The sequence below is a fragment of the Pantoea phytostimulans genome (genome assembly GCF_046118715.1).
GTDB classification, from domain to species: Bacteria; Pseudomonadota; Gammaproteobacteria; order Enterobacterales; family Enterobacteriaceae; genus Pantoea; species Pantoea phytostimulans.
In genome coordinates this window covers 1,095,436-1,152,907 of record NZ_CP173698.1, presented here as the reverse complement: position 1 = coordinate 1,152,907, position 57,472 = coordinate 1,095,436, and the positions used below count along the sequence as shown (strand labels likewise).

The 57,472-nt window shown below is 51.4% G+C and carries 54 protein-coding genes (2 of these 54 running past the window's edge); 30 read left to right on the top strand and 24 right to left on the bottom strand.

Translation table 11 applies throughout. From position 1 onward, the window contains the following. On the top strand, window positions 1–742 hold the 3' portion of the coding sequence (locus tag ACF2G4_RS05480) for a transporter substrate-binding domain-containing protein (RefSeq protein WP_243077892.1). 38 nt of this gene lie to the left of the window's left edge; 742 of the gene's 780 nt are visible here — the last part of the coding sequence; its start codon lies off the left edge, out of view; the stop codon is at window positions 740–742. Window positions 743–779: 37 nt separating this feature from the next. Here the strand turns inward: ACF2G4_RS05480 and pepT are convergent, their stop codons facing one another. Further along, a complete protein-coding gene (gene pepT, locus ACF2G4_RS05475) occupies window positions 780–2,006 on the bottom strand; it encodes a peptidase T (protein ID WP_409075662.1) in 1,227 nt (408 codons plus the stop codon). A 119-nt stretch (window positions 2,007–2,125) separates the two neighbouring features. Here pepT and ACF2G4_RS05470 point away from each other — a divergent pair, with 119 nt between their 5' ends. Continuing rightward, window positions 2,126–3,718: an ABC transporter substrate-binding protein gene (locus ACF2G4_RS05470; RefSeq protein ID WP_409075949.1), complete on the top strand. Its 1,593-nt coding sequence runs from the start codon at window positions 2,126–2,128 to the stop codon at window positions 3,716–3,718. A 20-nt stretch (window positions 3,719–3,738) separates the two neighbouring features. Here the strand turns inward: ACF2G4_RS05470 and ACF2G4_RS05465 are convergent, their stop codons facing one another. Beyond that, window positions 3,739–4,656, bottom strand: a complete 918-nt coding sequence (locus ACF2G4_RS05465) for a LysR family transcriptional regulator (protein WP_409075661.1) — start codon at window positions 4,654–4,656, stop codon at window positions 3,739–3,741. A gap of 165 nt (window positions 4,657–4,821) precedes the next feature. Between ACF2G4_RS05465 and ACF2G4_RS05460 the strand changes: the two genes are divergently transcribed. Together ACF2G4_RS05460 and ACF2G4_RS05455 are read left to right on the top strand one after the other, a co-directional pair. After that, complete coding sequence (locus ACF2G4_RS05460) at window positions 4,822–6,255, top strand: M20 family metallopeptidase (RefSeq protein ID WP_409075660.1); 1,434 nt, start codon at window positions 4,822–4,824, stop codon at window positions 6,253–6,255. Next, complete coding sequence (locus ACF2G4_RS05455) at window positions 6,252–7,520, top strand: MFS transporter (RefSeq protein ID WP_243077896.1); 1,269 nt, start codon at window positions 6,252–6,254, stop codon at window positions 7,518–7,520. Before ACF2G4_RS05460 ends, ACF2G4_RS05455 begins: the two co-directional genes overlap by 4 nt. Window positions 7,521–7,662: 142 nt before the next feature. Here the strand turns inward: ACF2G4_RS05455 and aldA are convergent, their stop codons facing one another. Continuing rightward, window positions 7,663–9,099, bottom strand: coding sequence for an aldehyde dehydrogenase (gene aldA, locus ACF2G4_RS05450; RefSeq protein WP_409075659.1), 1,437 nt, complete (start codon window positions 9,097–9,099; stop codon window positions 7,663–7,665). Between the two features lie 337 nt (window positions 9,100–9,436). On the opposite strand from aldA, the gene ACF2G4_RS05445 reads away from it, so the two are divergent. Continuing rightward, window positions 9,437–9,703: a DksA/TraR family C4-type zinc finger protein gene (locus ACF2G4_RS05445; protein WP_215846777.1), complete on the top strand. Its 267-nt coding sequence runs from the start codon at window positions 9,437–9,439 to the stop codon at window positions 9,701–9,703. Window positions 9,704–9,707: 4 nt separating this feature from the next. Here ACF2G4_RS05445 and ACF2G4_RS05440 read toward each other — a convergent pair whose 3' ends face one another. Further along, window positions 9,708–9,806 carry a YoaK family small membrane protein gene (locus ACF2G4_RS05440; RefSeq protein WP_008925225.1) on the bottom strand — a complete coding sequence of 33 codons (99 nt, stop codon included), beginning with the start codon at window positions 9,804–9,806 and terminating at the stop codon, window positions 9,708–9,710. 35 nt (window positions 9,807–9,841) lie between these two features. Beyond that, a complete protein-coding gene (locus ACF2G4_RS05435; RefSeq protein ID WP_215846778.1) occupies window positions 9,842–10,165 on the bottom strand; it encodes a hypothetical protein in 324 nt (107 codons plus the stop codon). 358 nt (window positions 10,166–10,523) lie between these two features. On the opposite strand from ACF2G4_RS05435, the gene rhaT reads away from it, so the two are divergent. Then, a complete protein-coding gene (gene rhaT / locus ACF2G4_RS05430; RefSeq protein WP_243077898.1) occupies window positions 10,524–11,558 on the top strand; it encodes an L-rhamnose/proton symporter RhaT in 1,035 nt (344 codons plus the stop codon). 44 nt (window positions 11,559–11,602) lie between these two features. Here the strand turns inward: rhaT and rhaR are convergent, their stop codons facing one another. Next, window positions 11,603–12,475, bottom strand: coding sequence for an HTH-type transcriptional activator RhaR (gene rhaR, locus ACF2G4_RS05425; RefSeq protein WP_243077899.1), 873 nt, complete (start codon window positions 12,473–12,475; stop codon window positions 11,603–11,605). Window positions 12,476–12,486: 11 nt separating this feature from the next. Continuing rightward, window positions 12,487–13,308, bottom strand: coding sequence for an HTH-type transcriptional activator RhaS (gene rhaS / locus ACF2G4_RS05420; protein WP_215846779.1), 822 nt, complete (start codon window positions 13,306–13,308; stop codon window positions 12,487–12,489). Window positions 13,309–13,601: 293 nt separating this feature from the next. On the opposite strand from rhaS, the gene rhaB reads away from it, so the two are divergent. The 4 genes from rhaB to rhaM are packed head-to-tail and all read left to right on the top strand — an operon-like array spanning window position 13,602 to window position 17,480. Further along, window positions 13,602–15,074, top strand: coding sequence for a rhamnulokinase (gene rhaB / locus ACF2G4_RS05415; protein WP_409075658.1), 1,473 nt, complete (start codon window positions 13,602–13,604; stop codon window positions 15,072–15,074). Then, window positions 15,067–16,323, top strand: coding sequence for an L-rhamnose isomerase (locus tag ACF2G4_RS05410; protein WP_409075657.1), 1,257 nt, complete (start codon window positions 15,067–15,069; stop codon window positions 16,321–16,323). Before rhaB ends, ACF2G4_RS05410 begins: the two co-directional genes overlap by 8 nt. Window positions 16,324–16,333: 10 nt before the next feature. Then, window positions 16,334–17,176, top strand: a complete 843-nt coding sequence (gene rhaD, locus ACF2G4_RS05405) for a rhamnulose-1-phosphate aldolase (protein ID WP_215846781.1) — start codon at window positions 16,334–16,336, stop codon at window positions 17,174–17,176. Then, on the top strand, window positions 17,166–17,480 hold the full coding sequence (gene rhaM / locus ACF2G4_RS05400; RefSeq protein ID WP_215846782.1) for an L-rhamnose mutarotase: 315 nt from the start codon (window positions 17,166–17,168) through the stop codon (window positions 17,478–17,480). The genes rhaD and rhaM overlap by 11 nt, the downstream gene beginning before the upstream one ends. Window positions 17,481–17,533: 53 nt before the next feature. Here rhaM and ACF2G4_RS05395 read toward each other — a convergent pair whose 3' ends face one another. Continuing rightward, window positions 17,534–18,184, bottom strand: coding sequence for a TetR/AcrR family transcriptional regulator (locus ACF2G4_RS05395; RefSeq protein ID WP_215846783.1), 651 nt, complete (start codon window positions 18,182–18,184; stop codon window positions 17,534–17,536). 298 nt (window positions 18,185–18,482) lie between these two features. Between ACF2G4_RS05395 and bhsA (ACF2G4_RS05390) the strand changes: the two genes are divergently transcribed. Both bhsA (ACF2G4_RS05390) and bhsA (ACF2G4_RS05385) read left to right on the top strand, forming a co-directional pair. Continuing rightward, window positions 18,483–18,740 (top strand): multiple stress resistance protein BhsA, encoded by a 258-nt coding sequence (bhsA, locus tag ACF2G4_RS05390; protein ID WP_215846784.1) that lies wholly within the window; start codon window positions 18,483–18,485, stop codon window positions 18,738–18,740. Between the two features lie 25 nt (window positions 18,741–18,765). Beyond that, a complete protein-coding gene (gene bhsA / locus ACF2G4_RS05385; RefSeq protein ID WP_409075656.1) occupies window positions 18,766–19,023 on the top strand; it encodes a multiple stress resistance protein BhsA in 258 nt (85 codons plus the stop codon). Between the two features lie 60 nt (window positions 19,024–19,083). On the opposite strand, the gene ACF2G4_RS05380 is transcribed toward bhsA (ACF2G4_RS05385), so the two are convergent. The 4 genes from ACF2G4_RS05380 to ACF2G4_RS05365 form a co-directional block, all read right to left on the bottom strand. After that, window positions 19,084–20,268, bottom strand: coding sequence for a sugar transporter (locus tag ACF2G4_RS05380; RefSeq protein ID WP_215846786.1), 1,185 nt, complete (start codon window positions 20,266–20,268; stop codon window positions 19,084–19,086). A gap of 174 nt (window positions 20,269–20,442) precedes the next feature. Further along, window positions 20,443–20,985, bottom strand: a complete 543-nt coding sequence (gene cybB / locus ACF2G4_RS05375; RefSeq protein ID WP_215846787.1) for a cytochrome b561 — start codon at window positions 20,983–20,985, stop codon at window positions 20,443–20,445. Window positions 20,986–21,099: 114 nt separating this feature from the next. Continuing rightward, the gene (locus tag ACF2G4_RS05370) at window positions 21,100–21,357 is read right to left on the bottom strand and encodes a hypothetical protein (RefSeq protein ID WP_332628051.1); all 258 of its coding nucleotides are present in this window, start codon (window positions 21,355–21,357) and stop codon (window positions 21,100–21,102) included. Between the two features lie 170 nt (window positions 21,358–21,527). Next, window positions 21,528–22,778: an MFS transporter gene (locus ACF2G4_RS05365; RefSeq protein ID WP_409075655.1), complete on the bottom strand. Its 1,251-nt coding sequence runs from the start codon at window positions 22,776–22,778 to the stop codon at window positions 21,528–21,530. Window positions 22,779–22,871: 93 nt separating this feature from the next. Here ACF2G4_RS05365 and ACF2G4_RS05360 point away from each other — a divergent pair, with 93 nt between their 5' ends. The 4 genes from ACF2G4_RS05360 (at window position 22,872) to ACF2G4_RS05345 (ending at window position 27,500) form a co-directional block, all read left to right on the top strand. Continuing rightward, window positions 22,872–23,768 carry a LysR family transcriptional regulator gene (locus ACF2G4_RS05360; protein WP_332628047.1) on the top strand — a complete coding sequence of 299 codons (897 nt, stop codon included), beginning with the start codon at window positions 22,872–22,874 and terminating at the stop codon, window positions 23,766–23,768. Window positions 23,769–23,895: 127 nt separating this feature from the next. Further along, window positions 23,896–25,113: an ROK family protein gene (locus tag ACF2G4_RS05355; protein WP_409075654.1), complete on the top strand. Its 1,218-nt coding sequence runs from the start codon at window positions 23,896–23,898 to the stop codon at window positions 25,111–25,113. 113 nt (window positions 25,114–25,226) lie between these two features. Then, complete coding sequence (gene bioD / locus ACF2G4_RS05350; RefSeq protein ID WP_409075653.1) at window positions 25,227–25,925, top strand: dethiobiotin synthase; 699 nt, start codon at window positions 25,227–25,229, stop codon at window positions 25,923–25,925. Between the two features lie 198 nt (window positions 25,926–26,123). Then, the gene (locus tag ACF2G4_RS05345) at window positions 26,124–27,500 is read left to right on the top strand and encodes a nucleobase:cation symporter-2 family protein (protein ID WP_243077908.1); all 1,377 of its coding nucleotides are present in this window, start codon (window positions 26,124–26,126) and stop codon (window positions 27,498–27,500) included. Between the two features lie 42 nt (window positions 27,501–27,542). On the opposite strand, the gene osmV is transcribed toward ACF2G4_RS05345, so the two are convergent. The 4 genes from osmV to ACF2G4_RS05325 are packed head-to-tail and all read right to left on the bottom strand — an operon-like array spanning window position 27,543 to window position 30,982. Then, window positions 27,543–28,679, bottom strand: a complete 1,137-nt coding sequence (osmV, locus tag ACF2G4_RS05340) for an osmoprotectant ABC transporter ATP-binding protein OsmV (protein WP_243077909.1) — start codon at window positions 28,677–28,679, stop codon at window positions 27,543–27,545. Beyond that, on the bottom strand, window positions 28,679–29,326 hold the full coding sequence (gene osmW / locus ACF2G4_RS05335) for an osmoprotectant ABC transporter permease OsmW (RefSeq protein ID WP_215846791.1): 648 nt from the start codon (window positions 29,324–29,326) through the stop codon (window positions 28,679–28,681). The genes osmV and osmW overlap by 1 nt, the downstream gene beginning before the upstream one ends. Window positions 29,327–29,335: 9 nt before the next feature. Next, a complete protein-coding gene (locus ACF2G4_RS05330) occupies window positions 29,336–30,247 on the bottom strand; it encodes a glycine betaine ABC transporter substrate-binding protein (protein WP_409075652.1) in 912 nt (303 codons plus the stop codon). 18 nt (window positions 30,248–30,265) lie between these two features. Continuing rightward, window positions 30,266–30,982 carry an ABC transporter permease gene (locus ACF2G4_RS05325; protein ID WP_215846793.1) on the bottom strand — a complete coding sequence of 239 codons (717 nt, stop codon included), beginning with the start codon at window positions 30,980–30,982 and terminating at the stop codon, window positions 30,266–30,268. 388 nt (window positions 30,983–31,370) lie between these two features. On the opposite strand from ACF2G4_RS05325, the gene ACF2G4_RS05320 reads away from it, so the two are divergent. Next, window positions 31,371–32,837, top strand: coding sequence for an MDR family MFS transporter (locus ACF2G4_RS05320; protein WP_409075651.1), 1,467 nt, complete (start codon window positions 31,371–31,373; stop codon window positions 32,835–32,837). Between the two features lie 29 nt (window positions 32,838–32,866). On the opposite strand, the gene ACF2G4_RS05315 is transcribed toward ACF2G4_RS05320, so the two are convergent. Together ACF2G4_RS05315 and ACF2G4_RS05310 are read right to left on the bottom strand one after the other, a co-directional pair. Beyond that, a complete protein-coding gene (locus ACF2G4_RS05315) occupies window positions 32,867–33,163 on the bottom strand; it encodes a DUF1161 domain-containing protein (protein ID WP_243077911.1) in 297 nt (98 codons plus the stop codon). A gap of 51 nt (window positions 33,164–33,214) precedes the next feature. Then, complete coding sequence (locus ACF2G4_RS05310) at window positions 33,215–33,538, bottom strand: DUF1283 family protein (protein ID WP_409075650.1); 324 nt, start codon at window positions 33,536–33,538, stop codon at window positions 33,215–33,217. Between the two features lie 131 nt (window positions 33,539–33,669). Between ACF2G4_RS05310 and ACF2G4_RS05305 the strand changes: the two genes are divergently transcribed. Next, a complete protein-coding gene (locus ACF2G4_RS05305; protein WP_215848277.1) occupies window positions 33,670–33,996 on the top strand; it encodes a YnfA family protein in 327 nt (108 codons plus the stop codon). A gap of 31 nt (window positions 33,997–34,027) precedes the next feature. Here the strand turns inward: ACF2G4_RS05305 and ydfG are convergent, their stop codons facing one another. Further along, window positions 34,028–34,774 (bottom strand): bifunctional NADP-dependent 3-hydroxy acid dehydrogenase/3-hydroxypropionate dehydrogenase YdfG, encoded by a 747-nt coding sequence (gene ydfG / locus ACF2G4_RS05300; RefSeq protein WP_215846797.1) that lies wholly within the window; start codon window positions 34,772–34,774, stop codon window positions 34,028–34,030. A 424-nt stretch (window positions 34,775–35,198) separates the two neighbouring features. On the opposite strand from ydfG, the gene guaD reads away from it, so the two are divergent. The 5 genes from guaD to dcp all read left to right on the top strand — a co-directional run bounded on the left by guaD (window position 35,199) and on the right by dcp (window position 43,237). Beyond that, window positions 35,199–36,527 (top strand): guanine deaminase, encoded by a 1,329-nt coding sequence (gene guaD, locus ACF2G4_RS05295; RefSeq protein ID WP_409075649.1) that lies wholly within the window; start codon window positions 35,199–35,201, stop codon window positions 36,525–36,527. Beyond that, window positions 36,524–37,966, top strand: a complete 1,443-nt coding sequence (xdhA, locus tag ACF2G4_RS05290) for a xanthine dehydrogenase small subunit (protein ID WP_409075648.1) — start codon at window positions 36,524–36,526, stop codon at window positions 37,964–37,966. The genes guaD and xdhA overlap by 4 nt, the downstream gene beginning before the upstream one ends. Next, window positions 37,956–40,322: a xanthine dehydrogenase molybdopterin binding subunit gene (gene xdhB, locus ACF2G4_RS05285; protein WP_409075647.1), complete on the top strand. Its 2,367-nt coding sequence runs from the start codon at window positions 37,956–37,958 to the stop codon at window positions 40,320–40,322. The genes xdhA and xdhB overlap by 11 nt, the downstream gene beginning before the upstream one ends. Then, complete coding sequence (gene xdhC / locus ACF2G4_RS05280; RefSeq protein ID WP_409075646.1) at window positions 40,309–41,088, top strand: xanthine dehydrogenase accessory protein XdhC; 780 nt, start codon at window positions 40,309–40,311, stop codon at window positions 41,086–41,088. Before xdhB ends, xdhC begins: the two co-directional genes overlap by 14 nt. Window positions 41,089–41,194: 106 nt before the next feature. Then, window positions 41,195–43,237, top strand: a complete 2,043-nt coding sequence (gene dcp, locus ACF2G4_RS05275) for a peptidyl-dipeptidase Dcp (protein WP_409075645.1) — start codon at window positions 41,195–41,197, stop codon at window positions 43,235–43,237. A 52-nt stretch (window positions 43,238–43,289) separates the two neighbouring features. Here the strand turns inward: dcp and hpxO are convergent, their stop codons facing one another. Next, window positions 43,290–44,447 (bottom strand): FAD-dependent urate hydroxylase HpxO, encoded by a 1,158-nt coding sequence (gene hpxO / locus ACF2G4_RS05270; protein WP_409075644.1) that lies wholly within the window; start codon window positions 44,445–44,447, stop codon window positions 43,290–43,292. Between the two features lie 635 nt (window positions 44,448–45,082). On the opposite strand from hpxO, the gene ACF2G4_RS05265 reads away from it, so the two are divergent. The 3 genes from ACF2G4_RS05265 to ampC all read left to right on the top strand — a co-directional run bounded on the left by ACF2G4_RS05265 (window position 45,083) and on the right by ampC (window position 47,766). Next, on the top strand, window positions 45,083–46,270 hold the full coding sequence (locus tag ACF2G4_RS05265) for a glycosyltransferase family 4 protein (RefSeq protein WP_409075948.1): 1,188 nt from the start codon (window positions 45,083–45,085) through the stop codon (window positions 46,268–46,270). Between the two features lie 67 nt (window positions 46,271–46,337). Further along, on the top strand, window positions 46,338–46,589 hold the full coding sequence (locus tag ACF2G4_RS05260; RefSeq protein WP_309140149.1) for a hypothetical protein: 252 nt from the start codon (window positions 46,338–46,340) through the stop codon (window positions 46,587–46,589). A gap of 31 nt (window positions 46,590–46,620) precedes the next feature. Then, window positions 46,621–47,766 (top strand): class C beta-lactamase, encoded by a 1,146-nt coding sequence (gene ampC, locus ACF2G4_RS05255; protein ID WP_409075643.1) that lies wholly within the window; start codon window positions 46,621–46,623, stop codon window positions 47,764–47,766. A gap of 152 nt (window positions 47,767–47,918) precedes the next feature. Here the strand turns inward: ampC and ACF2G4_RS05250 are convergent, their stop codons facing one another. From ACF2G4_RS05250 to ACF2G4_RS05235, 4 genes are all read right to left on the bottom strand, one after another. After that, entirely contained in the window at window positions 47,919–49,754 is a 1,836-nt protein-coding gene (locus ACF2G4_RS05250) for a glycoside hydrolase family 15 protein (RefSeq protein WP_409075642.1), read from the bottom strand. Between the two features lie 63 nt (window positions 49,755–49,817). Next, on the bottom strand, window positions 49,818–50,711 hold the full coding sequence (locus ACF2G4_RS05245; RefSeq protein WP_215846803.1) for an SDR family oxidoreductase: 894 nt from the start codon (window positions 50,709–50,711) through the stop codon (window positions 49,818–49,820). 265 nt (window positions 50,712–50,976) lie between these two features. Further along, complete coding sequence (locus ACF2G4_RS05240; RefSeq protein WP_409075641.1) at window positions 50,977–51,519, bottom strand: cysteine hydrolase family protein; 543 nt, start codon at window positions 51,517–51,519, stop codon at window positions 50,977–50,979. A gap of 84 nt (window positions 51,520–51,603) precedes the next feature. Next, window positions 51,604–52,638, bottom strand: a complete 1,035-nt coding sequence (locus tag ACF2G4_RS05235; protein WP_332628016.1) for a LacI family DNA-binding transcriptional regulator — start codon at window positions 52,636–52,638, stop codon at window positions 51,604–51,606. A gap of 230 nt (window positions 52,639–52,868) precedes the next feature. Here ACF2G4_RS05235 and ACF2G4_RS05230 point away from each other — a divergent pair, with 230 nt between their 5' ends. The 4 genes from ACF2G4_RS05230 to ACF2G4_RS05215 form a co-directional block, all read left to right on the top strand. Further along, the gene (locus tag ACF2G4_RS05230) at window positions 52,869–53,897 is read left to right on the top strand and encodes an ABC transporter substrate-binding protein (RefSeq protein WP_215846805.1); all 1,029 of its coding nucleotides are present in this window, start codon (window positions 52,869–52,871) and stop codon (window positions 53,895–53,897) included. Between the two features lie 80 nt (window positions 53,898–53,977). Further along, window positions 53,978–56,206: an iron ABC transporter permease gene (locus ACF2G4_RS05225; protein ID WP_332628014.1), complete on the top strand. Its 2,229-nt coding sequence runs from the start codon at window positions 53,978–53,980 to the stop codon at window positions 56,204–56,206. Beyond that, a complete protein-coding gene (locus tag ACF2G4_RS05220; protein ID WP_243077925.1) occupies window positions 56,203–57,258 on the top strand; it encodes an ABC transporter ATP-binding protein in 1,056 nt (351 codons plus the stop codon). The genes ACF2G4_RS05225 and ACF2G4_RS05220 overlap by 4 nt, the downstream gene beginning before the upstream one ends. 23 nt (window positions 57,259–57,281) lie before the next feature. Then, window positions 57,282–57,472, top strand: the 5' end (the start) of a protein-coding gene (locus ACF2G4_RS05215) for an inositol monophosphatase family protein (protein WP_409075640.1). It continues 607 nt past the right edge of the window; the window shows 191 of its 798 coding nt (coding positions 1–191); its start codon is at window positions 57,282–57,284; its stop codon lies beyond the right edge, outside the window.

Below are 57,472 nucleotides of genomic sequence, written 5' to 3'. Positions count from 1 at the left end.
GATGACGTCGGTATCCGTTTTTGCGCAAGACAGCCTGCGTTACGGTCTTGAATCACAATATCCTCCCTTTGAAAGCCGCAATGCACAAGGCGAACTGGAAGGGTTTGATATCGAATTAGGTAACGCGATCTGTAAAGCGGGCAACTTTAACTGTCACTGGGTTGAAAGCAGCTTCGATGCCTTAATTCCGGCGCTGCAGGCGAAAAAATTTGATGCGATCAACTCAGCAATGAACATCACCGAAGCGCGGGCGAAAAATATCGACTTTACCCGCCCCATTTACCGCATCCCAACGATGTTAGTCGGTAAAGAAGGGCAGAAAATGGAGCCAACTGCGGCAGCGCTGAAAGGCAAGAACATTGGTGTGTTGCAGGGTTCGATTCAGGAAACCTATGCCAAGAAGCATTGGGAATCGCAGGGCGTTACTGTGACCGCGTATCAAGATCAGAACCAGGTTTATAACGACATGGTCGCGGGCCGTTTGGATGGCACACTGGTGATGTCAGCTGCTGGACAATCGGGCTTCCTCGACAAGCCGCAGGGCAAAGGTTTCGCTTTTATCGGCAAGCCGGTAGAAGATGACGCTATCCTGGGCTCCGGCATTGGTTTTGGCCTGCGTAAAGGCGATGCCAACCTGAAGCAGAACCTGGATGCAGCCATTGCTAAAGTCCAGAGTGATGGCACGGTGAAGAAGCTTGCCGAAAAATTCTTTCCCGGCATTGATGTTAGCGTGAAGCAGTAAATCCAACATCGGGCGCGTCTGCGCCCGATTGCTTTTCCTACCGTGCCGCCAGATAACACAATTTTTCTGCCACCTGATACGATTTCACAAATGACGTGATCGGTAAAAACTCGAAGCGGGAATGGAAATTGTGCGCGCCGGTAAAGAAGTTTGGCGTCAGTAAACCCTTGGCGGACAGTGCCGCGCCGTCGGTGCCACCGCGCATAGGTATGACCTTCGGTTCAATATCCAACGCTTCCAGCGCGTTAAAAATCAAATCAATCGCTCGACGATCGTCGCCCAGCGCATTAGAGATGTTGCTGTAGGTATCACTGATCGTGATGTCAACCTTGCCGGTTGGGTAACGCGCCGCAATGTCTTGTACAACCTGCTGTAAACGCTGTTTGCGCAGCGCAAAGTTAGCCAGATCAAAATCACGAATTGAGGCTTTCATGGTCGCCAAACTGGCGTTAGCGTGAATTTCATTGAACCAGATATAGCCTTCACGGCCTTCGGTATGCTCCGGCGTTTCTAGTCGATCAAACTGGCTGATAAAGTCGTGCGCCATTAACAGCGGATTCACCAGCACGCCTTTGCCGGACATCGGATGTGCGGGGACACCGGTGAACGTAATTTCCGCGGCGGCGGCATTGAAGTTTTCATATACCACTTCGCCAAGTTCGCAGCAGTCGATGGTCCAGGCAAAATCTACGTTGAACCGCTGCTCCAGATCCAGCGCTTTAGCGCCGCGCAGACCAATTTCCTCATCCGGCACAAATGCCACCACGATGTCACCGTGATCGCCTTGCAGATTTTCCATCAACGTCATCACTACGGTAACGGCCGCTTTGTTGTCGGCGCCCAGCACGCTGGTGCCGTCGCTAAAGATAATCTCCTGACCGATATAAGGCGCAATTTCAGGGTGTTCATCTCGGCGTAGCCAGATATCTTGCTGCGCATTCAGACACAAATCTTCACCTTGCCAGGTCAGTATCTGTGGATGAATATCGGGCGACAGCCCAACATCAACCGTATCGATGTGGGTGATAAAACCGATGCGCGGTGCGTCAGGACGATTACCCGGCTTCACGGCGGTCACCGTGGCGTGTTCATCTATCACCACGTCCTGTAATCCCAACGTCAGCAGCTCATCCGCGAGCAGTTTTGCCATCGCGTGTTGGCTTGGCGTGCTCGGTAATGTGGTGGATTTGGCATCGCTTTGGCTGCTTACTGCCAGGTAGCGAAAAAAGCGTTGGGTTAACTGCGTCTCAAGTTTGCCGGTCATCACTAATCCTTATTGGTTCTGAGGTTCGCTAAGCTGCCGAATCGTGCTATCAATGAAGCATATGAATGATTCATTTAGTTATTCTGATCAACGGAAGTCAATAAAAAGCGAGAGTAATGATGAAAATGAAGATGGCCATGTTAGTGCTGCTTACCGCTGGGATAAGCATCACCAGCAGCGTTAACGCGAAAACCCTGGTTTACTGTTCAGAAGGTTCACCAGAGAATTTCAATCCACAGATTTACACCTCTGGCACCAGCGTCGACGCCAGCGCGGTACCGATTTTTAATCGCTTGGTCGATTTTAAAACCGGCACCACTGAACTGGTGCCAAGCCTGGCAGAGCGCTGGGAAATCAGTCCAGACGGCACGGTTTATACCTTCCATCTACGGCAGAACGTTAAGTTTCACAGTAATAAATCCTTTAAGCCAACGCGCGATTTCAATGCTGATGACGTGATTTTTTCGTTTATGCGCCAGATGGATCCCAAAAATCCTTATCATAATGTCTCTGGCGGCACTTACGCCAACTTTGAAAGCCTTGAGCTTTCGACACTGATCAAAAGCATCGACCGCGTCGACGATCACACCATTCGCTTTACCTTGAACCACGCAGAAGCGCCATTTCTTGCCGATCTTGCCTGGTATTTTGCTTCCATTCACTCGGCGGAATATGCCGATAAAATGCTGAAAGCGGGAACGCCAGAAAAGGTGGATATGGATCCGATCGGAACGGGACCGTTTGAACTGGCGCAGTATCAGAAAGATTCGCGCATTCTCTATAAAGCCTTCCCGGATTACTGGCAGGGCAAAGCCAAGCTGGATCGCTTAATCTTCAGCATCACGCCGGATGCCTCGGTGCGTTATGCCAAGCTGGAAAAAAATGAGTGTCAGGTTATGCCATTTCCTAATCCGGCAGACTTAGAAAAAATGCGTGAGAACGCGGCTATCACGCTGGCTCAGAAAGCAGGATTAAATACCGGTTTCCTCGCGTTCAATACCACCAAAGCGCCTATGGATAACGTTAAAGTGCGCCAGGCACTGGCAATGGCAATCAATAAGCCCGCTATTATTGAGGCCATTTTTAAAGGCACCGGCACGGTAGCGAAAAACATTCTGCCGCCGGGCGTCTGGAGCGCGGATAAAGACCTCAAGGATTACGACTACGATCCCGAAAAAGCCAAGGCGCTGTTAAAAGAAGCAGGCATCAAACCCGGCACTGAAATTGCACTATGGGCGATGCCAGTACAGCGACCTTATAATCCCAACGCGCGTCGTATGGCTGAGATGATTCAGGCAGATTGGGAAAAAGTCGGTATCAAGGCCAATATCGTTAGTTACGAATGGGGTGAGTACCTTAAACGTGTGCGCAGCGGCGAGCATCAGGCGGCCTTGATGGGCTGGACCACCGCAACCGGCGATCCAGACAACTTTTTTGGCCCGCTTTATAGTTGTACCTCTGCTCAGGGCGGCTCTAACTCCTCCAAATGGTGTTATCAGCCATTCGAGAAGTTAATTACTGAAGCGCGTAAAGAGCCAGATCAGGGCAAGCGCACTGCACTTTATCTTCAGGCGCAGCAGATTATGCATGACCAGATGCCTGCCGTGATGATTGCGCATTCGACAATATTCGAGCCGGTACGCAAATCTGTCAGCAACTATGAAGTCGATCCTTTTGGGAAGCACATTTTCTATCAGGTAGACATCAAATAATGCCGCTTGCGGCAGGCCAGTTAACTCGCCTGCCGCAGTTGTGCATCCATCTCCGTTAAACGTTGCTGTAGGAACGTCAGGAACAGATTCAATGCCGCGCTGCGCTGTCGACCCGATACGGTTTGCAGCTGCAGCGTGCGCTGGCTAAGTTGATCAACACCCATTGAACGCAACACCAGCTGCGGCTTTTCTTGCCTAAACAACAGTGTAAAGGCGCTGCAAATCGTCACCGCCTGCGGCGTATGGAGCAAGAAGTTGTAGAGGGTAGAAAAATAATCGCAGGTCAGCACCGGTTCAACCACGCTGCCGTTCATCTGACAAGAGAGATCAAACAGTTGGCGCACAGTGGTGTTTTGCCCCGGTAGCGCCAGCGGATAGTGACTTAAATCAGCCAGCGTGACCTGCCGTTTTGCCAGCGGATGTGTGGTTTGCATCGCCAGCAAAACCGGGGCAGGCCACGAACCCAACACCTCAACGCCCCGCTCAGGATGCAGACTAAATTGCAGCGCGACATCACATTCTCCGGCTCGCACCGCTTCCGCCACGCCCTGTGAATGCGTGACTTTCATAGCAAACAGCACGCTGGGATTAGCCAGCCTGAATTCCGCTAGCAGTCCCGGCAACAGGCTGAATGCCATTCCATCGGTACAAGCGATCCTTATTTGCGTGCGGCGCACCGCTTTCAGTCCTTTAATTTCAGCCAGTGCATATTCCATATCCAGCTGACTTTTCCGTACGTGATGCGCAAAGATTTCACCCGCTTCATTCAGCACCATGCCGCGAGCGTGGCGTTCAAACAGCGGTACGCCAACCTGCGCCTCCAGCCGTTGAATCTGTCGGCTGATTGCCGACACCGCGACGAACAGCTGTTCACTGGCGGCGCTCAAGGAACCCTGGTTAACCACGGCGAGAAAATAGCGTATTTCACTACTGAGCATTGCGTAACCTTCGTGTTCAGGTGCCTTAAAAAGGGGCATGCCTCTTAATCGGGCAAATAAGCTTTGTCTTAAAAGCAAAGCTTACTCGATAAATTGATGATTGTGGCAATGCTAATTTTTTGACAATTATAGGTTCATTATTAAGACAAAAAATGCAGGGCAAACATGACACAGCAACAGAGCGTACAGCAGGTCGTAGAACAGGCGATGCGTTATTTCGATAGTGGCGAATTTCAACAGCTTTTAGCACGCCGCATCGCCTGCGTAACAGAGAGTCAGCGTCAGGATCGTGACCAGGAATTAGATCATTACCTGCGCGATGAAATTGCGCCTCAACTGACGGCGTTGGGATTTACTCTGCACTTCTTTGACAATCCACAAGCGGCTAATCGACCTTTCCTGATTGCTACACGCATTGAAGATGCTGCTCTGCCAACGCTGCTCTGTTATGGGCATGGCGATGTGGTGTTTGGTGATGATGAAAACTGGCGGGAAGGTTTGTCGCCTTGGCAGCTCAAAGAAGAGGGCGATCGCTGGTATGGACGCGGCAGCGCAGATAATAAAGGCCAGCACTGCGTCAACCTGGCCGCGCTGGAGCAGGTGTTTTCTGCGCGCGGCGGCAAACTGGGCTTCAACTGTAAAATCCTGTTTGAGATGGGTGAAGAGATCAGCTCGCCTGGGCTGGCAGAAATTTGTCAGCAGCAGCAAGAATTACTGCGCGCCGACCTGTTTATCGCCTCTGACGGCCCGCGCCTCAATGCAGTCCGCCCCACGTTGTTTCTTGGTTCACGCGGCGCGGTAAACTTCCGCCTGACGATTAACGCTCGCGACAACGCTTACCATTCCGGCAACTGGGGCGGTCTGCTTAGCAATCCCGGCACGCAACTCGCCAATGCTATCGCCTCTCTGGTCAATGCTCAGGGCGTGTTACAGGTTGAGGCGCTGAAACCCGATTCTCTCACCGAGGCGGTACGTGAAATTCTCAGCGACGTTGAAGTGGGCGGTATGCCGGGCGATCCTGAACTGGCAGCCCACTGGGGCGAGCCAGGGTTATCTCCGACGGAACGATTGTATGGCTGGAATACGCTGGAAGTGCTGGCGTATGAAACCGGCAATTTAGCGCGTCCGATGAATGCAATTCCTGGTAAGGCCACGGCGGTTTGTCAGCTGCGTTTTGTTGTGGGAACAGACTGGCAGAATCTGGTGCAGCACGTTGAAGCGCATTTGCGTCAGCACGGTTTTGATAATGTCGATGTTGAGTTTATGCGAGGTTCACCGGCTACCCGTCTTGATCCTCTCAATCCGCTGGTGGCTTGGGCGCTGGAAAGTCTGGCTATTAGCAGCGGCAAAAAACCCGCGTTACTGCCCAATCTGGGGGGCTCGCTGCCGAATGAAGTTTTTTCCGATATTCTCGGTTTACCCACATTATGGGTTCCGCATTCCTATCCCGCCTGCGGTCAGCATGGCGTGAATGAACATATGCTGAAGTCAATAGCGCGTGAAGGTTTGCAGATCATGACACGCCTGTTTTGGCAGTTAGGTGAAGAGGGCGAACAGCTGATAGCTCGCCATCGTGCTTATCAGGGCGGTGTAAAATGAGCAGTCTGGCCCAAGAAATGCCATTAGCAAAACCGAGCCTGCATAAAACGCTGTTTGCGACCTGTATCGGTAATGCGCTGGAGTGGTTTGATATTGCGGTTTATGGTTTCTTCGCCAGCTATATTGCACACAACTTTTTCCCTACCAGCGATCCTTCAGTGTCCATGCTCCTGACTTTTGGCAGCTTTGGTGTCTCGTTTTTGATTCGTCCGTTGGGTGCCATTGTGCTAGGCAACTACGCCGATCGTCATGGGCGCAAGAAAGCCCTTTTGCTCTCCATCAATTTGATGATGCTGGGCGGCGCGATGATTACCTTTATGCCGAGCTATGCCACCCTCGGCCTGGCTGCGCCGCTGCTGATTTTAATGGCGCGTCTGATTCAGGGATTCTCTGCTGGTGGCGAATTTGGCAGCTCAACGGCATTTTTGGTTGAACACTTCCCGGAACGCAAAGCTTTCATCGCCAGTTGGCAGTTCGCCACGCAGGGCGCGAGTACCTTAATGGCGTCGGCGTTTGGCCTGGGATTAACGCAGCTACTGACAGAGGCGCAGATCCAGGATTGGGGCTGGCGAATTCCCTTTGCTTTTGGCCTGCTGATTGGTCCACTGGGCTGGTATATTCGCCGCAACATTCATGAACCTGCCAGCTTCGTTCAACAGGAGAAGCATGCAGCGCCGCTGAAAGCGCTGTTTGGCAAGCAGAAGTCGCTGATTACGCTGGCGATTGGCTTAATGGTGATTTCAACCGCCGTCAATTACATGCTGAACTACATTCCAACCTACGCCACGAAAACGCTGCATTTACCGGGATCGGTAGCGTTTAGTGCCACGCTGGTGGCAGGCATTATCCTGACGGTGGTCACGCCGGTGATGGGGTTGTGGGCGGAGAAAATTGGACGTTTACCCTTGATGTGGGGATCGCTGCTGCTGCTGATCATCACCATCTATCCGGCATTCAAAGGGATGGTGAATCACACCACGCCAACTACGCTCATTCTGTTGGTCGGTTGGATGGCGCTGCTGAAATCGATCTATTTTTCGACCGTGCCGTCGGTGATGGCGGATATTTTCCCGCTCACCACCCGAGCCAGCGGCATGGCGATCAGCTACAACGTGGCGGTAACGGTTTTTGGAGGTTTTGCACCGCTGATTTGCAGCATGTTAATCAGCAGTACCGGCAGCAGCCTGGCACCAAGCTATTACTTGATGGCCGTCGCGTTATTGAGTGGTTTGGCCTTATTGCGTAGCGGCAAGCGCATGGCATAAAGAGATCGGGCCGCTGAAAAGAGCGGCCCGGCTTGATATATGAAACAATGTGAGCCGCAGTGCGCCCAAGTGCTTATTCAAGCAGGCGACCAGGGTGAACAAGCGCCGCCAACGTCTCTGCGCCAATAACTATGATGGAGAATTAGGTGAATTGCAGATAGGCGACATGGGTCTGCAGATACTCTTCCAGTCCATGTTTCCCATCGGCTCCGCCGACGCCTGATTTCCGCCAGCCCGCATGGAAACCCTGCATCGCTTCAAAATTCTCACGGTTAACGTAGGTTTCACCAAACTTCAGCTTACGCAGCGCGTTCATCGTCGTATTGATGTTTTGCGTGAAAATCGAGGAAGTTAAGCCATATTCGCAATCATTCGCCAGTGCAATGGCTTCATCCAGCGTTTTGAACGTCATGACAGGTAATACCGGGCCAAAGATCTCGTCACGCATGATCTCCATATCCTGGCGCACGTTAGTGATAATGGTTGGCTCAAAGAAAAACCCTTTATCGCCAGCACGTTTGCCACCCAGCACCAGGTTGCCGCCATCTGCCAGCGCATTAGCCACTTTCTGCTCAACGCGAGCCAATGCAGCGGAAGTGATCAGTGGCCCCATATCGATATCCGCTTTTTCGGCTGGATTGCCGAATTTAACCTCTTTAAAGGCGGCTGTAATGGCTGTCAAAAAGCGATCGTAGATGCCTTCCTGCACATAAACACGTTCCACACAGTTACAGACTTGTCCGGTATTGATGACGCGTGAGCTAACAATCGCTTTTACGGCGATATCCAGGTCAGCATCATCCATCACGATGGCGGGCGCTTTACCGCCCAACTCCAGCGACACTTTAGTGACGTTTTTGGCTGCTGCTTCCATGGTGGCGATGCCAGCACCGACGCTGCCAGTCAGGCTGACCAGGCCCACTTTCGGGTTTGCAGCCAGTTCCTGTCCCACTTCTGGGCCATAACCGTACACAAAGTTGATCACGCCGTTGGGTAATCCGATCTCTTGCAGAATTTCAGCAAAAATACCGGCATTGTTTGGGGTCACTTCGCTGGGTTTAATGACGATGGTGTTGCCGGTAATCAACGCCGGTGCGGCTTTGCGCGCAATCAAAAAGAAGGGAAAGTTCCACGGTAAATTACCGGTGGTGACGCCAATCGCCTTTTTGAACAGGAAAATATTCTCATTGGGACGATCGCTGTTAATGATTTCGCCTTCATAGCGGCGCGCCCATTCCGCCATATATTCAAGATAATCGGCGGTAAACAACACTTCAGTCTGTGCGAGTCCTTGCGTTTTACCGCCTTCGGCCACAATGGTTGCCGTCAGTTCAGGCTCTCGCTTGCGAATAGCGGCCGCAATTTTGCGTAACCAAATACCACGCTCAACAGCGGGCAACGCTTCCCAGCCTGGCTGCGCGGCTTCTGCTGCGCTGATAGCACGGCTGGCGTCGGCAGCACTGCCTTCAGGAATACGTGACAGCAATGCTTCGGTTGAAGGGTTGATAACTTCAATCCATTTATCGTTCTGGTGGGTGACAAATTCGCCATTAATATAATGTTGAAGATGAGTTGTCATTCGAAGTGCTCTCCGCTATCGGTACGTTACATTTATGTAAGCTAAAGGATGTAATAAGTGCAGCCTGAAACAGATCAAGGTGTAGCACCTTTTTCTGGTTGCCAGCGGAGAATCAGACATGGCAGTCAATCGCAGGTTGACGTGACCTTCACAGCAAATCTGCGAGTTTGTTGTAAAATAAAGGTGTTATACCTTAAATGATTCGCGCGCCAGGAAGGCAACAAGCTTGTGCTTTCTCATGTGATTACGCCGTCAGGTGACGGGGACGAACGAGGTGAGTCAACGCATCTGCAGCGTAAAGCAGGTTGGATAGGGTGGTTTAAACGAGGGCGAGATCATGGCAAATGGTTGGGCGTCTGACGGCGCAGTGCAAGAACAGATCGACAGCACAGTGAATGACGAGATTAGCCGTGTCCGTCAGTCGCTAGGTCAGGGTGAAAGTGCCACAGAGTGCGAAGCTTGCGGCGAGCCCATTCCTGAAGCGCGACGTAAGGCGCTGAAAGGTGTGCGCTATTGCGTAGCCTGCCAGGAAAAAATGGATAAACAGCAGAAGGGCGCAGGACTGTTTAATCGTCGCGGCAGCAAAGACAGCCAGCTGCGCTAAAAGATCAGGAACCGGGCATTGCCAGACCGCTGCCGATGAACCAGGCGAGAAAGCCGACGCCTGCCACGATAATGGCGATGGGAAACAAAATACCAATTCTCATTATTTTCCTGCTATTCAGTGAAAAAAACGATTTTATCACGCTAACTGCAACACTGCGCGATGGGTTTTCAGCAGGGTGAAGAGCTGGAACTGCGTCTCGTCATCCACCTGACGTAAAACGTCACCCTTCTGATAAGTAATGTGATGCACATGCCCTAACTGACGCCAGACCACAATGGCTGAAGCCACCAGCGCGCAGTTTTCCTCAATTTGAATACATTCCACCGTCGCGTAATGCGATTCATCAAGTCCATTGATAAATATTTTTACCGCTTCGGCAGGCAAAATCGCGCGAATATCATCCAGCATCACGCGGCTGACGGCGCGTGAGAGAAACAGCGTTAACCACTTCGTTGTCATCACAATCCCTGATATCGATGGATTTTCCCTGTTTATACGGCCTTGGCTGGGCAATGAAAAGCGTTCTTTGTCTCTTTGCCAATTTTGCTGATAGGGCGGCAATCAACACGAAAATGTGCTGCGCCACACAGCAATTCAGTAAAAAAATCATAATAATAAGCGACTTAACAGGTTGAGTGTCCGACTTTCCGACAAATGTGATTTTGTGATCTCTGACGGGAATAACGGTTAAATATTGCCACTACGCCTTCGCCTTCGGCAGCCATTCAAAGGCTGATGAATTCCTGCAAAACGTAGACTGCGTGCTAAGCGGGAATCTTCGGATTTCTGTAGGCCTCAACCTTACGAAGGAATAACAATGAACAGTGCCATTATTGCAGGTATCTTCTGGCATTTTGTCGGAGCTGCCAGTGCCGCGTGTTTCTACGCGCCATTTAAACAGGTGAAAAGATGGTCATGGGAAACCATGTGGTCAGTTGGCGGCATCATGTCCTGGCTGATTTTGCCTTGGGCAGTCAGCGCCGTATTACTGCCAAATTTCTGGGCGTATTACAGTAGTTTTACTCTTTCACAGTTGATGCCGGTGTTTCTGTTTGGTGCGATGTGGGGCATAGGAAACATCAACTACGGGTTAACGATGCGTTACCTTGGCATGTCGATGGGGATTGGTATCGCCATTGGCATCACGCTGGTCGTCGGTACGCTTATGACGCCCCTGATTCAGGGCCGTTTTGGCGAGCTCTTTGCTTCAACTGGCGGGCTGTTAACGCTGTTAGGTGTGTTTGTAGCCCTGATCGGCGTAGCGATTGTTTCGCGTGCGGGTTTACTTAAAGAACGCGCACTGGGAATCAATGCCGAAGAGTTCAACCTGAAGAAGGGCTTAGTACTGGCTGTGATGTGCGGGATTTTTTCTGCTGGCATGTCCTTCGCCATGGACGCAGCCAAACCTATGCATGAGGCGGCAGGGCAATTAGGCATTGATCCCCTGTATGTCGCTTTACCAAGCTATGTGGTCATCATGGGAGGGGGCGCCTTGGTTAACCTTGGTTTCTGTTTCTTCCGCTTGATGACCAAACCCGAGTTGTCGATACGCAAAGATTTTTCTGTGGCTAAGCCACTGCTGCTCGCCAACGCAGCCTTTGCCGTATTGGGTGGCACCATGTGGTATCTGCAATTTTTCTTCTATGCATGGGGCCACGCCAAAATCCCACCGCAGTATGACTATGTAAGCTGGATGCTACACATGAGCTTGTATGTGCTGTGTGGTGGCTTGGTTGGCCTTCTGCTGAAAGAATGGAAGTCAGCGGGGCGCCGTCCGGTTAGCGTACTGTCGATTGGCTGCGTGGTCATTATCATCGCTGCCAATATCGTTGGCTTAGGCATGGCGGTGTAGATCTTATATCCAGATGCATTACAGCGAGCCTTAACCGGCTCGCTTTATTGTTTTTCAGTATCAGGAATTTTAAGCGTGTGACGAGGCGAAAGAAAACGCTGGCGCCAGGCGCTGGGGGTTAATCCAGTATCTCGCGTGAATACCACAGAAAAATAGTTACTGTCATCAAAGCCGCAGCGCGCGGCCACTTCTCCGATTAAACAGTCTTGTGTACGCAATAAATACTTTGCCTGACACAGTTGCAGTTGGCGCAGGTAATGGCCAACGGTCATCCCGGTTTGCTGACGAAACAGCTGTTTTAGCGATCGCTCATTGAGTTGGTTTTGCTGACAAAACACGGCAAGGTCAAAGGGCCTGGCAACGGCACCTTGCAGTGCTGACATCAACAAATCGAGTTGTTCACCTTCAGGCAAAGCCCAAGGCCGATCAGCGGCATAGCCGTGACGACGCAAGATGATGGCTAACTGAAGGAAAAGTGCTTCTGAAAGTTGAATGGAGAGAGGATCGGTTTTGCGGCTTTCCCGTTCAAGCTGACTGATCACGCCGCGCGCCAGCGCCATGCCGCGCGTGGTTAAGCGCCAGCATCCTGGCGCATCGTGACCTTGTGAAGGGATGAGTTGCTGCCAGTCCAGTCCCAAACCAAAGCGATCGCGACAATAGAGAATGTTATCCAGCACTAAATCGTTGACGCTGTCATAGCTGTGGCAATCATTATCTCGGATATAGAAAACGTCGCCGCAGGTGACTAACCAAGGTCGATCATTCAAGACATGCAAGCCATTGCCTCGCCAAACAATGACAATTTCGCTGAACTCATGCCGATGAGGGGGAAATGAGGGTTGAGGCATACGTTCTGCCACCGCAACTGGGAGGTTAGGGGCAGGAAAATAATCCTCTCGGCTGAGTAACAACGTCATGGCTGGCTCCTCTATAACATCTGCTGGCGCTCCGCCCGTGGAGCACAGCCAAATTCACGCCTGAACAAAGTAGAGAAGTGATTGCTGTCACCAAAACCACATTGAAAGGCGATATCCGTAATGCGCATATCACTGTGACGCAGCAAGTGACGCGCTTGCAACAAGCGCAGCCGGTTGAGATAACGCTGCGGCGTACTGCCTGTTTGCTGCTTCATTTGCCGATGTAGCGTACGCAGCGAGAGCGAAAAACGATCCGCTATCTCATCCCATATAATTTCATCACTGTAATGATCGTTCAACCAGTCCAGTAAACGGTGTAAACGCGCCTCCTGATCCTGTGCATTTTCGTCACGGCAGGCTTCACGCAATAACACCAGCAGCTGCAAGAACAGTTGCTCCTGACGCGCTTGTTTTTCCAGTGACCAGGCCTGATCCTGGCGCATTTGTGCCACCACGTTCAACGCCTGCGCCATCACTTTATGATTGATGCGCCAATGTGATGAATATTGACCATCCTGGTCGCAGGGCAGCAGCGCTTGCAGGCCAGAGAGAAAACGAAACGCGCTGGGGCTGCGGTAAAGCACATTCGTCAGGCAAAGGTTTTCCGTTTGCTCATATAAGTGGCGATCGTGATCGCGGATAAAGCAGACGCATCCTGCACATAACGTTTGTGGCTGACCATTAAAGACATGAATTCCCGATCCCTGTTCAACCAGCACAATTTCGTGGAAATCATGATGATGCTCTGGAAAAGCCTGTTGCGGCACGCGAGGTTCAATCGCTATCGCGTAATCACCTTCAGGGAAAAAATCGGCACTGTGTAAAATGGTCATGGTCGCCTCTTATTATCGTTAACAAAAACGTAACCGAGTCTAAAGAGGACACCCAAACTCTACCTTGAATTTTTACCTTAACTCAGCAGGAATTATGCTGTTTATTTAAGAAAGCCGCAGTAGATAACAGAATTGCGGCGAATGTCACATCCCCTCGCATGCCACCTCTGTGATCTCCCTCACGAACATCTTTGCAAGTCTGCCAGCGCTAATGCGCCACTGGCAGTATGCGGAAGGTGCAGAAAGGGCAAGGTTTCTACTCTGTGAACATCAAATCACAGGAAGAACACGCCATGAGTAAGCGAAATATCGTTGCCATAGATTTAGGCGCATCCAGCGGACGAGTGATGCTTGCCCACTGGGATGCAGCGACCCGCCATCTCAATCTGCGTGAAGTCAAACGCTTCGCCAATCAACGTCAACGCCGCGCCGGCTATGACTGTTGGGATGTCGATCAGCTCGAACAGGAGATTCGTGCTGGTCTGGCCCAGTTAGATCAGGAAGGTATCGTACCCGATAGCATCGGTATTGATACGTGGGGTGTAGACATGGTGCTGCTGAATGCCCAGGGTGAGCGCGTTGGCGAAGCGGTTAGCTATCGTGATGCACGTACTCACGGCGTGATGGAGCGTGCCCTGCGAGAAGTGGGCAAAAGTGCCATCTACGCACGCACCGGTATTCAGTTCCTGCCTTTTAATACGCTGTATCAAATGCGTGCGCTGCATGAGTCGCAACCCGACTGGCAAGCTGACGTAGCACATGCCCTGATGATTCCTGATTACCTGCATTATCGCCTGACTGGCAACATGAACTGGGAATATACCAACGCCACGACGACCCAAATGCTGAATATCGAAAGCGGCGAATGGGATGCCGATTTGCTGGCATGGGCAGGCGTTGAGGCTAAATGGTTTGGCAAGCCCCAGGCGCCAGGCAACACCATCGGCTTTTGGAAAAGCGCAACCGGCCAACCCATTCCGGTGATCGCCGTTGCCACCCATGATACCGCCAGCGCAGTTTTAGCCACGCCGTTGATGCAGGATGATTCCGCTTACCTCAGTTCAGGCACATGGTCATTGATGGGGTTTGAAAGCTTACAACCTTACGCTTCAGAAGCTGCGATGCGCGCCAATATTACGAATGAAGGTGGCGCAGAAGGGTATCGGGTGCTGAAAAATATCATGGGCTTATGGCTACTACAGCGAATTTGCAGCGAACTGAATATTGAAGATTTGTGCCAACTGATCGCCGAAACAACACACGAACCCGCCTGCCGCTCGCTGATTAACCCTAACCATGCGCGCTTCATCAATCCCGACAGCATGGTTGGTGAAATTCAAAATGCCTGCGCTGAACAAGGTATGCCTGTTCCGCAATCTGCTGCTGCTTTAGCCCGCTGCATCTTTGACAGCCTGGCGCTGCTTTATCGTGAAGTGATGGGTGAGCTGGCGACGCTGCGTGGACAAAATTTCAGCCAGTTACACGTGGTCGGCGGTGGCTGCCAAAACCATTTTCTTAATCAACTTTGTGCCGATGCCTGTGAAATCTCGGTGCTGGCGGGGCCAATTGAAGCCTCAACGCTCGGCAACGTCGGATGCCAGCTGATCGCGCTCGGCGAACTGACCGACGTGGCGGATTTCCGTCGCTGCGTAGCGAAGAACTTCCCACTCAAAAAATTTGAACCGCAAACTAACAGCGCTTTTGGTGCCAGCCAGGCACGCTTCACCGCGCTGAGCCAACCTGCTAAGGAACTCGCTTATGACTAAGCTAATTGAACAAGCCTTTGAACTGGCTAAACAACGTTTCGCTGAAATTGGTGTTGATGTAGAAGAAGCCATTAAGCGACTGGACAGCGTGCCTGTTTCAATGCACTGCTGGCAGGGAGATGATGTTCGTGGATTTGAAAACCCGCAAGGCACCTTAACGGGTGGGATTCAGGCAACGGGAAATTATCCCGGTCGTGCACGTACAGCAGAAGAGCTGCGCGCCGATCTTGAGAAAGCGTTGTCATTGATTCCTGGGCCTAAACGCCTGAATCTGCATGCTATTTATCTGGAAAGCGACACGCCGGTTGATCGCGATGCTATTGAACCGAAACATTTCGCTAACTGGGTAGACTGGGCTAAGAAAAATAAACTGGGCTTGGACTTCAACCCAAGCTGCTTCTCACATCCTTTAAGCGCAGACGGCTTCACGCTGTCTCACACCGATAAAAATATTCGCCAGTTCTGGATTGATCATTGCAAAGCCAGCCGCCGTATTTCTGCTTACTTTGGCGAGCAACTCGGTACGCCTTCCGTCATGAATATCTGGGTGCCAGATGGCATGAAAGATATCACCGTTGATCGCCTGGCTCCGCGTCAACGCCTGATGAGCGCGCTGGATGAAATTATCGCTGAGAAGCTCAATCCAGAACATCATATTGATGCGGTCGAAAGTAAGTTGTTCGGTATAGGTGCCGAAAGTTACACCGTCGGGTCAAATGAATTCTTCCTGGGATACGCCAGCAGCCGTCAAACCGCATTAACGCTGGATGCCGGACATTTCCACCCAACCGAAGTGATCTCTGACAAAATTTCTGCCGCCATGTTGTACGTACCACGCCTGTTACTGCATGTCAGCCGCCCGGTGCGTTGGGACAGCGATCATGTGGTGCTGCTTGACGACGAAACGCAAGCCATTGCCAGTGAAATCGTACGTCACCAGCTGTTCGATAAAGTACATATCGGTCTCGATTTCTTCGACGCATCCATTAACCGCATCGCCGCGTGGGTCATCGGTACGCGTAACGCGAAAAAAGCGCTGCTGCGCGCCTTGCTGGAACCCACCGACCGCTTGCGTAAGGTGGAAGCGGAAGGTGATTACACCGCGCGCCTGGCGCTGCTGGAAGAACAAAAATCACTGCCCTGGCAGGCGGTGTGGGAAGCCTGGTGCCTGCGTCACGACGTCCCGGCTGATGCCAGCTGGTTAAGCGATGTCCGTCATTACGAACAGCAAATTTTGAATCAACGTTAAGGATTTCACTATGCAAAGCATTCTTTCTTCCTGGTTTGTTAAAGGAATGGTTAAAGCCACGAGCGACATGTGGTTGAAAGGCTGGGATGAGCGCAACGGCGGCAACGTTAGCCTGCGTTTGCTGGAAGAGGAGGTGAAGCCTTTTGCTGCGGATTTCTATGCTGAGCCGCGCTGCATCGAACTGACGCAACCTGCGCCAGCGCTGGCAAATTGTTGGTTCCTGGTCACCGGCTCCGGTAAGTTTTTCCGCAATGTACAGCTCGATCCAGCAGATTGTCTGGTATTGCTGCAGGTAGATGATAAAGGCTTGTCATACAAAATTCATTGGGGCTTGTCGAATGGCGGATTGCCAACCTCAGAACTGGCCTCGCACTTCCAGTCGCATTGTGTGCGTAAAGAGGTCAGTAACGGTGTAGATCGCGTCATTATGCATTGTCATGCCACCAACTTTATGGCGCTGAGCTATGTGGTTGAACTCGATTCTGCTCGCTTTACCCGTTTGTTATGGGAAGGCAGTACCGAGTGTCTGGTGGTCTTCCCGGATGGTGTGGGCATTCTGCCATGGATGGTACCGGGCACCGACGGCATTGGCGCCGCTACCGCCGAACAGATGCAGTCGCATACGCTGGTGATGTGGCCTTTCCACGGGATTTTTGGCACAGGACCAACGCTGGATGAAGCTTTTGGCTTAATCGACACCGCAGAAAAATCGTCAGAAGTGATTGTGAAAGTGCTTTCGATGGGCGGTATACGTCAAAGCATTACCACTGAGCAGTTGATTGCTTTGGGTGAACGCTTCGGCGTGAAACCGTGGCAGCCAGCGCTGGATGTAGGACCTGCCAATGCTGCGTAGAGCGTTTGTTATGCAGGTGAACGCAGATTGCCATGCAGAGTATGAGCGTCGCCATTCACCTATCTGGCCAGAGCTGTCCGAAACGCTCAAAGCGCACGGCGCACACAATTATGCCATCTGGCTGGATGCCGATCGTAATTTACTGTTTGCAAGCGTAGAGATTGAGTCGGAAGAGCAGTGGAATGCGGTGGCACAAACAGACGTTTGTCAGCGCTGGTGGGCTTCAATGAAAGATTTGATGCCATCGAATCCCGATAATAGCCCTAAAAGCCAGGCCTTGAAGCCAGTGTTTTTTCTGGAATAGCGTTTGGCAGTAATTTTGCGAATAAAAGGGGGCGGATAATGCGCCCCCTTTATTTAGTGCTGACCCTGACACAAACCGGTTAACGTTGGCCACATTGCCATCAGCGTATCAATAATACTGTCGAGATCTTTTCTTAAAGCCCCTTCACGTGCCCGCACAGACATCCCTTGCAGCATACAGGCGAGATAACGCGATAATGACTCAATGTTTACTTTTTGGTTGAGTTCGCCGCGCTGCTGACGCGCCACTAAAAAACGACTCAACGTCGCTTCCTGCGCCTGATTTTGCTGCTTCAGCATATTAGCAATTTCGCTGGATGATGCGGACAACGCCGTCGACGTGCAGATAAAGAAGCAGCCAGAAGGTGAATTCCGGTCAGTGAAGCAGGCGGCTGTCGCGCGGAAATAGCCTTCAATGGCTTTATCTACCGCAAGATGATCATCATCAAGTGCCGCTTCACGATAAGCACAGAACTTTTCTGTATAGCGCGCCATAGCCGCTCTAAACAAACCTTCTTTATTAACAAACTCTGCATAGAGTGTAGGTGCTTTAGCGCCAGTGGCGGCGACCAAATCGGCCAGCGATGTTCCTTCGTAACCATGCGTCCAGAAAAGTGTCAGTGCTTTATCCAGCGCAGCCTCACGATCAAACACTTTTGGGCGGCCCCGACATTTCTTCACATCGCAATCTTGTACCTGGCTCATACAACCTCACTACTTTAGAAACACTCTAATAAATTACCGATCATTAACTTAATTAGCAAGGTGCTCTGTCAACGGGCTGTAAACGCGTTGCCAATTTGTGCCTTACCGCAAACTATCCGCCCCAATGGTTAAGTGAAAATCCATGCTAAAGCCCATAATCACGCCACTTCGCGATTAAAATAACGCTCATTAAATAAATATTGACGACAACCGAGTAACAGGTCTATCATTTATTTAACGGTCGTTAATTAAATGGCGACAACGATTTTTAAACCTCATTCGTAAGCGAGAAAATATTATGAACAACATCAAATTCACTCTGGCAGCGGTTGCACTTTCTACTCTGACTTTTGGTGCTTTTGCTGCAGAACAAGTTTCCAGCGATCCACTGAACCAACAGCAGGTCGGTACCATTTCTGTCCAGGCCGGTAGCAGCCTTGACTCGGTTGAAGCGCAATTGAATGCGAAAGCAGACGCAGCGGGTGCCAAATCATTCCGCATTATCTCAACAACCGGTCAGAACAAATTGCACGGCACTGCTGTGATTTATCAGTAATTGAAGAATTGAGAAGGGGTTCGTTATGAAAAAGCTACATATTGCCTTGATGGCAATCGCGCTAGGCAGCGTCTCGTTTGCCTCGCTAGCTGCGCAGGAAGTGAGTCATACGCCATTAGATCAACAGCAAGTGGGTGTGATTAGCGCCACCGGCAGCACTAATCTCACTTCGCTTGAGCAACAGCTCTCCGAGAAGGCCAGCGATGTGGGGGCAAAGTCTTTCCGCATCACTTCGACCTCTGGCAACAACAACCTGCATGGCACAGCCGTTCTTTATAAATAAACAGTGATAAATAAGTCACTAAGCAGGCTTCAGATAAGGAAACTTATCTGAAGCCTTTTTTTAGCCGTTTGAACGTAACTGCGGATAACGGCGGAAGATATAGACACACCAGAGCAGCGCAACCAGACCAATTATCCCGCCGACATTCCCTACATCAGCCATTCGCATATGCAGGCTAACCTGGTTGCCTAACAGTGCACCGGCACCAATGCCAATATTATAGATGCCGGACATTAATGACATGGCGACGTCCGTCGCATCAGGCGCCAGCGAAAGCACCCGTACCTGCATTGCCAGACCAATCATCATCATCGACATGCCCCAAATTACGCACAATGTCGAGATAGCTGCAGGACGAACCGCAGCAAAAATCAGTAATCCCATGCACAGCGTAATCAGTGCTACCGCCGAAATTAACAGCGCAGACGGAAATTTATTACCCAGTGAGCTAAACAGGATGCTGCCGAGAATACCCGCCGATCCAAACAGCAGCAGCAGCAGCGTGGTAAAATTCTCACCAGAGTTCGCCACCACCTGCATAAAAGGCTCGATGTAGCTGTAAGCGGTGTAATGCGCCGTCACAACTAAAGTAACCAGCACATACATACTGACTAACGCCGGGCGGCGAAACAGCATTGGCACGCTGCTGAGAGAACCGGTGTGTTCGCTTGGCAGGCGCGGCAAAATGCGAGCCAGCATGATCATCAACACCAACGCGGTAAGGCCAATGATGCCAAACGTTGTGCGCCAGCCAAGGTATTGCCCAACGACGCGTCCAATCGGCACGCCTAATACCATCGCCAAAGCAGTTCCGGTCGCTAACATGCTCAGCGCCTGTGTTTTCTTGCCCGCAGGTGCAACGCGGATCGCCAGTGAGGCGGTGATCGACCAAAAAACCGCGTGTGACAACGCAATGCCGATACGAGAAACAATCAGCGAGGTAAAGTCCCAGGCGAAAGTTGTCAGCACATGACTCACGATAAAGATGACAAACAGCACCGCCAGCAGCATGCGCCTTTCAACGTTGCGCGTTAGCAGCATCAACGGCAATGAAAGCAGCGCGACGACCCACGCATAGATGGTCAGCATGATGCCAACATCAGCGGTTTTCATCGAAAAGTCGGCGGCAATATCAGACAACAGGCCAACAGGCACAAATTCGGTGGTGTTAAAAACAAACGCAGCGATTGCCAGCAGCACCACGCGTAGCCAGGCCGTTTTACGGGAAACAGTTATTGATTGCATGAGGAGTCAATTAGTCAGAACAGCGAAATTGGATGACGTTGAGCATCCAGTGAAAGTGACTTGCGTCACAATTTAGCGACTATTGTGGATGAAGAATGCGGATTACGAAACCTTGAAATCCGCTTTTATTATTGAATATTTTTTATCGCCCCCAGTGAAGGCGATAGCCTGAGGTTATCTACCGCGCCGTTGACCCGGCATCATGCGCATCAGCGTGTTGTCTTTCAAAAGATAGTGATGAAACAGTGCCGCAACAACATGCAGCCCTACCAGCCAATAACCCAACGGTGCCAGCGTTTCATGCCAGTCAATCAACGTATCGGATAAATCGACGTTGGGTTCACTGGCAACCGGCATCGACAGGCCAAATAACCACCAGTCGCGACCACGAAGATAACGCGAAGCGAGCCCTAAAATCGGCAGCGAGATGAACAGGGCATAAATTAAGGTGTGAGTGAGATGCGCCAGTCCTGTTTGCCAGCGCGGCGCGGGTGGCAAAATCGCCGGGCTGCGATGGCGTATGCGCAGAAATAACCGGGAAAGCATGATAACCAGTACCGTCGCGCCGGCACTAAAATGCGTAACAATTAGCGTATAACCTTGCCACGAACCACGCTGGGCAAAGCCGCGAAGTTCGATAGTGCTATAAGCAATAACAATGAGAAAGAAGGTAAGCCAGTGTAAGGCAATCTGTGACGCCGCAAATTTTTCCCGCATGTTAAATCCGAACAAAGAGAATCAAGAAGCCTAACATAGCGGAAACGGATGTAAATGCTTAACAAATTGACACAGCAGCAGCGATATTAGCCTGCCGTGAAGGGCAGGCTACTATCAGAGACAGACCATGTGCTTTAGTCCCACGCTATTCTGGATGTTCAGCTTTTTTTTTAGCGTGACGGGACAGCAGTTATCGCATCCTAATGCATTGGGATAATATTTGCGTGCTTGCTGAATAGCGGCTGTTGGGGCGTAAAAACTGCCCAGAAAAAGTCGTCCCGCCTGGGACGGCAAGTATTTGCACCCTGAAGCATGGACCACATGGTTATCGTTATACCCTGATTGTTTATTGACGTAATAGTAAAGAGCCATAGGGCATCCTCATTGCTGTTAAAAAATGAAAAATTACATTTATCGTTGGAATGGAATCGATTATAGCGAGGAAAATACGTTTTGTTTCATTTGGCCCTGATAACCTAACGATTTATCGTCTGGCGATCAAAAAAGGGCGCTTGCGCGCCCTTTGTAAGAGATTAATTAAATTACAGCTTTCGACATTGCAACCGTCTGGCGACGAGTAAGGCAAGCAACAGCAATACGGTGATGAAAAGGGTAATGCCTGTCCAGCCGTAGCGATGCCAGAAAAGCCCGCCCAAGGTTCCGGCAACGCTGGAACCCAAATAGTAACTAAACAGATAGAGTGACGAGGCCTGACCTTTGGCACGGCGGGCGCGGGGGCCAATCCAGCCGCTGGCGACAGAGTGTGCGGCGAAGAAGCCCGCCGTGAATAACATCATGCCAATCAAAATGACCCAAACAGAACTGAAAGCAGTAATAAGAAGCCCGGTCAGCATAATTGCTGTAGCGCCGAACATCACCGGTCCACGCCCCAGTTTGCTGGTCAGCGCTCCGGCTTTGGGAGAGCTCCACGATCCTGTCAGATAAACCACAGACAATAAGCCGACAACTGCCTGACTTAAATGCCACGGCGCACCCAGTAAACGATAGCCGATGTAATTGAACAGGGTCACAAAGGCACCCATCAGTAGGAAGCCTTCAGCAAACAGCAGCGGCAAGCCTTGATCACGCCAGTGCAGGCGAAAGTTAATGATCAGGCTGCGTGGTCGCAGTGAGGCGGGACGAAAATGGCGGGAAGCGGGCAAAATTTTCCAGAACATCACCGCAGAAGCCAGTGCAAAGCAGCCAATCACTGCAATCGCAATCCGCCATGAGTAAAAGTCTGTTAAAACGCCGCTGATCAGACGGCCACTCATGCCACCAATCGAATTACCGCTGATGTATAACCCCATTGAAAAAGCAACCATGCGGGGGTGGATCTCTTCACTCAGATAGGTCATTCCCACCGCAGCAACACCGCTTAACGACAGACCAATTAAAGCGCGCATCAATAATATGCCGTGCCAGCTGGTCATTGTCGCAGAGATAAGCGTACAGATAGCAGCCAGCATCAACGCGGTTACCATCACTGGTTTCCGTCCAATGGCGTCAGACAGCGGGCCAGTTACCAGCAAACCTAATGCCATTAAACCGGTTGAAATCGACAGAGAGATACTGCTTGCAGCGGGCGAAACACCAAATTGCTGGGAGAGAACCGGCAAGATAGGTTGAACACAGTAAAGTAGAGCAAACGTGGCTAAACCGGCAGAAAACAGCGCCAGAGTCACACGCATGAATTGCGGCGTTCCGCGTTCTATCCATCCTGACGTCGAGACGGGAGCGGGTGAACGGGGTGATTCATCATCGATTATCACCGCCTGAGAAGAGCGACTCACGGAAATACCTCCTTTGTTCCTGATTCGTCAACTCTAGAAAAGCTGGATTAGGTTGTCTAATATATTAATAATCTCAAATAAGATGTTTTACATATGAATATAGAGCTGCGTCATCTCCGGTACTTTATCGCTGTGGCCGAAGAGCTGCATTTTGGTCGCGCCGCACAGCGCCTGAATATTTCTCAACCGCCGCTGAGTCAGCAAATTATGCAGCTAGAGGCGGAAACCGGCGCGCAACTGTTTAATCGCACCAACCGCAGCGTAAAACTCACCGCCGCCGGGCAGCAGTTGTTGTCAGATGCACGCGCTATTTTATTGCAGGTGGAACAAGCGGCAGAACGGGCAGCACGCTTACATCGTGGTGAGGAAGGGGAATTACGTATTGGTTTTACGTCCTCGGCACCTTTCACGGGCGTACTTTCCAATGCGTTGTATCAGTTTCGCCAGCGTTGGCCGAAAGTGCATATTCAGATGCAGGAAATCAACACGCGCCAGCAGTTAGCCCCGCTACATGACGGTCGGCTTGATTTAGGTGTCATGCGTAATACGCCACTGCCGGGCGATCTCCGCCATCAACTGCTACTCAGTGAACCGCTTTACGCTGTGGTGCATTGGGCCCATCCTTTGGTGGATGCGGACAAAATCTCCATCAAGGCTTTAGCGTCTGAACCTTTTGTCTTTTTTGATCCTCAAGGGGGAACCGCACTTTACAGTGAAATCCTGGCGCTGCTGCATCGCTATCAAATCAAACCCTATATCACGCAGGAAGTCGGCGAAGCCATGACCATTTTAGGATTAGTTGCCACAGGCTTAGGCGTGTCGATTTTACCCGCTTCGTTTCGACGCGCACGATTAGCCGATGTGGTGTGGTTACCGCTGGAAGAGCCCGATGCGTTATCAGAATTGTGGTTGGTCTGGTCAGGGGAGCGCGAAATAAATGCGCAAATGGATCGAATGATGCAGCTATTGCGGCGTGACTTTGCGGGTTAATCCCTCTTTCCCATCAGCAATGTGTGCGACAAATCACATTTCCAATCAAATATTTGACGCTCAAGGCTAATCTGCCGCACCATATCTCATGTTTATTTAGAAGCGCGAAAATAACCGGGAGCAGGGTGTGAACCTGGACAGTCAACCTGGCCACATTGACCAAATTAAGCAGACTAATGCAGGCGTCGTTTACCGATTAATTGATCTTTATGGTCCCATTTCGCGTATCGAACTCTCCAAACGGGCGCAGCTCGCGCCAGCCAGTATTACCAAAATTGTGCGTGAAATGTTAGAAGCGCATTTGGTGCAGGAAACGGAATTTCAGGAGCCAGGAAGCCGTGGAAGGCCTGCAATTGGCTTGATACTGGATACTGTCGCCTGGCACTATCTGGCGATCCGCCTGCATCATGGCGAGATGACCATGACCCTCCGCGATCTCAGTAGCCGTTCACTGGTTGAAGAGATCCTGCCGTTACCGGAAGAAACTCAACAGCCGTTACTGGCCTCACTTGTGAATGAGGTGGATGCGTTTTTCATTCGCCATCAGCAAAAACTGGAGCGTTTGACGGCAATTGCGATCACGTTGCCCGGACTGATCAATGCGGCATCTGGCGTGGTACATCGTTTACCCGGCTATGCTGTACAGGATATGCCGCTCGGTGAAGTGCTTGCAGCCCGTACCGGACTACCGGTTTTTATTCAGCATGATATCTCCGCCTGGACTCTAGCAGAATCACTGTTCGGTGCTTCACACGGCGCGCAGGATGTCATTCAGATTGTCATTGATGAAACGGTCGGTGCAGGCGTGATCAGCGGTGGTCAGCTACTGCATAAAAGAGGCAGGGCGTTAGTCGAAATCGGTCATACTCAAATCGATCCATACGGTAAACAGTGCTATTGCGGCAATCATGGCTGCCTGGAAACCGTCGCCAGCACCGGCAGTTTGCTGGCGCTGGTCACACAACGATTAGCATCGCAACTCGACAGCACTTTGCATCAGCAACCGCTGACGCTGGAATCGCTTTGCTCGGCCGCAATCGCGGGTGATCGACTGGCATGTGATGCTATTGCCAGTGTCGGCCATCACATTGGCCGCATGTTAGCCATGATGGTTAACATCTTTAATCCGCAACAAATTCTTATCGGTTCACCGCTTAATCAGGCTGCTGAAGTCTTATTCCCCGCAGTAAGTAGCACCATTCATCAGCAAGCCTTACCCGCTTACAGTGCCGAAATTAATCTGGCTACGACCGAATTTCGAGAGCCCGGAACATTAGGTGCCGCCGCTTTAATCAAAGATGCGCTTTACAGTGGATATTTACTGGTGAAGCTATTGCAAGGTTAAGCCTGACTTAACCTTGCGCTAACGCAAGTTGCGTCGCGAACCCTTTCCTTACTATGCCTCTTCGTACTTATGTTGATTGTCGACTGGACAAACCAAGTCTGAAGGAGGATGGGGTGAAAACACTCTTTGTCACCGGCACCGATACTGCTGTTGGGAAAACGGTAGTATCGCGCGCGCTGTTGCAATGTTTTACGCAGGCGAACCTGAGCGCAGTGGGTTATAAACCTGTTGCACGCTGTGCCGCGTCTACACAGAACGGCCTGAGAAATAAAGATGCTTTAATTCTGCAAAGCGCGTCCTCTCTTGCGCTTCCTTATGAAGCGATCAATCCACTGATTTTCGAGGAAGAGGAAATCTGCATCCACCCACACAACAGCATCGATTATGCTCAACTCACTAACGGCTTAAACAGTTTGCAACAGCAAGTCGATCGGGTTGTTGTTGAAGGAACCGGCGGCTGGCGTAGCCTGATGAACGATGAACGGCCGCTTTCTGCTTGGGTAGTCGAGCAGCAACTGCCGGTTGTCATGGTGGTGGGTATTCAATCGGGTTGCATAAGCCATGCACTGTTAACGGCAGAAAGCATTGTCCGTGACGGTTTACCCCTTTTGGGCTGGGTAGCAAATCGCATCAATCCTGGCCTGGCACACTACGCGGACATCATTGATGTTCTCCGCGCCAAAATTGCCGCACCTTTGGTGGGCGAGCTTCCTTATTTGCCCCGCCCAGAGCAACGCGATCTCACCGCTTACCTGGACATATCATTATTACCTGAGGCAGGCGTGCACAGTAGAAGTGCAAACAGCGCCTAGCCCTGCAACTAATGGCATCAAAAAGCAGCACGGTGAACGTAAAGTTTCATGGGCGTCGTGCTGTTTCTTCTGAATAATTTCTCATATTTAACAATAACCTGATTTATTTTCAGCCTGTGAGCTGACGGTGTGGCGCAAAAAATGCATTAGCAGCTTTGATAAATAGCACAGCTAATAACTATTTGCCGGAGCACCATTATGTCGCAATCGCACGAGAAAGGTTTGCTGTACGGGCTTGATGCCCGGATCGGGCCTGTACCCGCTTTTTTTGCCGCGCTACAACATGTTTTGGCCAGCGTGGTCGGAATCATTACGCCGCCGTTGATCATTGGGTCGCTATTAGGGCTTCAGGCCTATATCCCTTATCTGATCAGTATGTCTTTGCTGGTCTCTGGCTTGGGTACGTTTATTCAGGCGCGCCGTTTTGCGGGTATAGGTGCAGGCATGATTTGTCTACAGGGTACCAGCTTCGCTTTCCTTGGCGTGATTCTCTCTGGCGGATTGATGGTGAAAGCGCGGGGTGGCTCACCGGAAGAGATTATGGCGATGCTGTTTGGCTGCAACATGGTGGCAGCCTTCATTCCTATCCTGTTAAGTCGCTGCGTCAAACAATTGCGTAAAGTGCTAACGCCCGTGGTCACGGGCACGGTTATTACGTTGATCGGTATTAGCCTGATAAAAGTCAGCATTACCGATTGGGCGGGAGGACATAACGCGCAGGATTTTGGTGCGCCCGGTAACTTAGCATTAGGCGCATTAACCTTGCTGGTGATTGTGGCATTGAATCGCTCGCGTAACCGTTGGGCCCGCTTAGTCGCTGTGGTGGTGGGCATTACTGTGGGATGTATCGCCGCTGCGTTGACGGGGCACTTGCAACTTAAGCCTGCCGTTGAAACCGCTTGGCTGGTGATGCCTTCGTTCTTCAAATTCGGTTTTAATTTTGACTGGACCCTCTTTGTGCCGATCGCGCTGGTTTCTGTGATCGCGGTGATAGAAGCGGTAGGCGATCTCACTGCTAACTGCATGTTGTCTCAGCAGCCAATTGTGGGTCCTCAGTTTCAACAGCGGTTAGAGGGCGGCATTATGGCGGATGGCATTAGCTGCATGCTGGCTGCCATCTTCTCCGCCTTTCCCAATACCACTTTTGCGCAGAACAACGGCGTGATCCAAATGACCGGCGTTGCGAGTCGTTACGTGGGTATGGTTTTAGGCTTGATGCTGGCGCTGTTGGGGATCTTCCCGGCGATTGGGTCGCTGTTGCAGCAGATTCCGCCACCGGTTTTAGGCGGGGCAACCATTGTGATGTTTGGTAGCGTGGTCGCGGCAGGCATTCGTGTGATGACGCAAACGCCATTAGGCCGACGCGAAATGTTAATTGTGGCCATCTCTTTTGGCATTGGCTTAGGCGTTGAGGCGGTACCCGATGTGCTGAAACAGTTCCCTGTGCTGATCACTAACCTGTTTGGACATGCTGTTACCACAGGCGGTATTTTAGCTATTCTTCTTAACATTATTTTGCCTACTGAGCAGGGCACACTACCGTTAGCGGAAGGCGAAACCGTAAAAGAGCAGTAAGAAAAAGGGCCGTTATGGCCCTTTTTTGTTTTTGCGTTTACATCAAGGATTCAAGCGGCGGCGCGTTCGTCCAGAGCTCAGGTAATCCGCAATATAATCTTGCGAAATTTCTCCGCTATAACGTCCTTCCTCATCCACGATAGGCATCCACACCGTGTTGTGCTCGTAAAGCTTAGAGAGTACCACGCGCAGGTTTTCTTCTGCTTTACCGGTCACTTTAAAGGTGTTCAGGATGTCTTCGCAGTTTCCGCTGGCGTTGCGTGCCTCGCGACGCTTCACAAAGCCCAGAGGTTTACCATCATTATCGACCACCGTAATAGACCGCATGTCATTGTCATCCATCATGCCAAAGGCTTCTGACAACGGCGTCGAGCGTCTAACGGTAATCGTCGGCTGTTGATCGGTAACATCACCTGCTTGCACTAACAGCAGGCGCTTCAAGGTGCGGTCTTGGCCCACAAACGACCCCACAAACTCATTAGCCGGTGTTGCTAGCAGTTCATCCGGGCTGGCGCACTGCACAATTTTGCCCTGACCAAACACCGCTATTCGATCACCCAGTTTCAGCGCCTCATCAATATCATGACTCACCAGCATCACGGTTTTTTTCAACTGGCGCTGCATATCAAGAAATTCGTTTTGGATCACTTCACGGTTGATGGGGTCGACAGCGCCAAAAGGTTCATCCATCAGCAACACCGGTGGATCCGCTGCCAAGGCACGAATCACGCCGATACGCTGCTGCTGTCCGCCCGACATTTCACGCGGATAGCGATGCAGGAACTTGGTTGGATCCAGCGCGACCATGCTCATAAGTTCAGTTGCGCGCTCATGGCAACGTTTTTTGTCCCAGCCCAGCATGCGCGGTACGACCGTGATGTTTTCTTCAATGGTCATGTTGGGGAACAGACCAATTTGCTGAATCACATAACCAATGTTACGGCGTAACGTTGTGGTGTCCTGCGTGCTGGTATCTTCGCCATTAATCAAAATTTTCCCGCTGGTGGCAGGAATAAGGCGGTTGATCATTTTCAAGGTGGTGGTTTTGCCGCAGCCTGAAGGGCCAAGCAGCACACACATTTCCCCGGCAGGGACTTCAAGACTGACGTTATCCACGGCTTTCATGGTAGTGCCGTTCTTTTGCGTAAAGGTTTTCGTCAGGTTTTCCAGTTTTATCATTATCGAATCCCCTTAGGAGTCAGCGCCAGCTGCAAACGATGAAGCAGCCAGTCAAGAATAATGGCCAGCAGGCAAATCATCAGCGCCCCGGCAATCAACATACGAATATCACTGCCGCTGATCCCATCCAGCAGCAACAGGCCAAGACCGCCTGCGCCAATAACTGCGGCAATCGCCATCACACCCACGTTCATCACCACAGCGGTACGAATCCCGCCAAAAATCACCGGCAGCGCCATAGGAATTTCCACCCAACGCAGACGTTGCCAAAAGGTCATCCCGATACCGCGTCCTGCTTCACGCAGGCCCGGCGGCAGGTTTTCCAACGCTGTGTGAGTGTTACGCACAATCGGCAGCAGAGAATAGAGAAACACTGCGGTAATTGCCGGTAACGCGCCAATGCCTTGCCCAATCATGGAAAACAGCGGAATCATCAGGCCAAACAGCGCAATGGTTGGAATGGTGAGCACCACCGTAGCGATGCCCAATACCGGCGTAGCGAGCCATTTAAAACGCACAATCAAAATGCCAAGCGGTACGCCGATGACGATGGCAAAACCAACGGCAACCAGCACCAACCAGGTATGTTGCCAGGTGAGGTTAAGCAGGCTATTCCAGTTATGCATGATGTAGTGAAGGGTATCCATGATGCCTCCTTACAGCATGTGTTTTGAGTTAAGAAAGTCGCGTGCCACCTGTTGCGGTGACTGATGATCAATATCCACGCGCTTGTTCATTTCGGTAATCGCTTCGTTGGTCAGCAGTGGAGTAAGCTGATTCAATGCGTCCTCTAAACCGGGATGGCTCTCCAGAACATCTTTCCGCACCACCGGCGTCACGTTATAGCTCGGGAAGAAATGTTTATCGTCTTCCAGTACTTTCAGATCGAAGCCTTTGACGCGCCCGTCAGTGGTGTATACCAGACCTGCATCGACAAAGCCGTCACGCACCGCGTTGTAAACCAGACCCGGATCCATTTGACGGATTTGTGGGCGATCCAGTGGCATGTTGTAGGCTTCCTGCAAAGGCTTCATTCCATCCGAGCGCCCGGCAAACTCCAAATCCAACGCTAACCGCCAGTTTTTGTCAGGATCGGTTTTACGTACTTGCTCCAGCTTCGCCACCATTTGAGACATCGTGGTGATTCCCTCTTTTTCCGCCCGCGAACGCTGCATAGCGAAGGCATAGGTATTGTTCATCGGGGCGGGATTGAGCCAGACCAGACCCAGTTTGGCGTCGAGCTGTTTCACGGTGTTATAGGCGTCTTGAGACGACATCGGTTTATTGATGTGGTTAAAGATAATCAGCGATGTGCCAGTATATTCCCAGGTCATATCAATCTGTTTATTGATCATGGCATTACGGCCAATCGTCGTAGCGATGTTACGTTTCGGCACGACCTGAAAGCCTTTCTTTTGTAGCCACATTACCGTCATTGCAGAAAGAATATGCTGCTCGGTAAAGCTTTTCGTCGACATCACGATCGGTTCAGCGGCATGCGCCGCCTGACTCATCGCCAGCGTTGCCGTTAGGGCGAGGGCGGTCTGTTTTATCCAACGCTTCAGCATCACAAAGCTCCTTAAATGTTATGCCGCAGCGTGCGGGCTGAGATAACGTCCCAATGCTGCCAACAGCATGTCTAAAACTAGCGCAACCAAAGCCGTGGCGACTGCGCCGAGAATTAAAGTAGGGAAGTCGTTCAGGTAAATACCGGGGAAGATCAGTTCGCCAAAACTGCTGGCACCGATCAAAAAAGCCAGCGGAGCGGTGCCGACATTGATCGCCGTAGCAATACGCACACCGGCTAAAATCACCGGCAGCGCATTAGGCAGTTCAACCTGGCGCAGGCGCTGGAACTTGGTCATGCCGATGCCGTTCGCCGCTTCAATCAGCGATGCAGGCACGGCGCTCAGACCAGAGAAGGTGTTACGCACAATGGGCAGCAGCGAAGCCAGGAACAGCGCAATCAACGCGGGACGATCGCCAATGCCGATCACGACCATCGCTAACGCTAATACGGCCAGCGGCGGCAACGTATTACCGACATTAAAGATTTGCATGACGTATTCAGCCCAGCGACGGGCAAAAGGGCGGCTAAGGATAATGCCGCTGGGAATGCCAACCAGCAGAGCGAACAGCATTGACCAAAACACCAGGAAAAGATGTTGTTGACCGAGGTAGAGTAAATCGACTTTGCGCGCGACCAGCGTGTCCCAGCCAATCCCCCAAACCAGCACAGCCAGCACGATAACGACGGCAAGCAGCGCAAGACCGGCGCGTTTGGCCAGCGAAGCATTTTGCATAAGGTGAGTCTCCCTGTTTATTCAGTCGATCTCATTTGTTATGGCAAAGAGTGACAGCACAACAAAAGCTAAAAACGGGCAGAAGCTTCCAATACTGTGTCTGTCGTAAATCGCAGATAAAAAGTGTGCTTATCTGCTCTTTTTCAGCGGGGAGCGAAAAAGTTGCTTTATTTCTATAGCAGCGCAAAGCGAAGCGCGCTAGTTTTTATGGGCAAAATCAGTCAGATAGAACACCTTGAAATGCGAGCTGATCCCGCGTAATTACTGACGATAGGCGACAATAAAAAAAATTCATCGACTTAACGTGACACTGTCACACAGCGAGCGCACTAAGAGGAAACCCTTTACGCCTTTTATGCGCTAGCCTTGCTGCATAAAAAGGAGAGTTATGACTGAGAGCGCACAACTTCAAACGGGTCAGCGTCATTGGGTTTTGATTGCCTGCATGCTGGCGATGTTTATGGCGGCCATCGAGGTAACGATAGTTGCTACGGCTATGCCAACCATCATTGCTGAACTGGGCGGCTTTTCGCAGTTCGGCTGGGTTTTCTCTATCTATTTGCTCACGCAAGCCGTTAGCGTTCCTTTATATGGCCGACTCGCGGACATGTGGGGACGTAAAAAGATGCTGTTTATCGGCACCGCCATTTTTCTTATCGGCTCCATTTTATGTGGATTTGCCCACAGCATGACCTGGCTCATTCTGTTCCGTGCTTTTCAGGGTTTAGGGGCTGGAGCCATCATGCCGCTTAGCTCCACCATCGTCGCTGATATTTATTCTCCGCGTGAACGCGCCAGCGTGCAGGGTTGGTTATCCAGCGTCTGGGGCGTGGCGGCGATTATTGGCCCGCTTACTGGCGCCTGGCTGGTTGAGCATTTCAGCTGGCCGGTGATTTTCTGGGTCAATCTCCCCATTGGGGTGATCAGCATGTTGATGCTGGCGCGCTGGCTTCCCGCTCATCAGCAAGATGAAAAGCCACAACCGCTTAATCTGGCCGGTAGCGCATGGTTGATGTTATGCGTAAGTGCCTTATTAATTGCACTGCTTCAGGCGGAATTACTGCGGTATTGGCTGCTGCCTTTTGTTGCACTGTCACTTTTTGCTGGCTGGCAGCTCAAGCGGCATGAACAGCGGGCTGAAGCCCCTTTATTTCCGATGATTATCTGGCGTAGCCGACTGATTATTGCCGGGAATGCAGGCAATTTAATTATTGGCGCGGCGATGATGGGGATCAGCGCTTTTTTGCCCACCTGGATTCAGGGCATTACCGGCGGCACACCTTTAGCCGCAGGCAGTGCGCTGGCGATGATGTCGATAGGTTGGCCGCTGGCCAGCACGCTCAGTGGTCGATTAATGCTGCATACTTCCTACCGCTTTACCGCTCAGCTGGGCGCATTGCTGCTGATTGCCGGCAGTGCGTTGCTGTTGCTGCTGCAAACAGGCAGTTCAATTTATCAGTCTGGATTGACTGCGTTTGTGATTGGCACCGGGATGGGCATGACCAGCACAACCTTTTTGGTTTCGGTGCAGAATCATGCGGATTACGATATTCGCGGTATTTGCACCGCCTCGATCATGTTCAGTCGTATGATCGGCTCCGCAATTGGTACCGCTTTGATGGGCGCGGTGCTGAATATCAACCTGGCGTGGCGATTACCGCATGCACAGGATCCGGTGCAGCAAATCATGTCAGAAGAGACGCGTAAGGCCTTACCCGCCGACACATTGCACCAGATGGTACAGGGCATTGCGGTGTCGTTGCATTGGGTATTTGTGGTTGCGTTGTTGATTGCAGCGTTGTCACTGTGGGTAGCCTGGTTGATGCCGCGTCAGCGGCCAGAGCATGCGGAGTAAAGCAAAGGGCGACGATGTCGCCCTGAATATCACTGCGCTGGCGAGTCTTGTGAGCTGCCTGCGCTGTCGGGCACGCTGGATTCATCGTCCCGGCTGGTTTTCTTATAAACGATTTTCTGTGTGTCATTTTCACAGTGACCGACTACCTGGCCGCCTGCTTGATCAACCTGATCATTAGCCACGATGTCTAACGTGAAGCCTGACTCAGGAACACCGTTTTGAATAATTTTCTGGGTGATATCCGCTTTCACCGATTCACATGAAGCCTGTGCCAGTATTGGCACGGCAAGTAACGCCGCTACCCACCATCCAGTCTGTTTCTTCATTACCTTCTCCTTATGTAACAGGTCCGTCATTACTATAGCAGCGGAATGTAATCAGGGTGCTATGGGACGACCGGAACGACGATCAAGGCAACGCAGGGTGTTCGGTTCCCAATATGCATTGAGATTCAGGCTCTGTTCGCACTTATCGCGGGTATCAAATGCGGTATCTGTCTTATCGAACTCTTTTTCCACGCGCGAATTAACTTTGTTACGCAGCATACGCGTGTCGTTCCATTGCTCTTTACTTTGACGTGCGGCTTCATTGCTCGCAGCGCTGCTGCCATCTTCAATAATCACCCGATTATTGGTGGCGCTAACGCTAAATGCGGAAGCAGAAAGCAGAGCCACCATCAGGGCTGGAATCAATTTTTTCATGATATTTTCCTTCGGTTAACGCAGACAGTGCCCACAGTAACGGCTGTTGCCACGGATTTGCATAGTATATCATCGCCATTTCTTCGCTCACCAGCGATGAGCGTTTTGTTTACTGTTATGAGAGTAAAATGCTGATTAAAACCGCTCTGCTGTTTTTCATTACCGCACTGGCAGAAATTATTGGCTGTTTTTTGCCATGGCTATGGCTAAAAAAGGGCGCTTCGGTGTGGTTGTTGATTCCTGCGGCGGCGAGTCTGGCGCTGTTTGTCTGGTTGCTGACACTTCATCCGGCAGCCAGTGGGCGTGTTTATGCGGCCTACGGCGGCGTGTATGTTTTAACGGCGTTGCTGTGGCTGCGTGTAGTGGATGGCATAAAGCTGAGCGTGTGGGACTGGAGCGGCGCCGCCATTGCTTTTACAGGCATGCTGATCATTGTGATGGGTTGGGGACGCGCCTGAAAAGAGCCAGCCGCTGGGGCTGGCGATATTATTAGGGCTTATGAACTTTCAGACCCGCCAGCGTCTGGCTCACCGGCATCATTTCAAGGCTGTTGATGTTGACGTGTTTCGGCAGCGTTGCCACCCAATAAACCGCTTCGGTAACATCTTCAGGGGTCAATGCTTTTGCACCTTCGTAAACCTGGCCTGCTTTATCGTCGTCGCCCTTGAAGCGAACGTTCGAAAATTCTGTTCCGCCGACTAAACCAGGCTCAATATCCGTTACGCGCAGCGCGGTGCCATGTAAATCAGTGCGCAGATTAAGGCTAAATTGGCGCACAAAAGCTTTGGTCGCACCGTAAACATTGCCGCCTGCATAAGGCCAGCTGCCTGCAATCGAACCGATATTAATGACATGACCGACATTGCGTTCAACCATGTGCGGCAGCAGGGCGCGCGTCATGTAAACCAACCCTTTGGTGTTGGTATCAATCATGTTTTCCCAGTCTTCAACGTTGGCTTTATGTGCCGGTTCTATACCCAGCGCCAGCCCAGCGTTGTTCACCAGAATATCGATGTTGCGCCATTCTGCAGGTAACGCCGCCACGGCCTCATCAATCGCCGCACGATCACGCACATCAAGCTGTACCGTATAAAGGTTATCGCCCAGTTCATCTTTAAGTGCTTGTAGGCGCTCGGTGCGGCGTCCGCTGGCAATAACTTTGTGACCTGTCTCGATAAATCGGCGGGTGATACTTTGACCAAAACCGGCCGTCGCGCCGGTAACAAAAATAATCATCTCACTGTTCCTTATGCAATTTCAGGTTCGACGCATTCACCATACCATTTCGTTTTAGCTTGTGCCTGCCGAAATCTGGCCTGCGCTGTAAAGGGATTTTTCTGCCGCCGCGCTATGCGCTTATTTAGCGCACGACGCACTCAAAAAGTGCATCACGGTGGGGCGTTTTATGCGGGTAACCTCTTTTTTATGTCTCTCTTTTTGATAAAACCCTAATTGCAAACGGTTGCTTTAATGAGCAACCGTTTGCGCACAGATCCAAGGTGGTTATATTTAGAAGTTACTGCCAAATCTTCATAAGCTATTGATATTTAAATGATATGCAAAACTCAATTATTGGCATGCCTCTTGCTAATCTTGTTTAAGGCCATTACCTGCATAATTAATGAGAAAGCCCGAAGTTTTCTCACAAGAAGGAAATCTCATGCCTTTAACTAAAGATACGGCTATCCGCGCCAGTTTTTTCGATTTTGCTGCCATCGCGGAACAGCCAGAAGCCATTCTCGAGCACGCCCGTTACCTGGAAGATGGCGTGCTGCTGCTGCGTGAAGGGCGCGTGGTTGGTTTGCATGAATGGCAAAGCGTGAGCGAACAACTCAACCCGCACGACATTATCGATATGCGCGGCAAGCTCATCATGCCGGGATTTGTCGATACGCATATTCATTACCCACAAACTGAAATGATTGGCGCGTTTGGCGAGCAGCTACTGGAATGGTTGAATCAATATACGTTTCCGGTGGAAGCGCAATATCACTGTCCCGATCATGCGGCGCAGATGTCCGCGTTTTTCCTTCATCAGCTGCTGGCTAACGGCACCACCAGCGCGCTAATCTTTGGCACGGTACATCCTCAATCAGTGGATGCACTGTTTAGCGCGGCTGAAGCGCTGGATATGCGCATTATTGCCGGCAAAGTGATGATGGATCGCAATGCACCTGATTATCTGACGGAAACGCCCGAAGAGAGTTATCAGCAAACGCGAGCGCTAATCACGCGCTGGCATGAGCGGGGCCGCTTGAGTTACGCCTTAACACCACGCTTTGCGCCGACCTCATCGCCCGCTTTGCTTGAGAAAGTCCAGCAGCTGCGCGAAGAATTTCCCGATACCTGGTTGCATACCCATTTAAGTGAAAACCCGCAAGAAATCGCTTGGGTAAAAGCGCTGTTCCCGGAGCGCGCAGGTTATCTGGATGTTTATCATCACTATAAATTAACTGGCCGCCGCAGCGTCTTTGCTCACTGTATTCATCTTGAAGAGAGAGAGTGGCAATGCCTGCACGATACCGATTCTTCCATTGCTTTTTGCCCCACTTCAAATCTGTTTCTCGGCAGCGGCCTGTTCAATATCAAACGCAGCTGGCAGCAGGGCGTTAAAGTGGGCATTGGCACCGACGTCGGCGCAGGCACGACCTTTAATATGCTGCAAACGCTGGGTGAGGCTTACAAAGTCGGCCAGCTACAACAATACAAAATCAGCGCCGCTGAAGCCTTTTATCACGCGACGTTGGGTGGTGCGCATGCGCTGGATCTCGACCATGCCATCGGCAATTTTAATCCGGGCAAAGAGGCGGATTTTGTGGTGCTCGATCCCGCCGTATCCGCGCTGCAAACCTTACGCATCGGCAACAGTAAAGATATCTGGGAAAAGTTGTTCGTGTTAATGACGCTGGGCGACGACCGCAATATCGCGCAAACCTGGGTAAATGGTCGTCCGGTTTGGCATCGTGACGCCGGGGAGAAAGCCGCATGATCCAGTTTCTGCTTAATAATCAGTTGGTCACTGAAACCGAAATCGACCCGAATCTCACGGTACTTAATTATCTTCGCACTCGCCAACGGCGCACAGGCACCAAAGAAGGCTGCGCCTCTGGCGATTGCGGAGCTTGCAGCGTGACATTAGGTAAAGCTGTTGCAGGAAAAATGCAGTACGAAACCGTTAACAGCTGCCTGACGCTGGTCAGTACATTACAGGGTAAGCAGCTCATTACCGTGGAAGATCTTAAACAAGGTAGCCAGTTACATCCTGCCCAGCAGGCGATGGTGGATTGTCACGGTTCACAATGCGGGTTTTGTACCCCGGGATTTGTCATGTCACTGTTTAGCTTGCAAAAACAGGCTAACGGTTGGGATCGTCATCAGGCAGAAACCGCGCTGGCAGGCAATTTGTGTCGCTGCACCGGCTATCGCCCGATTATGGATGCTGCTGAGCAGCTTTGCTCGCAACCCAGTAGTGATAAGTTTGACCAGACAGCCATGCAGGTGGTGCAGCGTCTTGAGGGGTTGGCACACGATCAGATGCAGGAGCTGAGCGGCAACGGACATCGCTGTTTTCTGCCAAAAACGGTTGAGCAGCTGGCGCACATCTACCTCGAGCATCCCAACGCGAAACTGGTGGCAGGCGGCACCGATCTCGCGCTAACCCTTACGCAGCACTATAAACCGCTGCCAACGCTGATTGCGTTGGAGCACATTGACGCATTAAAAACTTGCAGTGAAACTGACGAAACGTGGCTGCTGGGAGCAGGCGCTGCGCTAAACACCATCAGCGCATTTTTAACTGAACGTATTCCTGGCGTCAGCGAAATGCTGCAACGCTTTGCTTCATTGCAAATTCGTTCTCAGGGGACGCTTGGCGGCAATATCGCGAACGCTTCACCGATTGGTGATGCCTCGCCGATGCTGCTGGCGCTGAATGCGTCATTGCAGTTACAGCAGGGCGAAACGCAGCGCAGCGTTAAGCTTGATGATTTTTTTACGGGCTATCGCCAAACGCTGCTTGCTGAAGGGGAGTTCATCCGTGCGATAAGTATCCCTAAAGTGACAGTGTCACCTGATTTCGTCGCGTGGAAAGTTTCTAAAAGGCTGGATGATGATATCTCTGCCGTGTTCGCGGCGTTTAATATTTGGGTTGAAAATGGCGTAGTGCGCAATGCCAGTATTGCGTTTGGTGGCATGGCGGCAACACCAAAACGTGCCAGCGCCTGCGAACACGCATTAACAGGCCAGCCTTTAAATGCGACAACGCTGGCGCAAGCTTGTGCTGCGCTTGCCGATGATTTCCAGCCGCTAAGTGATTTCCGCGCCAGTGCAGATTATCGCTTGCAGGTAGCCCGCAATTTACTGCGTCGTTATTACCATCGTTACAATGGCGATGTGACCATTACGGAGGTAAGCCGCTATGTCTCATAATCGTCCCGCGCTTTCAGAAGATGTCATCAAGGCGCAATTCGCCGCAGAGATCCAGAGTGGCGTAGGCCGCAGCAATAAACATGAAAGCGCTGAAAAACATGTTTCTGGCGAAGCGATCTACATTGATGACAAACCTGAACTGCCAGGCCTGCTGCATTTGTGCCCGCGGCTGAGCGAACATGCTCATGCTCGTATTACACGTATAGATGTTCAGCCGTGTTACGCCATTCCTGGGGTGATCAGCGTATTGACCTGGCAAGATGTGCCGGGCATTAACGATGTCGGGCCGCTGGAACCGGGCGATCCGCTGTTGGCTCATGAAAAAGTGGAGTATCTCGGTCAAATCATTATCGCCGTCGCGGCGGAAACAGCTGAAGCCGCTCGTCTGGGGGCGGAAGCCGCCATTATCGACTATGAGGTGCTGGAGCCGCTGTTGGATGTTGAGCAAGCTCTGGCGCTGGGCAGTTTTGTGCAGGAACCCCATATCCACCAGCGAGGCGATGCAGAAGCTGCTTTAGCGCGTGCGCCGCACCGTATCAAAGGGCAATTCCATATTGGCGGTCAGGAGCATTTCTATCTGGAAACCCAGACGGCGATGGTAATCCCGGGCGAGGACAGCTCGCTGCAAGTCTTCTCTTCTACGCAAAACCCAACGGAAGTGCAGAAGCTGGTAGCGGAAGTCATGGGCATCACCATGAATAAAGTCACCATTGATATGCGTCGTATGGGCGGTGGTTTCGGTGGTAAAGAGACGCAGGCGGCGGGCGTGGCGTGTTTATGCGCAGTAGCAGCACGGCAAACCGGCCGCGCGGTGAAAATGCGCCTGGCGCGCAGTGACGACATGCGCATTACCGGTAAGCGGCATCCTTTCTTTGTTCGCTACGATGTTGGCGTGGATGATGATGGACGTTTTTGTGGGGTTAAAATTGATCTTGCCGGAAACTGCGGTTATTCACTGGATCTAAGTGGATCCATTGTCGATCGTGCGATGTTCCACGCCGATAACGCCTATTACCTCGGTGATGCACTGATTACCGGCTATCGCTGCCGTACCAATACGGCTTCTAACACGGCTTATCGGGGTTTTGGCGGTCCGCAGGGCATGGTAGCGATAGAACAAATCATGGATCACGTGGCGCGGCAGCGCGGGTTGGATCCTTTGGATCTTCGCAAGCGCAACTATTACGGCAAGACCGAACGTAACATCACGCATTATCACCAGCAGGTCGAAGATAACTTGCTGGATGAAATGACCGAACAGCTGGAACGCAGCAGCGAATATCAGGCACGTCGCGCAGAGATCGCTGAATTCAATGCCAAAAGTCCGTTTTTAAAACGTGGCCTGGCGCTGACGCCGGTTAAGTTCGGCATCTCTTTTACCTCCAGCTTTCTTAATCAGGCTGGTGCACTGATTTTGATCTATACCGACGGTACGGTGCAGCTTAACCACGGTGGCACTGAAATGGGCCAGGGGCTTAACACCAAAGTGGCGCAAATTGTGGCTGAAGTGCTGCAAATCGACGTTGATCGCATTCAAATTACCGCCACCGATACCGGCAAGGTGCCAAACACATCGCCGACTGCCGCTTCCAGCGGCACCGATCTCAATGGCAAAGCAGCACAGAATGCGGCAGAGATTTTGCGCGGCAGGCTAACTGAAATGCTGTGTAAGCTGCATTCGTGCGATGCAAGTGACATTGGTTTCCGCAACGGCATTGTGCGGGCCGGTAATAAGCATTACACCTTTGCCGAAGTGGCGCAGCTGGCGTGGTTTAATCAGGTGCCGCTCTCAGCAAACGGCTATTACCGCGTACCGGGCATTCATTACGATCGGCTCGCGGGCCGTGGCAAGCCGTTTTATTACTTTGCTTACGGCGCAGCCTGTTGCGAGGTGGTGATCGATACCTTAACCGGCGAATATCGCCTACTGCGCGCCGATATTCTGCATGACGTTGGTGCATCCTTGAATCCGGCGATAGACATAGGTCAGGTGGAAGGTGGATTTGTTCAGGGTGTAGGCTGGTTGACCTGCGAAGAGCTGGTGTGGAATGCCAAAGGCAAATTGCTGACTGACGGCCCCGCGAGCTACAAGATCCCAGCGATCAGTGACGTACCGCCTGATATGCGCGTCACCTTGGTCGAAAACCGCAAAAATCCACAGGATACCGTTTTCCATTCAAAAGCCGTGGGTGAGCCGCCGTTCATGCTTGGCATTGCCGCGTGGTGTGCTTTGCAAGATGCCGTCGCCAGCGTTGATGATTATCGTCAACATCCCATGCTGGATGCGCCCGCTACGCCAGAACGTGTCTTCTGGGGCGCGCAGCGGTTAGCAGGAGCCTGCGATGATTTATCATGACTGGATAACCGTGCTGCACGCGCTACGCGAAAAACGGCAAAGCTGCGTATTGATTACCGTCTTGAGTGAGCGCGGCTCGGTGCCGCGCGACAGCGGCAGCAAAATGGTGGTCACGCCACACGAAACGTATTTGACCATTGGTGGCGGTCACCTGGAATTTCAGTGCATCGTGCAGGCCCGTGAAATGCTACACAGCGGCCAGACAGCGCCGCGCAGTGAAGATTTCTCTCTTGGCGCACGTTTAGGCCAGTGTTGTGGCGGCATGACCACCATTTTGTTTGAGCCGTTGTTACAGGCGCAACCGATGATTCAGGTTTATGGCGCAGGTCATGTGGGACAAGCGCTGGTGACGTTGCTGTCTACGTTACCCTGTCACATAAGCTGGATTGATAGCCGTGCAGCGCAGTTCACTTCTGTGCCTGCGGGCGTGACGGTGGTTCAGCCTGAAGATCCGCTGGATTGCGTGGCGCAGGCTGCACCCGACACCTATTTCGTGGTTATGACGCATCATCATCCGCTGGATCTGGCGTTAACCGAGGCCATATTAAAGCGCGGTGATTTCCGCTATGTCGGTCTCATTGGATCTCAAACAAAATCTCAGCGTTTTCGTTACCGTCTGGAAGGCAAAGGCATTTCTGCCGACCAACTGGCGCAACTGCGCTGCCCGGTTGGTCTGCCTGATGTCAAAGGCAAATTGCCCGCAGAGATTGCCGTGGCCATTGCGGGTGAAATCATCACTGTTTATCAGCAGCACAGGCTTAATTAGCCGCAAATTTCTTATCAGTAGAAAATTGTCTACGTTGTTCAAGCAACAACAACCTGTCAGGATGCTGTTTGCGATGATGTGTTGTATTGGCCCTCCAGGAGCGACTATGAACGCCCGACAAAACCCTTTCTTTAGCGTCAGCGATTTACCGTATCAGGCACCGCCCTTTGATCAGATCGAGCAGCACGATTTTTTACCTGCTTTGCAAGCCGGTATTGAAGAGAAGCGCCAGGAAGTATTGGCGATAGCCAACAATAAAGATGAGCCAACCTTTCTGAATACCTACGAAGCGCTGGAACGGAGCGGCCAGTTTTTAAGCCGCGTCAATTTAGTGTTTGGTGCGATGACCGCGGCGCATACCAACGATTATTTGCAACAGATCGATGAAGAGATCGCGCCGCAACTCACTGCGCTGAATGATGAAATTATGCTGAACCGTCCGCTGTTTGCTCGACTCGATGCGGTTTATCAACAGCGTGCCAAACTGGATGCCGAATCCAGGCGTTTGGTTGAAGTCACCTGGCAGCACTTTCAGCTGGCGGGGGCTAATCTGCCGGAAGCACAGAAGCACACGCTTAAAGCGCTGAATCAGGAAGCCGCCAAACTTAGCACGCAATTCACCAACAAATTATTGGCCGCAACCAAAGCGGGCGGTTTAGTGATTAACGATCTTCAGCAGCTTGACGGTTTAGGTGCTGCCGACCTCGCTGTGGCGCAAGCGGCAGCCAAAGCGCGCGGTCTGGAAAATGCCTGGCTGCTGGTGTTGCAAAACACCACGCAGCAACCCGCTTTGCAGAACCTGAAACAGCGCGATACGCGTCATGCCCTGTTCCAGGCTGCGTGGACGCGCAGCGAAAAGGGCGATGAAAACGATACGCGTGAAGGGGTGTTGCGTTTGGCGCAGGTCCGTGCAGAACAGGCAAGGCTGCTCGGTTTTGCCAGCTATGCAGCCTGGCAATTGCAGGATCAGATGGCGAAAACCCCGGATGCGGCCTTTGCCTTTATGCGTAATATCGTGCCGGCTGCGCGTGCCCGAGCCGAACGCGAAGCCGCTGCGATTCAACAGACAATTGATCAGCAACAGGCTGATTTTACGCTTAGCGCCTGGGACTGGAGTTTCTACGCTGAGCAAGTGCGTCATGCGCAATACGATCTGGATGAGAGCCAGATAAAACCCTACTTTGAGCTCAACAATGTGCTGGAAAAAGGGGTGTTCTGGGCAGCGACGCAGCTGTTTGGCATCACTTTTTCTGAGCGTCACGACTTGCCGGTTTATCACCCTGACGTGCGGGTTTATGAAATTTTTGATGCAGATAACCAGCCAATGGCGCTGTTTTACACCGATTTCTTCAAGCGTGACAGCAAAGGGGGTGGCGCGTGGATGAGCAATTTCGTCAATCAATCGACGTTGCTCGATAGCAAGCCGGTGATTTACAACGTCTGCAACTACACCAAACCGCCCGCTGGCGAACCGGCGCTACTGAGCTGGGACGAAGTTATCACGCTGTTCCATGAATTTGGTCACACGCTGCACGGCTTATTTGCAACCCAGCGTTATCCGAGCCTCTCTGGCACCGCCACGCCGCGTGACTTCGTCGAGTTCCCTTCACAAATTAATGAACACTGGGCCAGCGAAACCGCGGTTTTCCGCAATTTTGCGCGTCACTATCAAACCGGCGAAGCGATGCCCGCCGAACTGCATGAGAAAATCGTGCGTGCTGAGAAGTTCAACAAAGGGTATGACATGAGTGAATTACTGGCAGCCGCGCTGCTGGATTTGCACTGGCATAGCCTGAACGGCAGCAATAGCCCAAAATCAGTTGATGGTTTTGAACAGCAGGCGCTGCAAAGCGATAATCTGGCGCTCGCCGCCGTACCCCCGCGCTATCGCTCCAGCTACTTTCAACATATTTGGGGAGGAGGGTATGCAGCAGGTTATTACGCTTATATCTGGACGCAAATGCTCGCTGACGATGGCTTCCAATGGTTTGTCGAGAATGGCGGGTTAAATCGCGAAAATGGGCAGATATTCCGTGAAAAAATCCTGTCTCGCGGCAACAGCAGTGATCTGAAAAAACTGTATGAAAATTGGCGTGGCGGCGAACCGCAGATCGAACCGATGTTAAAAAATCGCGGTTTAGCTGAGTAAGGCAAGGGCGGTCGGCTTTCGAGCCAATCGCCCTTTATCGATGATCCCGTGATTAACCGAGTGGACCGCCTTCGATGGTTTCACACATTCCCGCTAATACGCGTTCACCCGTCTCTTTTTTCAGCGATTGATACCATTCAGCCGTCACGACCGGATCTTTGCCGTGCGTGACATCGCAACGCTTACGCGCTTTCAGCACTAAATCCTTTACTCGCTCAACTCGCCGCGACTGATAGCGCAGCAATGCATCTTCTATACCCAGCGAGTGTGATGCCAGCGTTGAAGCAAGGACAATGGCATCTTCCATAGCTGCACATCCGCCCTGGCCAATGTCGGGAGTGGTGCTGTGTGCCGCATCCCCTAACAGCGCCACCCGACCTTTAACGAAACTGCTAAAAGGTTCGATATCATGAATTTCAACCCGATTGGTGGTCTCTGGATTAATCGTCGCGATCAGCTTCTGTACCGGTTCAGCCCAGCCGCTGAAATAACCTCGCAAATCATCTTTAAGGGTAGTGCGATCTTCGGGTAAGCCTTTCGGTAATGGCACATCAAAGAAGAAGTAGAAGCGGTTACCGCTAACAGGCATCAGTGAAACACGTTTGCCTTCACCGACAAAAGTGGTCCACTGATCGGCTGGCGCAATGGATTCATCAATTTCAACTAAACCATTCCAGTTAACATAGCCGGCGTAACGCCGTTCTGGCGCCTGCTCGACGACATATTGGCGGATCACGGAATGCGTACCATCAGCAGCAATCAGGAAATCTCCGCTTACCTGGCTGTTATCGTCAAAGGTCGCAATCACGCCATTTTCGCTCTGCTCAACCTGAATAACGCGTTTACCAAAGTTAATGCGCGTGCGCCCATAAGTATCAATCAGCATTGCTTGCAGTTCTGCGCGTGCAACCGGGTAAGGGTATTCACCAACCTGTTGCACCAGCGGCGACATGCTAAAGCGCGTTAGCGTGGTGCCTGAAGCGAAATCGTTATAGGCCATATAAGCCATATTTCCACCCAGCGCCCGCAGCGCCTCTTTCATCCCTAAGGCATTTAAACACTTCACGCCATTTGGCCAGATGGAAATTGCCGCGCCTACCGGTTTTATCTCTTTGACCGCTTCATAGACTGCCGTTTCATAACCCGCTTTTTCCAGTGCAATCGCAGTACTCATTCCGCCGATACCGCCACCAATCACAATCGCTTTCATATTTATCTCCTGTCATCTGAAGATATCTTTGCAACTTTTGTACCAATGCCGAGAACACCGTATCCGTAAAAATTAAACGTAATAAAATGAGTAAGATAATGGCAAATTTAAATTGATGAGACACGCTGATGCACGTTTAAGAGGCACTGATTTGCTCTGATATGGTGCACTTAAAATCATTAAACGCGCTGTTTGCACCTTTTGTTTCATCAAAGTGGCGCGAGAAAAGCAAAATCGCTGAAACGTTAGTTAAATAATCTGTATGTAATTTTGATATTTTCCGGCACGATAATTTATCTGTTTAAAAATAATCATTAAATCAAGGTCGGCCTGCGAGTTAACTTAACGTAATGAGGATTTATTCATCACTGCGTTAATAGCGGTAAGGATAAATAAAGGGCATTAATGAATTTAATTAATCAAGCAGTTACTGATTTTTTTATGAATGATCGGGACTTATTTTCTGCGGGATATCTTAAATTAACGCAAGAAAGCGACTTTGTTATTAAATTGTGAATGATTAATCTTTTTAGATGATTTCCTTTGGTGGGTTTTTTTAAGAAGTTCCGTAGGTTCTCGCTTTCTCGTCTCATGATATATATCAACGTAGGAAACACTGGGCTCGGAAGAAAATGATGAAAATAGGCATAACCAATAACCAATATCCGGAGCGGCGTAATATTATTGTTAACCCGGATAACACATATCTAAATCTAAAAAAGCACAATCTCTTTTACTTCCTCAATCCTTTTCGCACGCGCATTCTTCAAAAGAATAAAACTTTTGTGTTTTTACCGCTTCCCTTATTGGCACGACAGCAGCCAGATATTTTGCACTTATTCAATGAAGTCGCGATAACCCGCCGAAAATGGTTAGCGACTTTTGAAACCGAATTACCCCGCGTGTTGCCTGTCGCAGGAGTCGCTAAACACGATAATCCTGAACTAAAGCGTTTGATTCCCCACGTATTAAAAGACAACTGCTTCGGATTAATCGCTATTTCAGATGCCACGCTGAACATTCAGATGAAGCTCTTTCAACATAAACCTGATATTGCAAAGCGTATGCGAGCCAAGACGGTGGTGCTTCATCCACCGCAAAAATTGTTTTGCCAACAAAAAATTCCACGTTCCCCAGGGAAATTGCGCCTGGTTTTTGCGGGCGGTGAGTTTTATCGCAAGGGCGGTGCTGAAGTCGTACTGGCAATAACGCAATTGCTGGATGAGAAAAAGATTGATGAGTCACAATTAGAGGTGCAGTTAATTGGTGATCTCACTAAGCGCCATAACATTGCGCATCGGCAATATCAGGACAATGAAGAGTTTTATCGCAGTATTGAAAACCGTATACAGCGCTATCGCTGTTTTAAACATCAAACCCGCATGGATAATGCCGCGCTAATGGCGCTGTTTCGCCACAGTGATGTCGGTTTGCTGCCCACCTGGCAAGAGACTTACGGCTTTTCCGTGCTGGAAATGCAATCCAGTGGCTGTCCGGTAATAACCAGTAATGTGCGCGCTTTACCTGAAATTAACCCTCCTGGCGCGGGCTGGTGTATTGGTGGGGCCTTAAATGATGACCGTGAATACAGTATCTCCAGCGTCACTGAAAAAGACCACCTGCGTCAGGCATTGATTAATGCATTAAAACGCACGCTGATGGATATTATTGAAGATCCCACCATCGCCCATAAAAAAGGTGAGGGCGCCATTACACGTATCAGAGAGCAACATTGTCCGCTGCGTTATATTCACCAACTCAACGATATTTATCACCGTGGCGTAGCAGAATTTGTGCGTCATCCGCCGATGATCTCAATTTGATAAGATTTCTCTGACGTGACGTTGTGCATTGACCATACTTAATGCAGCGTTCATCTGGAGAACCATCATGAAATCTATCCTAAGCCTTAGCCTGCTGCTGTCCGCATTTCTGTTCAGCAGCGCCTTCGCTCAAACCGCCGCTGTGTTTCCTTCTCGTGCGCCTCTTGCCCAACTCACACCCATTGCGGCTAAATGTGACGTTTCAGCCTGTCAAACCAACTGCTATGTAGAACGTTCACAATGTAATACCCGGAATAACAGCTCCTGCAGTTCACAGGCACAAATATGCGTGCAATCATGCGCATCTCAATGCAAATAATTTGATTCAGTGAAGAAACGAATAATCGCTAATGAAAAAGCTGCTCTCTTTGGTCTTACTTTTCTCTCTTTCGCCCTGCAGTGTTGTCGCCTCACCCGATTTGACGTCACAGCAGGTCACTCTGTTGGTCCAACAAACCATCGAACCGCTGCTGAAGCAACAGGCGATCCCTGGCATGTCGGTAGCGGTGCTTTATAAAGGCCGCGCGCAGTACATTAATTTTGGTCTGGCCGATGTTGAATCAGGCCGGGCGGTTACGGAAAACACCATTTTTGAATTAGGTTCCGTGAGCAAAACCTTTACGGGTGTGTTGGCCAGCGTGTTGATACGCAACGGCGACTTGCGTCTTACTGAGCCAGTGAAAAAATACTGGCCGGAACTTTCAGGCGCGCAATGGCAAAACATCAGAATGTTGCATCTCGCGACCTATACGGCTGGCGGATTGCCTTTGCAGCTTCCTGATACTGTTACCGATCAGGCTTCGCTGCTGAGCTATTACCAAAACTGGCAGCCACAAGCGGCACCGGGCACGATTCGCCAGTACTCCAACGCCAGTATTGGCTTGTTTGGTTACTTGATGACCAAAGGCCGCTTCGAAGAAGCAATGATCAAAAGTGTGTTTCAGCCTCTGCGTTTGACGCGAACCTTCTTTACCGTACCGAAAACCATGATGTTTGATTACGCATGGGGCTACAAAAATGGCCAGCCGATACGCGTTTCACCCGGCATGCTCGACGCTGAAGCCTATGGGATAAAATCGTCGGCACGCGATATGCTCACCTTTATGCAGGCGAATGCCAATCCCAACGGCTTATCATCCGGTAATACGCTGCTGCGAAACGCCATCATGACATCACAGTCACGCTACTTTGAAACCGGTTTAATGTTCCAGGGTTTGGGATGGGAAATTTATAACTGGCCGGTTGCTGTGCAAACGTTGGTGGATGCCAGCGACAACAACGTGGCGTTATCAGCACAACCAACAAAAATGGTAACGCCTGCGGGACCGACCGATCGCGCTTCATGGGTTCATAAAACGGGCGCCACCAATGGGTTTGGGGCTTACATCGCTTTTATTCCAGCACGCAACACCGGCATTGTGATGCTGGCTAATAAAAATTATCCCAATCCAGAACGCGTCAAAGCGGCATTTCACATTCTGGAAGCGCTGCAGTAAAAAAACGCCAGCCCACTTAACGCGGCTGGCGAGTCGTTGCATTGCATTTTGTTGGGGTCGCCTTTCTCACAGAGTGGAAGACACATCATGCGCGATTTGCAGCGCGCGGCACGCTTCACCCACTCAGTGAAATCACCGAGCATGTAAGCCGGTCATTCTGACTGCGTCTGCTCTTTTTGATGTTCAGTAATCGCCTGCGCTGCACAAATTAATGCCAGATGACTCAATCCTTGCGGCATGTTGCCGCGCCAGCTATTGCTGTGGACATCAAACATCTCATTAAAAATATCAACGTTACCGTGTTGGTTTAACGCAGCAAGAATGTCGGTCATCGTCTCTTTTGCTCGCTCAATTTCACCCAGCGCAGCCCAGGCTTCAGCCAGCCAAAATGAACAGGCGAGAAAAGTACTCTCCTCTTTTTCTACGCCGCTGTAGCGATAGAGCATGGCGGTGTCCTTGCCTAACTCTTTTCTGATTGCGCAGTAAGTTGACAGCATACGTTCAGGATTGACTGTGTTGCCGTAGTGATGCACCAACCCCAGGGAGGCATCGAGACGCGCTTCGCAGCCAACGTAAAACAGGTAAGCCTGTTTCTTCTCCGACCAACAATGCGTTTCTATCCAGTCGCTAATGCGATCACGCTCGCGCCGCCAACGCTCAACCCAGGTGGGTTCAATTTGCTTGCTCTCTGCCATGGCGACAGCCTGATCAAGCGCCAGCCAGCACGCCATTTTCGAGTGGGTATAATGCTGCTTTTCTGGCAGCTCCCAGATACCGGCATCCTTCTGACGCCAATTATCAGCACAGCAGTTAGCCAGTTCGCCCAACATGCGCGACGTAGTGAGATCCAAAACGTGTCCCGCTTTGATGAACAGCCGGGCCGTTCCCAACATGTCACCGTACATACTTAACTGGAGTTGATCGCGCGCATTATTCCCCACGCGAACCGGCAGTGAATCCTGGTATCCCGCTAATTCGGGATAGCGCTCTTCAGGCACAATATCGCCTTCAAGCGTATAGCAGGCACGTAATCTCACCCCATGACGAATAATGGTTTTCGACAGCCAGGAAAATGCGGCTTTACAATCTTCGAGCGCACCCAGATAGACAAACGCTTTAATGATCAGGCAAGCATCACGTACCCATGCAAAGCGATAATCATAATTTTTTTCGCCGCCGATGCCTTCAGGGAGGGACGTGGTCGCCGCCGCAGCTAACGCCCCGGTCGGGGAGTACCAGAGAAATTTCAGCGACAGGGCGGAGCGTTTTACTAATTGCGGAAAACTGCCGTCATAACTCAGGCTTTCAACCCAGTCGCGCCAGGCGATATCGCTGGTATCGATGCGGTTATCGATTGCCGAAAGTTCAGGCACCGCCAGCGGTTCATTTTCACTGATTAACAGTGCGCAGAGTGAGCTTGAGCCAGGTGAGGTGCGCAGTTTCCCGGTGAGTTTTTCATCATCTAAATGATCAATATCGATATCTTCGCTGGTACGCACCATCGCCAACACATTGGCAATGTGAAAAACCTTGCCCTGATCGCTTTCTGCAATCCACGGCGAGCGGGTTTCAGCCGCTGTACCAAAGCGCAGACGAACAATCAGTTCGACATGGCCTTCAACACCTTCTATGCGCCGTGCCAGCTCGCTCCAGGGCAGGCGACCTGCCAGCGTGCTGTTAATCGATTCGGTGAGCAGTACGCTGCCCGCATCGGTTTCAAAGCGCGTTTCTAAAACGTTACTGTTTTCACGATACTGGCGCGATACGCGATAAGGTGCGTTAGGAACGATTTGAAAATAGCCGCCGATATTAGGATCGAGCAGTCGGTCAAACAGCGGAGTGGAATCCAGATTGGGCGCACTCCACCAGTCTATTGAACCGTCAGGCGCTATCAGCGCCACTGAGCGTCCTTCACCAATGGCGGCATAATCGCCTAGCCCGGCAAAGCCATTGTCTCGGGTTGGAGAGTCGAAAATCTGGTTTTCCATAATCATCCTGGTATACGAAAAACAGAAAAATGGCCGCATAATGCGGCCACATTGGGCGTTTAATTACAGTGTGCCGGTACCGCCATCGGTGCACCAGACTTGTCCTGAAGTGTAGCTGGATTCCGTTGAGGCCAGCGTGACATACAGTGGGGCGATCTCAGCCGGTTGACCCGGGCGGCCCAGTGGCGCTGACGCACCAAACTGTTTAATTTTTTCTTGCGGCTGACCACCGCTGGTTTGCAATGGCGTCCAGAAAGGTCCCGGTGCCACAGCATTCACGCGAATGCCTTCCTCGCCAAGCTGCTGCGCAAGGGATTTAGTGAACGCCACGATACAGGCTTTAGTTTGTGCATAATCCAGCAAAATTTCGCTGGGTTTAAATGCCTGAACAGAAGAGGTGTTAATAATACTGGCACCGCGCGGTAAATAATCCACTGCCGCTTTCGTGATCCAAAACATCGCATAGACGTTGGTTTTAAACGTAGCGTCAAAATCTTCTGTACTTAACGTACGAATGGATTCATTAAACTGCTGGCGACCCGCGTTATTGACCAAAATATCCAGGCCACCTAATTGTTCTACCGCGTCTTTAACCAGTTTCTGGCAAAACTCTTCACTACGAATATCCCCAGGAATAGCGATAGCTTTACGGCCTTCCGCCTGAATCAGCTTAATCACTTCAGCTGCATCAGATTCCTCAGCAGGTAAATAGTTGATCGCCACATCCGCACCTTCTCGTGCATAGGCAATCGCTACGGCGCGACCAATACCCGAATCACCGCCCGTGATCAGCGCTTTACGGCCAGTAAGGCGTCCAGTGCCGCGATAGCTGGTTTCACCATGGTCGGGAACCGGTACCATTTTGCTGGCTAAACCCGGTACATCTTGTGATTGTTCTTCAAAGGGTGGTTTTGGATATTCGTTCAAATCGAGGGTTTTATTGGTTGGCGTTGTCATATCTGGCTCCTTGAACTTTGCTATCTGAGAATATAAGCCTGGCACAAAGGTGATATTTGTCACATCCAACAGGCGACTATTTAGACAGTTAGCTAAATTTGATAACGTAACGAAATGAGACTATTTAAATAAGCGGAGCGACTATTTGGAATTGAGGTAGGGCAATAAGGGGTTATTTCAATAAGAAAGGGTATTGCAAGAAAAAGTATAACAAAATATGAATGGTGCCTTTATTTTAGAGGGCGGTTTACCCTCTGTTTGGTTATTAAAAAATATAGGTTTTAGTCAAACAGGTTTTAACAAAGGGCCCCGATAACGTGTCATTGTGGTGGGCAATAATCGCCTCGGCAGGAATGACTTTAGAATCGGTCGTGGTGTGCGCATCGGCGATCAGCACCACGCTGTATCCGGCATCTGCAGCAGCCCGACAGGTCGTATCAACACAAAATTGGGTTTTCATGCCAACAATAACCAGTTCATTGATGTCGCGCGCTTTGAGTTTTTGATGCAAATCGGTATCCCGGAAGCAGTTGGGGAAGCGCTTGATAAACACCTCATCTGAATTGGGTTCAACCTGTAGCTCCTCAATCAGATGGGTAATCGGATTGTTAGGATCAAAAGGGGAACCGGCGGGCCCGGTATGCCTGGCGGCAAATACTGGTGCACCCGCAGCCCGCGCTTTTGCGATCAACTGATTGATGTTCGCCAGCACTTCAATGCTATTGAAAGGATCTTCGCTGCCGTAAAACAGCGCATTTTGCATATCAATAATCAGCAAAGCTTTGGAACAAAAGGGGGAAGATTCCATCTCTACTCTCCGTTAATGCCTGCTGGGCCGGCGTTCTCACCCCAACCAAAACAGGGGGGCTTGCGGTTTTGCCTGGTTTTTTATTCAACCGCCACGTACTGAACCGCGCCATTTCACCTCTGCTTCATACATCCGGCTGTCACTTTGCTGTTCCGATCGCAGTAGAAGGGTGTGATCCTGCTGTTCAGCGTCAATCAGCCACTGCACCGCATCGCGGGCAAAGCGCTCCACAGGCTGCGCAAAGGTGGTGAGGTTATAGGATGACCAGCCCGCCTGCGTAATGTTGTCATAGCCGACGATGCATAAATCTTCGGGGATTCTCAACGAGAAGCGATGGCGTGCTTCATCCATAAAACCACAAGCAATGAGATCGGTAACGCAAAAAACCGCATCCGGACGATTGTCGCGAGTCAGCAACCGATGCGCCAGGATCTGGCCGCTTTCATAAGAGGTCGTCCCAAAGCGTTCTACTGTGACCGGTAAGTTTGCTTTGTCTGCTGCGGCAAGGAAATCCTTTTCACGCTTCATCAGGCTGGGCGTTCCCGCCAGGGAATTAGCAAAAGCCAGGTGACGACATCCGGCGCGTAAAAAAGCCATCACTGCCATCTCAGCCGCAGAGCGTGAATCGAGATTAATACTCAACGAACCCGGCAACGATTCATCGCGATTGATCAGCACCAAATGTTGTCCATGCTTTGAACAGAGGCGGGTAATGGCGCTGTCGGGCATGCCGGAAAGAATAATCGAGGCATCAGCGCGAAAATTAATTGCCTGCTGCAACGCGGCAGAAACGCTGTCATCAGAGCGATCGGTATTAATTAACATGGCAATTTTGCCCGCTTCCTGCAGAAACTGGGTTAGCCAGCGCACCAGATTGGCACGATAGGGCGTATCAACCTCAGACGCGATCAAACAAACGATACCGCTTCGATTGCGCACCAGCCCGCGCGCCAGATGATTGACGTGATACCCCAACTCCTCGGCGGCCTTCAAAACACGGGCGCGGGTCGCTTCTGAAACGCTGGCACCGGGTGTGTAGGTACGCGAAACGGCGGAGCGAGAAACGCCCGCGCGTTCCGCGACGTCCTGCGCGCTCACTACCCATTTGTCATTGTTCATCAACACATTTCCACCCGCAAAAGACTCGCCTGTTTAATGATGCAATAAGTCTGCCTCAGATTGCAAAGCTGTGCAAAAAACAATTTCACCATAATGTTTAATATTTGTGACATCGCCTAACAATTGCACAACAAGCGGATTGACAGCGTGTTGCCGCTTCTCTACTAATTTGCACACACGTGCAAAAAAAGGTGCCAGTGAAGCGCCACCCTACACATCAGGAGAACATCATGCGTTACTCATCGCTCGCCGCCGTTCTGGTTTTAAGTAGCTCGACGCTGTCCTTTTCTGCCTATGCAGCCGGTAATCTCAATATGATTTGCTCCGCAGACGTGGTGGTTTGTGAGCAGATGACACGCATCTTCAGCCAGTCACATCCCGATATAAAAGTCAGTATGGTCAGGCTTTCAGCCGGTGAAGCCTATGCGCGTATCCGTAGCGAAGCTCGCAACCCGAGAACCGATATTTGGTGGGCGGGCACCGGCGATCCCCATATGCAGGCCGCAGAAGAGGGGTTGTCGCAGCCTTATAAGTCACCGTTATTAGACCAACAGCAGGATTGGGCAAAAAAACAGGCGGAGATTTCAAATTATCGCACCGTGGGCATTTATGCGGGCGCGTTAGGCTGGGGCTATAACACCAAATTACTGGCCGATAAAAAGCTCAAAGAGCCGAAGTGCTGGGCCGATCTGCTCGACCCCGCGTTCAAAGGCGAAATCCAGATTGCTAACCCGAACTCATCCGGCACCGCCTACAACACCCTGGCGACGCTGGTGCAGATCATGGGTGAAGACAAGGCGTTCGATTACCTGAAAAAACTCAACGCCAATATTTCGCAATATACCAAGTCAGGTTCTGCGCCGGTAAAAGCGGCGGCACGTGGCGAAACGACGATTGGTATTGTGTTTATGCATGATGCGGTGGCGATGCAGGTTGATGGGTTCCCGATTAAATCTGTCGCGCCCTGTGAAGGTACCGGTTATGAGATTGGCTCAATGTCGATCATCAAAGGCGCGCGTAATCTCGCCAGCGCCAAAATCTGGTATGACTGGGCACTCAGCGCCGAGGCGCAATCACACATGAAAGAGGCAAAATCTTTCCAGCTACCGTCTAATCGCAGTGCTGAAATCTCGGAATACGCACCGCGTTTTGAAAACATCAAGCTGATCGATTACGACTTCAAAACCTACGGTGATTCAGCGAAGCGCAAAGCGCTGTTAGGACGCTGGGATAAAGAGATTGGATCCAGCGCACAGTAATGCTCCGGTGCGACACGCCGAACACTGAACAGCGGTGGCCTGAGCCTGATTTCCGCTTCCTTACAGGGTCGAGGTAATTCATGAATGCGTATAATCGCCGCTTAAGCGGCGTACTGATCGCGGGCGCTATCGCGCTGACGTTGCTGCCGTGGTATAGCCTTGAAAATGGTTTTTTCGATGGCGGCTGGCTAACGACGTTATGGGGCGATGCTGCCAGCGCGCCCGCGCTATGGCAGATTGTTACGTTTGAACATCCGTGGCTGGCTATCGCAACCGGGCTATTTTTACTTTGCGGAGCCAGTTGCCTGTTGCCTTCAGGACAGACGCGAAGTTTGCTGTTGCTGGGTCTGAGCGCAGTCGGCGTCGCTTATCTGGTTGTCGAGGGGCACGCGATCGGTTACAGCGGCTGGAACTGGATCTGGCTGGAAAATCTGCTTGGCCCGCTGGCGCAAGGCCAACCCGCAATGGGCGCAGGCGCGCTGCTGCTGCTGACCGTTTTTTTGCTTATTTTCTCGTTTGCGCTGGCTGAGCGTGGCGTGCTGCGGGGCGATGCATTTGTCGTGGCATCCATTGTTTTGCTGGTGGCGCTGGTCACGACCTTTGTGCTGTATCCCGTGCTGAGCCTGTTTGTGGCCTCGGTGCAGGATATTGACGGCAGCTTTAAACCCGATGGCCTGATCAACAATATGCAAGATCCCTCAATCTGGAGCTTGTCATGTCTGGCTGGTGGCACCTGCGGCACCGCCTGGCGCACCTTGTGGCTGGCTCTGATGACCGCCAGCGGATCCACGTTGCTGGGATTGGCCTTTGCGCTGGCAGCCACGCGTACGCCGCTGCCGTGTAAAAAAGCGCTGCGCATGCTGACCATTCTGCCCATCATCACGCCGCCATTTGTGATTGGTCTGGCGTTGATTCTGTTATTTGGCCGTTCGGGCGTCGTCACTGCGCATCTCGCCACGCTGTTTGGTATTGAACCCGGCCGCTGGTTATATGGCTTAACCGGTATCTGGATTGCGCAGGTGCTCTCCTTTACCCCTATTGCTTTTCTGGTACTGATTGGGGTGGTGGAGGGCGTCAGTCCTTCTCTGGAGGAAGCGTCACAAACTTTACGCGCTAATCGTTGGCGCACCTTCAGCCGGGTTTCGCTGCCGCTGATGGCGCCGGGTCTGGCAAATGCCTTCTTAATTAGCTTTATCGAAAGCATGGCGGACTTTGGTAATCCGATGGTGTTGGGTGGCAGTCACGGCGTGCTTTCAACCGAGATTTTCTTCTCGGTTGTCGGTGCACAAAATGATCCGAGCCGCGCGGCGGTACTGGCGATGATTCTGCTGGGCTTCACGCTGGCGGCATTCCTGATCCAGCGCCTGTGGCTGTCTGGCAAAAGCTTTGCCACCGTGACCGGCAAAGGTGATGGCGGCACACACGGTAAATTGCCCGCACCGGTACGTTACAGCGTGTATGGCCTGGTGATCCCTTGGGGCATTTTCACTCTGGTGATTTACGGCATGATCCTGATCGGCGGGTTCGTGCAATCCTGGGGGCTCAATAATAATCTCACCCTCGATCACTATATTCACGCCTTCAGCGTCAGCGTCAGTGATGGCAGCCTGATATGGAGCGGCGTGGCGTGGAACTCGTTCTGGACCACGCTGGAGATCGCCTTGATTGCTGCGCCGCTCACCGCCATTGTTGGCCTGCTTACCGCCTGGCTGATTGTACGGCAGAAATTTGCGGGGCGGCAGACGTTTGAATTCATGTTGATGTTGAGCTTCGCCATCCCCGGCACCGTTATCGGCGTCAGCTACGTCATGGCCTACAACTTGCCGCCGCTGGAAATCACCGGCACCGCGATGATCCTGATTGCCTGCTTCGTCTTCCGCAATATGCCGGTCGGCGTGCGTGGTGGCATTGCGGCCATGAGCCAGCTCGATAAAAGTCTTGATGAAGCTTCATTAACTCTGGGTGCCAACAGTTTCCGCACCTTACGCAAAGTGGTGCTGCCGCTGCTCAAACCGGCAATCAGCGCGGCGCTGGTGTATGCCTTCGTGCGCGCCATCACCTCCATCAGTGCCGTGATTTTTCTGGTCAGCGCCCAATACAACATGGCGACGTCTTACATCGTCGGGCTGGTTGAAAACGGTGAGTATGGCGTCGCCATTGCTTATTCATCCGTGTTGATTGTGGTGATGTTAGTCATTATCGGCGCGTTTCAGCTGCTGGTGGGCGAACGCCGCTTACGTCGCAGTACCCGCAGTGTGGACGTTCCCACGCCGCCCCCTTCGGTATTAACTCAGGAGCGAATCGTATGATCTCACCCGGATCGGTTGTTTTTGAACATGTCTCCAAACGCTTCGCCGGATTCACCGCGCTACCCGATCTCTCCTTAACGGTTGAGCCGGGTACGCTGGTCACGTTGCTGGGGCCTTCCGGCTGTGGGAAAACCACCACGTTGCGGCTGCTGGCCGGGCTGGAGCATCCCACCTCGGGCCGCATTTTGATTGGGGGTAAAGATGTTACGCAGTTGCCGGCCAACGAAAGGGATGTGGCGATGGTGTTTCAATCCTATGCGCTGTTTCCGCATATGAACGCCTTAGACAATGTCATGTACGGGCTGCTTTCCTCTGGGCTCACCAAGCGGGAAGCGCAGGATCGGGCGCGTGAAGGGTTGAAGCTGGTTGGGCTGGAGCATCAGGGAGAGCGGCTGCCCTCGGAGTTATCCGGTGGGCAACAGCAGCGTATCGCGGTGGCGCGAGCGTTGGTGCTGGAGCCGCAGGTGCTGTTACTGGATGAACCCTTATCCAACCTGGATGAACGGTTAAGAAGGCGAGTACGTACCGATATTCGTGATCTGCAACAGCGGCTGGGATTTACCGCTGTGTATGTGACGCACGATCAGGAAGAGGCGCTGGCGGTCTCTGACAAGATTATTGTCATGAAAGAGGGGAATATTGCTCAGCAGGGCGCGCCGGAAACGCTTTATCACTCGCCCAGCTCAGTCTTCATCGCTGACTTTATGGGAGAAGCTAACATTGTGCCCTGTGAAGTCGAACAGCTGGAAGGCAGCGAGGCGCTGGTCAGGATTGGTAGCCAGCAATATCGCATACGTGGAGAGGGCGCGCAGAAAGGTGCTGCGCAGCTGGCGGTGCGGCCGCAATTTATTACGTTACGCGGTGAAGGTACGGGCGCATTAAAAGGCGAAATTACCCATAGCACCTGGCTTGGCAATCACATTGAATATGAAGTGCAAACCGAACTGGGTTCGCTGTTTATCGTCGATTCAATGATGGAGCAACGGCTGGCGTTATCGACCCGCGTTGCCGTGGATTTTAAACCGCAGGGTTTGGCCCTGATCGCGCGTTAACCGGTTAACTTCAAGGAAAACCTATGGAACAGCAAAACAGTGAACTTTCCGCACGTCTGGCGTTAGCGGAAGCCGTGGCGCGCAGCGGCGGCGCGGTTGCCTTAGATTATTTCAATCGCCGCGAAACGCTGGTGATAGAAACCAAGCATGATTTGCAGGATGTGGTGTCAATTGCCGATCGCGAAGTGGAACAGCTGATCGCCGCCCGCATTCG

Coding starts and splice junctions, on each gene's coding strand:
- pepT (WP_409075662.1), bottom strand. CDS start 2,006: ATGACCGGCAAACTTGAGACGCAGTTAACCCAACGCTTTTTTCGCTAC.
- ACF2G4_RS05470 (WP_409075949.1), top strand. CDS start 2,126: ATGAAAATGAAGATGGCCATGTTAGTGCTGCTTACCGCTGGGATAAGC.
- ACF2G4_RS05465 (WP_409075661.1), bottom strand. CDS start 4,656: ATGCTCAGTAGTGAAATACGCTATTTTCTCGCCGTGGTTAACCAGGGT.
- ACF2G4_RS05460 (WP_409075660.1), top strand. CDS start 4,822: ATGACACAGCAACAGAGCGTACAGCAGGTCGTAGAACAGGCGATGCGT.
- ACF2G4_RS05455 (WP_243077896.1), top strand. CDS start 6,252: ATGAGCAGTCTGGCCCAAGAAATGCCATTAGCAAAACCGAGCCTGCAT.
- aldA (WP_409075659.1), bottom strand. CDS start 9,099: ATGACAACTCATCTTCAACATTATATTAATGGCGAATTTGTCACCCAC.
- ACF2G4_RS05445 (WP_215846777.1), top strand. CDS start 9,437: ATGGCAAATGGTTGGGCGTCTGACGGCGCAGTGCAAGAACAGATCGAC.
- ACF2G4_RS05440 (WP_008925225.1), bottom strand. CDS start 9,806: ATGAGAATTGGTATTTTGTTTCCCATCGCCATTATCGTGGCAGGCGTC.
- ACF2G4_RS05435 (WP_215846778.1), bottom strand. CDS start 10,165: ATGACAACGAAGTGGTTAACGCTGTTTCTCTCACGCGCCGTCAGCCGC.
- rhaT (WP_243077898.1), top strand. CDS start 10,524: ATGAACAGTGCCATTATTGCAGGTATCTTCTGGCATTTTGTCGGAGCT.
- rhaR (WP_243077899.1), bottom strand. CDS start 12,475: ATGACGTTGTTACTCAGCCGAGAGGATTATTTTCCTGCCCCTAACCTC.
- rhaS (WP_215846779.1), bottom strand. CDS start 13,308: ATGACCATTTTACACAGTGCCGATTTTTTCCCTGAAGGTGATTACGCG.
- rhaB (WP_409075658.1), top strand. CDS start 13,602: ATGAGTAAGCGAAATATCGTTGCCATAGATTTAGGCGCATCCAGCGGA.
- ACF2G4_RS05410 (WP_409075657.1), top strand. CDS start 15,067: ATGACTAAGCTAATTGAACAAGCCTTTGAACTGGCTAAACAACGTTTC.
- rhaD (WP_215846781.1), top strand. CDS start 16,334: ATGCAAAGCATTCTTTCTTCCTGGTTTGTTAAAGGAATGGTTAAAGCC.
- rhaM (WP_215846782.1), top strand. CDS start 17,166: ATGCTGCGTAGAGCGTTTGTTATGCAGGTGAACGCAGATTGCCATGCA.
- ACF2G4_RS05395 (WP_215846783.1), bottom strand. CDS start 18,184: ATGAGCCAGGTACAAGATTGCGATGTGAAGAAATGTCGGGGCCGCCCA.
- bhsA (WP_215846784.1), top strand. CDS start 18,483: ATGAACAACATCAAATTCACTCTGGCAGCGGTTGCACTTTCTACTCTG.
- bhsA (WP_409075656.1), top strand. CDS start 18,766: ATGAAAAAGCTACATATTGCCTTGATGGCAATCGCGCTAGGCAGCGTC.
- ACF2G4_RS05380 (WP_215846786.1), bottom strand. CDS start 20,268: ATGCAATCAATAACTGTTTCCCGTAAAACGGCCTGGCTACGCGTGGTG.
- cybB (WP_215846787.1), bottom strand. CDS start 20,985: ATGCGGGAAAAATTTGCGGCGTCACAGATTGCCTTACACTGGCTTACC.
- ACF2G4_RS05370 (WP_332628051.1), bottom strand. CDS start 21,357: ATGGCTCTTTACTATTACGTCAATAAACAATCAGGGTATAACGATAAC.
- ACF2G4_RS05360 (WP_332628047.1), top strand. CDS start 22,872: ATGAATATAGAGCTGCGTCATCTCCGGTACTTTATCGCTGTGGCCGAA.
- ACF2G4_RS05345 (WP_243077908.1), top strand. CDS start 26,124: ATGTCGCAATCGCACGAGAAAGGTTTGCTGTACGGGCTTGATGCCCGG.
- osmV (WP_243077909.1), bottom strand. CDS start 28,679: ATGATAAAACTGGAAAACCTGACGAAAACCTTTACGCAAAAGAACGGC.
- osmW (WP_215846791.1), bottom strand. CDS start 29,326: ATGGATACCCTTCACTACATCATGCATAACTGGAATAGCCTGCTTAAC.
- ACF2G4_RS05330 (WP_409075652.1), bottom strand. CDS start 30,247: ATGCTGAAGCGTTGGATAAAACAGACCGCCCTCGCCCTAACGGCAACG.
- ACF2G4_RS05325 (WP_215846793.1), bottom strand. CDS start 30,982: ATGCAAAATGCTTCGCTGGCCAAACGCGCCGGTCTTGCGCTGCTTGCC.
- ACF2G4_RS05320 (WP_409075651.1), top strand. CDS start 31,371: ATGACTGAGAGCGCACAACTTCAAACGGGTCAGCGTCATTGGGTTTTG.
- ACF2G4_RS05315 (WP_243077911.1), bottom strand. CDS start 33,163: ATGAAGAAACAGACTGGATGGTGGGTAGCGGCGTTACTTGCCGTGCCA.
- ACF2G4_RS05310 (WP_409075650.1), bottom strand. CDS start 33,538: ATGAAAAAATTGATTCCAGCCCTGATGGTGGCTCTGCTTTCTGCTTCC.
- ydfG (WP_215846797.1), bottom strand. CDS start 34,774: ATGATTATTTTTGTTACCGGCGCGACGGCCGGTTTTGGTCAAAGTATC.
- guaD (WP_409075649.1), top strand. CDS start 35,199: ATGCCTTTAACTAAAGATACGGCTATCCGCGCCAGTTTTTTCGATTTT.
- xdhA (WP_409075648.1), top strand. CDS start 36,524: ATGATCCAGTTTCTGCTTAATAATCAGTTGGTCACTGAAACCGAAATC.
- xdhB (WP_409075647.1), top strand. CDS start 37,956: ATGTCTCATAATCGTCCCGCGCTTTCAGAAGATGTCATCAAGGCGCAA.
- xdhC (WP_409075646.1), top strand. CDS start 40,309: ATGATTTATCATGACTGGATAACCGTGCTGCACGCGCTACGCGAAAAA.
- dcp (WP_409075645.1), top strand. CDS start 41,195: ATGAACGCCCGACAAAACCCTTTCTTTAGCGTCAGCGATTTACCGTAT.
- hpxO (WP_409075644.1), bottom strand. CDS start 44,447: ATGAAAGCGATTGTGATTGGTGGCGGTATCGGCGGAATGAGTACTGCG.
- ACF2G4_RS05265 (WP_409075948.1), top strand. CDS start 45,083: ATGAAAATAGGCATAACCAATAACCAATATCCGGAGCGGCGTAATATT.
- ACF2G4_RS05260 (WP_309140149.1), top strand. CDS start 46,338: ATGAAATCTATCCTAAGCCTTAGCCTGCTGCTGTCCGCATTTCTGTTC.
- ampC (WP_409075643.1), top strand. CDS start 46,621: ATGAAAAAGCTGCTCTCTTTGGTCTTACTTTTCTCTCTTTCGCCCTGC.
- ACF2G4_RS05250 (WP_409075642.1), bottom strand. CDS start 49,754: ATGGAAAACCAGATTTTCGACTCTCCAACCCGAGACAATGGCTTTGCC.
- ACF2G4_RS05245 (WP_215846803.1), bottom strand. CDS start 50,711: ATGACAACGCCAACCAATAAAACCCTCGATTTGAACGAATATCCAAAA.
- ACF2G4_RS05240 (WP_409075641.1), bottom strand. CDS start 51,519: ATGGAATCTTCCCCCTTTTGTTCCAAAGCTTTGCTGATTATTGATATG.
- ACF2G4_RS05235 (WP_332628016.1), bottom strand. CDS start 52,638: ATGAACAATGACAAATGGGTAGTGAGCGCGCAGGACGTCGCGGAACGC.
- ACF2G4_RS05230 (WP_215846805.1), top strand. CDS start 52,869: ATGCGTTACTCATCGCTCGCCGCCGTTCTGGTTTTAAGTAGCTCGACG.
- ACF2G4_RS05225 (WP_332628014.1), top strand. CDS start 53,978: ATGAATGCGTATAATCGCCGCTTAAGCGGCGTACTGATCGCGGGCGCT.
- ACF2G4_RS05220 (WP_243077925.1), top strand. CDS start 56,203: ATGATCTCACCCGGATCGGTTGTTTTTGAACATGTCTCCAAACGCTTC.